This is a genomic window from Candidatus Pelagibacter sp. (genome assembly GCF_052049855.1).
In the GTDB taxonomy this organism is placed as follows: Bacteria; Pseudomonadota; Alphaproteobacteria; order Pelagibacterales; family Pelagibacteraceae; genus Pelagibacter.
On the sequence record NZ_JBNGZE010000001.1, the window covers coordinates 55,755 to 113,425 of the forward strand.

56 protein-coding genes (2 of these 56 cut by a window edge) are annotated in these 57,671 nt (G+C 30.8%); 40 read left to right on the forward strand and 16 right to left on the reverse strand.

Annotation, left to right across the window (positions count from 1 at the left end; all coding sequences use genetic code 11):
• The 6 genes from ACTT9X_RS00335 to ACTT9X_RS00360 form a co-directional block, all read left to right on the forward strand.
• Nucleotides 1-197, forward strand: partial view of a TRAP transporter large permease gene (locus tag ACTT9X_RS00335; protein WP_440928440.1) — the 3' end only. Its footprint begins 1,165 nt before the window's first position; 197 of the gene's 1,362 nt are visible here — the last part of the coding sequence; the start codon falls outside the window, past its left edge; the stop codon is at nt 195-197.
• Nucleotides 198-201: 4 nt separating this feature from the next.
• Entirely contained in the window at nt 202-1,539 is a 1,338-nt protein-coding gene (locus tag ACTT9X_RS00340; RefSeq protein ID WP_440933719.1) for an amidase, read from the forward strand.
• Entirely contained in the window at nt 1,532-1,708 is a 177-nt protein-coding gene (locus tag ACTT9X_RS00345) for a hypothetical protein (RefSeq protein WP_440933720.1), read from the forward strand. Before ACTT9X_RS00340 ends, ACTT9X_RS00345 begins: the two co-directional genes overlap by 8 nt.
• A 128-nt stretch (nt 1,709-1,836) precedes the next feature.
• Nucleotides 1,837-2,970, forward strand: a complete 1,134-nt coding sequence (locus ACTT9X_RS00350; protein ID WP_440925801.1) for a TRAP transporter substrate-binding protein — start codon at nt 1,837-1,839, stop codon at nt 2,968-2,970.
• Between the two features lie 71 nt (nt 2,971-3,041).
• Nucleotides 3,042-4,025: a TRAP transporter small permease subunit gene (locus tag ACTT9X_RS00355; protein WP_440933721.1), complete on the forward strand. Its 984-nt coding sequence runs from the start codon at nt 3,042-3,044 to the stop codon at nt 4,023-4,025.
• Between the two features lie 3 nt (nt 4,026-4,028).
• Entirely contained in the window at nt 4,029-6,680 is a 2,652-nt protein-coding gene (locus ACTT9X_RS00360; protein WP_440933722.1) for a TRAP transporter large permease subunit, read from the forward strand.
• Between the two features lie 39 nt (nt 6,681-6,719).
• Here the strand turns inward: ACTT9X_RS00360 and ggt are convergent, their stop codons facing one another.
• On the reverse strand, nt 6,720-8,303 hold the full coding sequence (gene ggt / locus ACTT9X_RS00365; protein ID WP_440933723.1) for a gamma-glutamyltransferase: 1,584 nt from the start codon (nt 8,301-8,303) through the stop codon (nt 6,720-6,722).
• 29 nt (nt 8,304-8,332) lie between these two features.
• Between ggt and ACTT9X_RS00370 the strand changes: the two genes are divergently transcribed.
• The 3 genes from ACTT9X_RS00370 to ACTT9X_RS00380 are packed head-to-tail and all read left to right on the forward strand — an operon-like array spanning nt 8,333 to nt 10,964.
• Nucleotides 8,333-9,544 carry an MFS transporter gene (locus ACTT9X_RS00370; protein WP_440933724.1) on the forward strand — a complete coding sequence of 404 codons (1,212 nt, stop codon included), beginning with the start codon at nt 8,333-8,335 and terminating at the stop codon, nt 9,542-9,544.
• On the forward strand, nt 9,537-10,352 hold the full coding sequence (locus ACTT9X_RS00375) for an alpha/beta hydrolase (protein ID WP_440933725.1): 816 nt from the start codon (nt 9,537-9,539) through the stop codon (nt 10,350-10,352). The genes ACTT9X_RS00370 and ACTT9X_RS00375 overlap by 8 nt, the downstream gene beginning before the upstream one ends.
• Nucleotides 10,353-10,400: 48 nt before the next feature.
• Nucleotides 10,401-10,964, forward strand: coding sequence for a hypothetical protein (locus ACTT9X_RS00380; RefSeq protein WP_440933726.1), 564 nt, complete (start codon nt 10,401-10,403; stop codon nt 10,962-10,964).
• On the opposite strand, the gene ftsY is transcribed toward ACTT9X_RS00380, so the two are convergent.
• Nucleotides 10,957-11,874: a signal recognition particle-docking protein FtsY gene (ftsY, locus tag ACTT9X_RS00385; RefSeq protein ID WP_440933727.1), complete on the reverse strand. Its 918-nt coding sequence runs from the start codon at nt 11,872-11,874 to the stop codon at nt 10,957-10,959. The two genes, ACTT9X_RS00380 and ftsY, sit on opposite strands and share 8 nt — an antisense overlap.
• Complete coding sequence (dapF, locus tag ACTT9X_RS00390) at nt 11,874-12,698, reverse strand: diaminopimelate epimerase (protein WP_440933728.1); 825 nt, start codon at nt 12,696-12,698, stop codon at nt 11,874-11,876. The genes ftsY and dapF overlap by 1 nt, the downstream gene beginning before the upstream one ends.
• A gap of 160 nt (nt 12,699-12,858) precedes the next feature.
• On the opposite strand from dapF, the gene ffh reads away from it, so the two are divergent.
• The 29 genes from ffh to atpC all read left to right on the forward strand — a co-directional run bounded on the left by ffh (nt 12,859) and on the right by atpC (nt 45,801).
• Nucleotides 12,859-14,217, forward strand: a complete 1,359-nt coding sequence (gene ffh / locus ACTT9X_RS00395; protein WP_440933729.1) for a signal recognition particle protein — start codon at nt 12,859-12,861, stop codon at nt 14,215-14,217.
• A gap of 14 nt (nt 14,218-14,231) precedes the next feature.
• Nucleotides 14,232-14,756, forward strand: a complete 525-nt coding sequence (rpsP, locus tag ACTT9X_RS00400; RefSeq protein WP_440933730.1) for a 30S ribosomal protein S16 — start codon at nt 14,232-14,234, stop codon at nt 14,754-14,756.
• A 14-nt stretch (nt 14,757-14,770) separates the two neighbouring features.
• Nucleotides 14,771-15,457: a tRNA (guanosine(37)-N1)-methyltransferase TrmD gene (gene trmD, locus ACTT9X_RS00405; protein WP_440908441.1), complete on the forward strand. Its 687-nt coding sequence runs from the start codon at nt 14,771-14,773 to the stop codon at nt 15,455-15,457.
• A 16-nt stretch (nt 15,458-15,473) separates the two neighbouring features.
• Nucleotides 15,474-16,034, forward strand: a complete 561-nt coding sequence (rplS, locus tag ACTT9X_RS00410; RefSeq protein ID WP_440933731.1) for a 50S ribosomal protein L19 — start codon at nt 15,474-15,476, stop codon at nt 16,032-16,034.
• Between the two features lie 11 nt (nt 16,035-16,045).
• Entirely contained in the window at nt 16,046-17,449 is a 1,404-nt protein-coding gene (leuC, locus tag ACTT9X_RS00415; RefSeq protein ID WP_440933732.1) for a 3-isopropylmalate dehydratase large subunit, read from the forward strand.
• Nucleotides 17,450-18,055, forward strand: a complete 606-nt coding sequence (leuD, locus tag ACTT9X_RS00420) for a 3-isopropylmalate dehydratase small subunit (RefSeq protein WP_023854636.1) — start codon at nt 17,450-17,452, stop codon at nt 18,053-18,055. It abuts the gene before it with no gap.
• On the forward strand, nt 18,048-19,154 hold the full coding sequence (leuB, locus tag ACTT9X_RS00425) for a 3-isopropylmalate dehydrogenase (RefSeq protein WP_075484714.1): 1,107 nt from the start codon (nt 18,048-18,050) through the stop codon (nt 19,152-19,154). The genes leuD and leuB overlap by 8 nt, the downstream gene beginning before the upstream one ends.
• A 26-nt stretch (nt 19,155-19,180) precedes the next feature.
• Nucleotides 19,181-20,944, forward strand: coding sequence for an acyl-CoA dehydrogenase family protein (locus tag ACTT9X_RS00430; RefSeq protein ID WP_440933733.1), 1,764 nt, complete (start codon nt 19,181-19,183; stop codon nt 20,942-20,944).
• The gene (locus ACTT9X_RS00435) at nt 20,944-22,560 is read left to right on the forward strand and encodes a long-chain-fatty-acid--CoA ligase (RefSeq protein WP_440933734.1); all 1,617 of its coding nucleotides are present in this window, start codon (nt 20,944-20,946) and stop codon (nt 22,558-22,560) included. Before ACTT9X_RS00430 ends, ACTT9X_RS00435 begins: the two co-directional genes overlap by 1 nt.
• A gap of 7 nt (nt 22,561-22,567) precedes the next feature.
• Entirely contained in the window at nt 22,568-23,341 is a 774-nt protein-coding gene (locus ACTT9X_RS00440) for an alpha/beta fold hydrolase (protein WP_440933735.1), read from the forward strand.
• Nucleotides 23,341-24,450, forward strand: coding sequence for a dimethylsulfoniopropionate demethylase (locus ACTT9X_RS00445; RefSeq protein ID WP_440933736.1), 1,110 nt, complete (start codon nt 23,341-23,343; stop codon nt 24,448-24,450). Before ACTT9X_RS00440 ends, ACTT9X_RS00445 begins: the two co-directional genes overlap by 1 nt.
• 15 nt (nt 24,451-24,465) lie before the next feature.
• Entirely contained in the window at nt 24,466-25,461 is a 996-nt protein-coding gene (locus ACTT9X_RS00450) for an aspartate-semialdehyde dehydrogenase (RefSeq protein ID WP_440933737.1), read from the forward strand.
• A 4-nt stretch (nt 25,462-25,465) separates the two neighbouring features.
• The gene (gene sdhC / locus ACTT9X_RS00455) at nt 25,466-25,846 is read left to right on the forward strand and encodes a succinate dehydrogenase, cytochrome b556 subunit (protein ID WP_440933738.1); all 381 of its coding nucleotides are present in this window, start codon (nt 25,466-25,468) and stop codon (nt 25,844-25,846) included.
• The gene (gene sdhD / locus ACTT9X_RS00460) at nt 25,846-26,175 is read left to right on the forward strand and encodes a succinate dehydrogenase, hydrophobic membrane anchor protein (RefSeq protein WP_440933739.1); all 330 of its coding nucleotides are present in this window, start codon (nt 25,846-25,848) and stop codon (nt 26,173-26,175) included. Before sdhC ends, sdhD begins: the two co-directional genes overlap by 1 nt.
• A complete protein-coding gene (gene sdhA / locus ACTT9X_RS00465) occupies nt 26,172-27,947 on the forward strand; it encodes a succinate dehydrogenase flavoprotein subunit (protein WP_440933740.1) in 1,776 nt (591 codons plus the stop codon). Before sdhD ends, sdhA begins: the two co-directional genes overlap by 4 nt.
• The gene (locus ACTT9X_RS00470) at nt 27,947-28,726 is read left to right on the forward strand and encodes a succinate dehydrogenase iron-sulfur subunit (protein WP_440933741.1); all 780 of its coding nucleotides are present in this window, start codon (nt 27,947-27,949) and stop codon (nt 28,724-28,726) included. Before sdhA ends, ACTT9X_RS00470 begins: the two co-directional genes overlap by 1 nt.
• Nucleotides 28,727-28,765: 39 nt before the next feature.
• The gene (locus tag ACTT9X_RS00475) at nt 28,766-30,259 is read left to right on the forward strand and encodes a CoA-acylating methylmalonate-semialdehyde dehydrogenase (protein WP_440933742.1); all 1,494 of its coding nucleotides are present in this window, start codon (nt 28,766-28,768) and stop codon (nt 30,257-30,259) included.
• A gap of 9 nt (nt 30,260-30,268) precedes the next feature.
• Nucleotides 30,269-31,231, forward strand: a complete 963-nt coding sequence (gene mdh, locus ACTT9X_RS00480) for a malate dehydrogenase (RefSeq protein ID WP_440933743.1) — start codon at nt 30,269-30,271, stop codon at nt 31,229-31,231.
• Between the two features lie 2 nt (nt 31,232-31,233).
• Entirely contained in the window at nt 31,234-32,394 is a 1,161-nt protein-coding gene (sucC, locus tag ACTT9X_RS00485; protein ID WP_440933744.1) for an ADP-forming succinate--CoA ligase subunit beta, read from the forward strand.
• A gap of 1 nt (nt 32,395) precedes the next feature.
• Nucleotides 32,396-33,271 carry a succinate--CoA ligase subunit alpha gene (sucD, locus tag ACTT9X_RS00490; RefSeq protein WP_440933745.1) on the forward strand — a complete coding sequence of 292 codons (876 nt, stop codon included), beginning with the start codon at nt 32,396-32,398 and terminating at the stop codon, nt 33,269-33,271.
• Nucleotides 33,272-33,305: 34 nt separating this feature from the next.
• Nucleotides 33,306-36,224 carry a 2-oxoglutarate dehydrogenase E1 component gene (locus ACTT9X_RS00495; RefSeq protein ID WP_440933746.1) on the forward strand — a complete coding sequence of 973 codons (2,919 nt, stop codon included), beginning with the start codon at nt 33,306-33,308 and terminating at the stop codon, nt 36,222-36,224.
• Between the two features lie 5 nt (nt 36,225-36,229).
• Complete coding sequence (gene odhB, locus ACTT9X_RS00500) at nt 36,230-37,528, forward strand: 2-oxoglutarate dehydrogenase complex dihydrolipoyllysine-residue succinyltransferase (RefSeq protein ID WP_440933747.1); 1,299 nt, start codon at nt 36,230-36,232, stop codon at nt 37,526-37,528.
• Nucleotides 37,529-38,929, forward strand: a complete 1,401-nt coding sequence (gene lpdA / locus ACTT9X_RS00505) for a dihydrolipoyl dehydrogenase (RefSeq protein WP_440933748.1) — start codon at nt 37,529-37,531, stop codon at nt 38,927-38,929.
• A gap of 22 nt (nt 38,930-38,951) precedes the next feature.
• Complete coding sequence (gene priA / locus ACTT9X_RS00510) at nt 38,952-40,907, forward strand: replication restart helicase PriA (protein WP_440933749.1); 1,956 nt, start codon at nt 38,952-38,954, stop codon at nt 40,905-40,907.
• A 108-nt stretch (nt 40,908-41,015) separates the two neighbouring features.
• On the forward strand, nt 41,016-41,573 hold the full coding sequence (gene atpH / locus ACTT9X_RS00515) for an ATP synthase F1 subunit delta (protein WP_440933750.1): 558 nt from the start codon (nt 41,016-41,018) through the stop codon (nt 41,571-41,573).
• On the forward strand, nt 41,574-43,109 hold the full coding sequence (gene atpA / locus ACTT9X_RS00520) for a F0F1 ATP synthase subunit alpha (RefSeq protein ID WP_440933751.1): 1,536 nt from the start codon (nt 41,574-41,576) through the stop codon (nt 43,107-43,109).
• A gap of 6 nt (nt 43,110-43,115) precedes the next feature.
• Nucleotides 43,116-43,988, forward strand: coding sequence for a F0F1 ATP synthase subunit gamma (locus tag ACTT9X_RS00525; protein ID WP_440933752.1), 873 nt, complete (start codon nt 43,116-43,118; stop codon nt 43,986-43,988).
• A gap of 2 nt (nt 43,989-43,990) precedes the next feature.
• On the forward strand, nt 43,991-45,409 hold the full coding sequence (atpD, locus tag ACTT9X_RS00530; RefSeq protein WP_440933753.1) for a F0F1 ATP synthase subunit beta: 1,419 nt from the start codon (nt 43,991-43,993) through the stop codon (nt 45,407-45,409).
• The gene (gene atpC / locus ACTT9X_RS00535) at nt 45,409-45,801 is read left to right on the forward strand and encodes an ATP synthase F1 subunit epsilon (protein ID WP_440933754.1); all 393 of its coding nucleotides are present in this window, start codon (nt 45,409-45,411) and stop codon (nt 45,799-45,801) included. Before atpD ends, atpC begins: the two co-directional genes overlap by 1 nt.
• Here the strand turns inward: atpC and ACTT9X_RS00540 are convergent.
• From ACTT9X_RS00540 to metX, 12 genes are all read right to left on the reverse strand, one after another.
• A complete protein-coding gene (locus tag ACTT9X_RS00540) occupies nt 45,793-46,266 on the reverse strand; it encodes an RNA pyrophosphohydrolase (RefSeq protein WP_440933755.1) in 474 nt (157 codons plus the stop codon). The genes atpC and ACTT9X_RS00540 overlap by 9 nt on opposite strands.
• Before the next feature lies 1 nt (nt 46,267).
• Entirely contained in the window at nt 46,268-47,407 is a 1,140-nt protein-coding gene (locus tag ACTT9X_RS00545) for a S41 family peptidase (RefSeq protein ID WP_440933756.1), read from the reverse strand.
• Entirely contained in the window at nt 47,404-47,754 is a 351-nt protein-coding gene (rsfS, locus tag ACTT9X_RS00550) for a ribosome silencing factor (RefSeq protein ID WP_075484663.1), read from the reverse strand. Before rsfS ends, ACTT9X_RS00545 begins: the two co-directional genes overlap by 4 nt.
• Nucleotides 47,755-47,771: 17 nt before the next feature.
• Nucleotides 47,772-48,299 (reverse strand): nicotinate (nicotinamide) nucleotide adenylyltransferase, encoded by a 528-nt coding sequence (gene nadD / locus ACTT9X_RS00555; RefSeq protein WP_440934024.1) that lies wholly within the window; start codon nt 48,297-48,299, stop codon nt 47,772-47,774.
• The gene (locus tag ACTT9X_RS00560; protein ID WP_440933757.1) at nt 48,295-49,545 is read right to left on the reverse strand and encodes a glutamate-5-semialdehyde dehydrogenase; all 1,251 of its coding nucleotides are present in this window, start codon (nt 49,543-49,545) and stop codon (nt 48,295-48,297) included. The genes nadD and ACTT9X_RS00560 overlap by 5 nt, the downstream gene beginning before the upstream one ends.
• Entirely contained in the window at nt 49,546-50,652 is a 1,107-nt protein-coding gene (gene proB / locus ACTT9X_RS00565) for a glutamate 5-kinase (RefSeq protein WP_440933758.1), read from the reverse strand. It lies immediately after the preceding gene.
• On the reverse strand, nt 50,642-51,625 hold the full coding sequence (gene cgtA, locus ACTT9X_RS00570) for an Obg family GTPase CgtA (protein ID WP_440933759.1): 984 nt from the start codon (nt 51,623-51,625) through the stop codon (nt 50,642-50,644). The genes proB and cgtA overlap by 11 nt, the downstream gene beginning before the upstream one ends.
• A gap of 31 nt (nt 51,626-51,656) precedes the next feature.
• Complete coding sequence (rpmA, locus tag ACTT9X_RS00575; RefSeq protein ID WP_023854670.1) at nt 51,657-51,911, reverse strand: 50S ribosomal protein L27; 255 nt, start codon at nt 51,909-51,911, stop codon at nt 51,657-51,659.
• Nucleotides 51,912-51,925: 14 nt separating this feature from the next.
• Complete coding sequence (gene rplU, locus ACTT9X_RS00580; protein WP_440933760.1) at nt 51,926-52,324, reverse strand: 50S ribosomal protein L21; 399 nt, start codon at nt 52,322-52,324, stop codon at nt 51,926-51,928.
• A 64-nt stretch (nt 52,325-52,388) separates the two neighbouring features.
• A complete protein-coding gene (gene gloB / locus ACTT9X_RS00585; protein WP_440933761.1) occupies nt 52,389-53,108 on the reverse strand; it encodes a hydroxyacylglutathione hydrolase in 720 nt (239 codons plus the stop codon).
• Between the two features lies 1 nt (nt 53,109).
• On the reverse strand, nt 53,110-53,706 hold the full coding sequence (gene metW, locus ACTT9X_RS00590) for a methionine biosynthesis protein MetW (protein WP_440933762.1): 597 nt from the start codon (nt 53,704-53,706) through the stop codon (nt 53,110-53,112).
• A 2-nt stretch (nt 53,707-53,708) separates the two neighbouring features.
• Nucleotides 53,709-54,824, reverse strand: a complete 1,116-nt coding sequence (gene metX / locus ACTT9X_RS00595; protein ID WP_440933763.1) for a homoserine O-acetyltransferase MetX — start codon at nt 54,822-54,824, stop codon at nt 53,709-53,711.
• Nucleotides 54,825-55,014: 190 nt separating this feature from the next.
• Here metX and hisC point away from each other — a divergent pair, with 190 nt between their 5' ends.
• Both hisC and ACTT9X_RS00605 read left to right on the forward strand, forming a co-directional pair.
• A complete protein-coding gene (gene hisC / locus ACTT9X_RS00600; RefSeq protein WP_440933764.1) occupies nt 55,015-56,100 on the forward strand; it encodes a histidinol-phosphate transaminase in 1,086 nt (361 codons plus the stop codon).
• Nucleotides 56,097-56,993, forward strand: a complete 897-nt coding sequence (locus ACTT9X_RS00605) for a prephenate dehydrogenase (protein WP_440933765.1) — start codon at nt 56,097-56,099, stop codon at nt 56,991-56,993. The genes hisC and ACTT9X_RS00605 overlap by 4 nt, the downstream gene beginning before the upstream one ends.
• Here the strand turns inward: ACTT9X_RS00605 and ACTT9X_RS00610 are convergent.
• Nucleotides 56,990-57,671: the 3' portion of a C40 family peptidase gene (locus ACTT9X_RS00610; RefSeq protein ID WP_440933766.1), read on the reverse strand. 65 nt of this gene lie beyond the right edge of the window; only the last 682 of its 747 coding nucleotides appear in the window; the start codon falls outside the window, past its right edge; its stop codon occupies nt 56,990-56,992. The genes ACTT9X_RS00605 and ACTT9X_RS00610 overlap by 4 nt on opposite strands.

Here is a 57,671-nt window from a genome sequence, read left to right on the forward strand (position 1 = left end):
TACAAACATCATTTTTAACTCCCCCCATGGCCATGTCGGCTTATTACTTAAAAGGTGTACAATCTAAAAATGTTGAATTAATTGAGGTATTTAAAGGCATCATGCCATTCTTAGCGATTGTTATTTTTGGAATGGTTTTAATGTATTTATTTCCAGGTATAGCTTTGTGGTTACCTGATCAATTATTTGCTAACTAACTTGATGAATGAAATTGTAAATTTTTCTGTTCAAGAATTAATAAATAAAATTTCAAATTCTCAAATTACTTCTGTCGAAATATGTGAAGCATATATTGAGAGAATTAATAAGTTTGAAAAAGATGTAAATGCTTGGGCTTTTTTTGACAAAGAATTGCTATTGGAAAAAGCCAAAGAGTCAGATGCTTACAAAAAATCTGGAAAACCCATTGGTCCACTACATGGTATTCCTGTAGCTGTTAAAGATATTGTTGGTACTTTAGATATGCCAACTGAATGTGGTACACCGATAAGAAAAGGCAAATCTTATTCACAGAATGCAGAAATAGTTGATTTATTAACTTCTTCAGGAGCTATTGTGATGGGTAAAACTGTTACTACTGAATTAGCATATTTAAATCCCTCCAAAACAAAAAACCCACACGATTATTCACGAACACCAGGAGGATCATCAAGTGGTTCTGCTGCAGTTATCGCATCTTATATGGCTCCACTTTCAATAGGATCACAAACTGGTGGCTCAATAATTAGACCAGCATCTTATTGCGGTGTTGTTGGATACAAACCTTCATTTGGTTTGATTTCTAGAAATGGAGTATTAAAGACTTCCGAAAAACTTGACCATTTAGGAGTTTTTGGAAAAACAGTTGAGGACATAGCTTATTTAGTAAAAGAGTTAATTAAAAAAGACTCCCATGACCCTGCCACTGTTTATTATTCTTCAAATAATATGGTCGACGCTGTAAAAAAAGGTCCTTTATATGAACCCAAGTTCATATTTTATAAAACCGAATTTTGGAAAGCAATTGACAAAAAATCTAAGGAAGCTTTTGAATATTTTATAAAGTCATTTAAAAAAAATATTGAAGTTCATGATACTCCATCTTATTTTAAAGATATCCACAAATATCATCAAATAATTTATGAAACTGATCTAGCTAATAATTTTAGTGATTATTACAAAAATTATAAATCAAAACTTTCAAAAATTATGCAAACTGCAATTTCAAATGGAAGAAAACATTCTGCAAGAGAATATGCTGAAGCAATAGATTTTATGAAAAGAAGCTATGATTCTTATAAAGAAGTATTTGAGGACTATCACGGGGTTTTATCGCCATCCAGCCCAGGTGTTGCTCTTAAGGGTCTTAAAAGCACTGGATCAGCTGATTTCAATAAAGTTTGGTCTTACCTAGGAACGCCTTGTATCTCACTTCCTTTACTTCAAGGCGAAAATAATTTACCATTAGGCATTCAAGTTATTGGAGAGAAATATGACGATAATCGTTTCTTAGGAGTTTCCAGTTGGCTTGAAAAGGAAAGTGAGAAATTTAATGAATAAACTTGTAACACTAATAGGACTTTCTTTTGCAATCTTTTTTCTTATAGGTTTAGCAACAACGCTTACTAGATCTATGATGATAGGTTTCTTTGATGTATTACCAGTTTATATTTTGATGATACTTGCGATATCGATGATGTTATATGAAGCCTTTTTTGACAAAAAATAAATTTTAATAATTTCTAAATTTACTACCTCTGATTGTATTATATTCTTTAATAGGAATTTTAGTCTAGACTTAAACGTCCAATTGTAATTTAATCTATAAAGTTAATTAACAAAGAAGAGGAGATACTAATGATTAAAGAAAAAAAATCATTGAAGGTTTCTAGATCACCTTCAAGAAGAAAGTTCTTTAAAACTGCAGCTGCAACTGGTGTTGCTGCTGTTGCAGCATCATCTTTATCTGCTCCAGCTGTTGCCAAAGAGAGAATAGAAGCTTCTATGGTAGCAACTTGGCCAAGAGATTTTCCAGGCCTTGGAACTGGTGCACAAAGACTTGCTCAAAGATTGAGTGATATGAGTGATGGTAGAATTCAAGTTACTTATTATGCTGCTAATGAAAGGGTAAAAGCATTTGACTCGTTTGATGAAGTTGCTTCAGGAAATTCTCAAATGTACCACGGTGCTGATTACTACTGGGTTAAAAAACACCCTGCATTTGGATATTTTACTGCCGTTCCATTTGGTTTCACATATGCTGAAATGAATGCGTGGTTAAAATTTGCTGGTGGACAAGAGCTGTGGGATGAATTGACTGATGATTTCGGAACACAAAGTTTTGCTGCTGGTAACACCGGAGTGCAAATGGGTGGTTGGTTTAACAAAAAAATTAGATCAGCTAATGATATTAAAGGTTTAAAAATGCGTATGCCTGGTTTAGGTGGACAAGTACTTGGAAAACTTGGTGGTTCTCCAATTTCACTTCCAGGTGGACAAATTTATGAAAACCTTGTGTCTGGTGCAATTGATGCTACCGAATGGGTAGGACCTTGGAATGATGAGGCTTTCAAGTTTTATGAAGCAGCCAAGTATTATTATTATCCAGGTATGCACGAACCAGGATCAACCCTATGTTGTGGTGTAAATAAATCTTGGTTCACAAGTCTAACTAAGTCAGATCAGTTGATTATAAAAACTGCTTGTGATTGGGCTGATACAACTACTATGGCAGAATATAATGCAAAAAATGGAGCAGCATTAGATCGTTTAGTAAACGAAAATGGAGTTAAACTTGAGAAGTTTAACGATAAAGTTTATGACGCTTTTGCTAAAGGTGCTGCTGAGGTTTTTGACGAAGTTCAGCAACATAGTGCCCTTGCTCAGAAAGTACATGCTGCTTTTGTTAAAGGACGAAAAGAAATTGGTGCTTGGACAAACTTGTCTGATTCACCGTATATTTCTCAAAGAAATAGAGCACTAGGAGTATAATTTAATTCTAATTAATACTAGAGGGCCCTTAAATGGGCCCTCTTTTTACATATCATTAAAAGTTTTGTCATATGATTGAGAAAAAAAACTTATCTATTTTAATAAGAATATTTAGTTATTCTGTCTTAACATTAACATTAATTTTTTTAATAAATAATGTTTTAACAGTTTGGTTTGATTGGCCAGGAGTTAAAAAACTTTTTTCTCATTATGAAATATTTGGATTTAAAAAATTAAATGAACCTTTAGAGGGACTTGCGATGAGTCTGTCGTATATTCAATTATTATTTTATTTTTTATCTTTTACAGGAGTTATAATGTTTGTTTTAAAATCTTTAAAACAAACATTACAAACAGACTCAGAGATACTAAAAAAAATAACAGCATATATCATTAGATCTTCATTCTGGGCAGTGCTAATTGTTGGAGTAGCAGATTTTTTAATTTCATTTATGGTTGTAGAAAAATTGGTTGAGCCAATTTTTGGGGAACAAGTTAAAATTAATTTAGTAATACCTGCTTTCAGAATTACATATATTCACTTTCCTTTAATATTAGCCTCTTTTGTAATTGGTTATTTCACAAAATCTGTAGGATTTATTTGGTTAGCAGTTTTAGTAGTTGGAAGTGAATTCTTGATAGTCGTATCAAGATTTATATTCCAATATGAACAAGCTTTTCAAGGAGATCTTGTTCGTTTTTGGTATGCTGCACTTTATCTTTTTGCAAGTGCATATGCATTAATTCACGAAGGTCATGTAAGAGTTGATGTTTTGTATGCTAATTTTAGTGAGAGAAAGAAGGCATGGACGAATGCAATTGGATCTCTCGTTTTAGGCATTCCTTTATGTTTGATAGTTATATTTTTGGGTATGGGTGGTAAAGCTAGTATTATTAATGGTCCAGTAATTTCATTTGAAATTACCCAGCAAGGTTCGAATGGATTATATTTACTTTATTTAATGGCAGTTTACTTAGCCGTATTTGCAGTAAGTATGTTAACTCAATTCACAAGTTACTTTATGAGCAGTAGTCATAAACTTTTAAAGAATTAAATAATGGAACATTTATTTTTAGCTTTACTGGTAATTATAATGATTGGAGCTTTGGCATCTGGTTTTCCAGTAGCTTTTGCACTACCTGGATCAGCAATAATTTCAATAGGACTAGCTGCTTTTTTCGGTTATTTATTTGCTGGAGACTCCAGTGCTTATTTTGCTGTTGATGGGCCTAAAGAATGGTTAACCGCTGGTATTACTAATTTTAGGAGTAATTATTGGGATGTAGAAACTGACACTTTAATTGCGATTCCATTATTTATCTTTATGGGGATAATGTTGCAAAAATCAAAAATTGCAGAAGACCTTTTAGTTACCATGGGACAACTATTTGGGCCAATTCCAGGAGGGCTTGGTATTTCTGTTATTTTTGTTGGTGCATTACTTGCAGCAACAACAGGAATAGTTGGAGCAACAGTAATAGCAATGGGACTAATTTCCTTACCCACAATGCTAAATAATAAATATGACAAAAGATTAGCAAGTGGAATTGTTTGTTCCTCTGGAACACTTGGTCAAATTATACCCCCATCAATTGTCTTAATTATCATTGCTGATCAATTGGCAAGTGCCGCTGACGTTGCAAATACTATGCGTCAGACTGATTATAAAATTCTAACTGGCGAATTTAATATGCCTGGAGAATTTAGAGTAGGGTCTACTTCAGCTGGAGATATGTTTTTAGGAGCATTATTACCAGGATTAGTTTTGGTTGGTTTGTATATGCTTTACATATTTGTGTATGCAAGATTAAATCCAAAAGCAGCTCCTCCTGTTCCATTTAAAGGAAATTTCGATTCTAAATTTTGGATCAAAGTTATATTAGTAATTATTCCACCACTTGCTCTAATCTTTGCAGTTCTAGGATCTATACTCATGGGTATTGCTACAGTAAATCAGGCTGGATCAATAGGTGCTATTGGTGCAACAATGATGGCAGGCTATCGATTGCATCAAGGTAAAAAGAACGCTTACTATCCAATTATAATTGCAATCGCATCTTTAATTCCAATTTATTTTTTATCTAAAAATTATAACTTAAATATTAAAGCTGTTGATACTAGAGATCTAGGCGCAATATTAATTGCATTATTTTTTACAATTACATTTTTAATTAGTGTTATATGGAGTTTTTGGAGATCATTTAAAATAGATGATGTTTTAAAAGAAGTTGTTATAGAAACTTGTGTAACTACCTCAATGGTATTTATAATTCTACTTGGAGCAGCAATGTTAACCTCTGGATTTAGAGCATTTGGAGGTGAAGAGTTAGTAAGAGACTTTCTTCAAGATTTACCAGGAGGGTTTTGGACTCAGTTCGTTGTTGTAATGATAGTTATCTTTTTATTAGGATTCTTTCTTGATTTTATTGAAATAGCTGTAGTTGTTGTACCTATCATTGCTCCTATTTTATTAGCTGAACCAGGTGCAAATGTAAGTGCAATTTGGCTTGGCGTTATGATTGGGGTAAATTTGCAAACTTCATTTTTAACCCCACCATTTGGATTTGCTTTATTTTATTTGAAAGGAGTAGCATCAAAACTTGTTACAACTTTAAATATTTGGAAAGGGGTTGTTCCGTTTATTATTTTACAATTGATAGGTCTTGGAATTGTTGGTTTCTATCCTTCATTGGTAAATTATTTACCAGCAAGAACATATTTAACATCTAATGTAGCTCCACCGCCAATGAATCCAAAACTTCAATATTGCTTACAAGAATATAAATTTGCAATTTATAATAATGAAGAACAAACAATTACAAATGCAATTAAGAATATTCAGAAGCTAACTCCTGCAAATCTTCCTGTAGATAAATTAGATATTTTTGAAGAGCATTTTGATAATGCTTTAGGAACTTTTGCCATAGTTAAAAAATTACAAAAAACTGAGCAAGAATATGATTTATTTACAAAAGATTATAAAGATCTTCATTTCAATGTAAGAAAAATTCAGAAAAAAGTAAGAAAAATTGACCAAAAAATAAAAAAATTAAAAGCTGAAATTAGAAACTTAGACGGAGATAATTTATCAGCTAAAAATAAATTAGAATTAAAAATTGAGAATTACGAGCTAGAAATTAAAGAACTTCAAAATAAAGTTCCTGAAAGCTGGAAAGCTAAAAATGGAGAGTTTGAAATATTGCACAAAGCAAAAAACACAAGAACTAAAAGATATAGAAAAAATGTCGATGAAGCTTATGAAACTCTGGATCAAATAGTGATGTTTATAAATGACAATGAAAAGTTAAAAGAACTTTCACCAGAAATAAAAGAATTAAAATATAATATTGATAATAGAAATTACGAAAACGCAATATCAATAATTGATAAACTTTTTGAAAAACTAGGAGAAATTTCTGGAACCGAAGAATTTGCAAATAAATTAGATGACCTAATATCTGTAATAGATAATGATGAGGTAGATGAACAAAAATTGTCTGAAGTAAGTTCAGAGACTTTTGATCTTTTCAATTTAGAAGTTTCATGGAGAGATGATGCAAATAAGAATTTGATGCCTGAATTAATTAAATATAATGATGTTATCAAACATAATATTGGTCTTAGACTTCAAAACAGACTAACTAAAGAACAAGCTAAATTTGTTGCAAGATGTAACTCAGTTCACCGAGATATATCTTTGAACTTTTAATTCTTTGGAATTTATTTTTCAATTATTCTTCGATAAGAATTAATATCCTTTTGCATACCCATCTTTTCTAGGATCTGATCCACCTAAGAGATCACCTTCACTTCTATTTATTTTTATTGCTTGGCCCCCACCATGTGTACCATCAAAATATTCTACATTATGACCTATTTCTTTGAGTCCATGGAAAATTTCTTTATCAACAGTTTTTTCTAGTTTGTAAATATTATTAAAATGAAAAGCTCTTGGAAAACTCAAAGCTTCTTGCGGTCCCATTCCAAAATCAATCATATTATTTAAAACATGAACTTGTCCCACTGGTTGATATTGGCCTCCCATAACGCCATAACTTAAAGTTGCTTTGTTGTTTTTATCAATAAGCATACCAGGAATAATAGTATGTAAAGGTCTTTTTAAGCCTGCTATACAGTTTGGGTGCCCATTTTCTACTCTGAAATTTGTACCCCTATTATGTAAAAGTATTCCACTTTTATTTGTAGTAATACCTGATCCGAATACATAACAAACAGAATTGATTATTGATACACTATTTAAATCCTTATCTACTACTGTTAAATATATTGTTTCTGGATGAGCTGGAATATTTAAGTCACCAACATCACTGCATGAATTTAAGTTAATTTTATTAAAAATTTCCTCAATATTTTCATCACTTAAAATTTCTTGTAAATTAAAGTTAACAAAATTTGGATCGCCTAAAATAGTTTCTTTAACTTTATAAGCTTGCTTTGTAACTTCTGCTTCAAGATGGAATCTTTCTGTACTATTTAATTTATAATTTTGAATATTTAGTTTTTCTAATAACTTCATCATAATCAATACTGTAACACCAGGACCATTGGGAGGGCATTGATGAATAAAATCACCCTTATAATTAGATTTGATTGTATCTGATCTTATTGTACTCTGTTTTGAAAAATCCTCAAAAGTATGTACACCACCTAAATCATTTAAAGTTTCAATTATATCTTTTGCGATTTCTCCTTCATAAAATTCTTTACTTCCTTTTTTGCTAATTGCTTCAAGTGTTTCTCCTAAAGCAATATTTTTCATTAATTCATTTTCTTGATAAGTACGACCATCTTTCAAAAAAATTTTTTTTGAATTTTCATTACCATTGATTTTATTCAAACTATTTTTCCAAGCATTTGATACGACTTTTGTAACTCTATGGCCATTCTTTGCTATATCAATTGCACCTAAAAATAATTGTTCAAAATCTAGCTTACCAAATTCCTTATGAATTTTTTCCCAAGCATTAAGTGCCCCAGGAATTGTGACTGAATGTGGACTAGTTAATCCAATTTTATCAATATTCCTATCATTAAAAAAATTGTAATTTAATTTTTCAGGTGCTAAACCTGATCCATTAAAAGACACAGCATCCTTGTTATCCATCTTTACTATCGCAAAACAGTCGCCACCAATACTCGTTGCATTAGGCTCTACTACAGATAAAACAATCGAAGCAGCAATTGAAGCATCCACAGCATTTCCGCCCATTTTGAGTATTTTTAATGCTTCCTCTGTAGCTAAAGGATGTGAAGTTGCAGCCATTGCATTTGAAGAGCGTGCATCTTTATCTTTTGTTGACTGATTATTCATAGTACAGATTAATTCTCAAAAATTTATAAATGATTACTAAAGTAAATAAAAGCATTATCATATTCTGTATTTTTGCCTTTGGTTTTTTATTATCTAATCTAGTAAGATCCATCACAGCAACATTAACACCTGTCCTGACATATGAATTCGACTTAACAGCTGGAAATTTAGGGCTATTAGCTGGAGGTTATTTTATAGGTTTTTCAATAATGCAAGTTCCAATAGGACTACTCTTGGATAAATTTGGTCCAAAAAAAGTAGTTGGATATTTTTTAATTATAGCATTAGTAGGAACGATTTCGTTTGCATTAGCAAAAAGCTTCTCTGGATTACTTGTTTCTAGAATATTTATCGGTATTGGTGTGAGCGCTTGTATGATGGGACCACTGACAGGATACAGAGTTTGGTTTGCTGAAAAGTATCAACAGAGAGCAAATTCTTGGATGTTAATGGTAGCAAATATAGGCTTTGTCTCTTCGACTTTACCTGTTCAAATTTTATTACCTTACATGGGCTGGAGATGGATTTTTATATTAATAGCTATACTCATCCTAATAAGTATTATTCTAATATTCTTATTTACACCTAATTGGGAGCAGACAGAAAATTCTACAATTGATGCAGAAAAAAAAGGCCTAGCTGAAATCTGGAAGAATAAGTTTTTTATAAGTATGGTCCCATTAGCATTTATTAATTATGGTGGTATCCAAGCAATTCAAACGCTTTGGGCTGGACCTTGGATGTTAAATATAACTGGATATTCACCATTTCAAAGTGCTACAGGGTTATTTTGGATCAATGTAACCATGTTGGTATCATACTTTTTATGGGGCTATATTTTGCCTAAACTTTCTGATTACGGCATAAGCAGTATCAAATTAATTAAATTTGGACTGCCCATAAGCTACTTTGTTTTTTTTCTGATAATATTCCTTGGGACTAAAGCTGGAGCATTATTATTTGCAATATATATTATGACTTCAATAGTGATTTCTCTTACACAACCAGCAATAGCTTTAAATTTTTCACAAAGTCTTGCAGGCAAATCACTCACTTCTTACAATGTATTTATTCATTCAGGAACATTTTTCATGCAATGGGGAATTGGATTATTTATAGACTTATTTAATTCAAAAGGATTTGATATTTTAAGTAGTTATAGAATTTCTTTTTCGATTTTTTTAATTCTTTGTATATTAAGTTATATTTTTTTCATTTATTTAAATAAAAATAATGATTAATAAAAAAATGACATTAATAAATATATTTTTTTTTATATTTACAATTTATATTTTGATTTGTATTTTTCTTTTTTTTTATCAAAGAAATTTGATGTACCATCCAAATGAGAATAATTATTCTGGAGATAATTTAGAGGTTAAAATTGAAAAAGTAAGTATCCAAACATCAGATAATATTAATCTTTTAGGCTGGTTTCATAATAAAAATTTAAAAAGTTATAAAACAATAGTTTATTTTCACGGAAATGCTGGGACACTTGAAAACAGAGTCCATAAATTAAATCATTTTAAAGACATGGATGTTAATTTTTTAATTATTGCATGGAGAGGGTTTAGTGGAAATAAAGGAAAACCAAGTGAAGAGGGTCTTTATATAGATGGTACTAGCGCAATAAACTGGCTAAAAGAAAAAGGTCTGAAAGAAGAAGATATAATTATTTATGGAGAGTCATTAGGAACTGGAATTGCTACTGAAATTACTCAGAATAAAAATTTTGCAGGATTAATTTTAGAAACACCCTTTACATCAATGATAGAAGCTGCAAAAAATTTTTATCCATATATTCCAGTAGGTTTAATTTTAAAAGATAAGTATGAAAATAATAAAAAAATTAAAAATATTGATATTCCAGTATTAGTAATGCATGGTGAGGCCGATCAAATAGTTCCATTTTGGATGGGTAAAAAAATTTTTAATTTAGCAAGTGAACCCAAATATTCATATTTTACAAAATATGATGATCATATGATGGAATATGATGATAAACTTGTATCAGCCCTAAAATCGTTTGTTGATAGTTTAAATTAAGCCATAATCTAAACAAAGATAATCCAAATTTTTTTTTTAAGTTAATCTATGAAAAATTTTTTCTTATTTTTTATTGTTCTTTTTTCTTTAAATAATTTATCAAATGCCAAAGAAAATTTAGCATCTGTAGACAGCCTTTTTCATATTGATCAAATGAATTCACACGATGAAAAATTCGCATTATATTTCAAAACCCGTGAAAAAGCTGTCTTAGCTCGAGGAGAAAATTCTAACTATATAAATGATTTTCCAAAGGATCTTTATATTTACAATTACAAAACAAAAGAATCTTTGCCATTAATTTCCTATGAATGGTTTCCAAAAACTGCAAAATATTATTTGCAGGAATATGATTTTCCAGTTTTTCCAGATGACTTTGCGTATTATCTTTTGAAAGATAATAAAACTTTAGTAATGATTAGTGCTGTAAAAAGTTTAAAGGCTAATTTCAAATTCGATATTATTGAAAAAAAATTAGAGCTTTATCCTGTAAATGGAAAATTTGATTTTATTATTTCTTCAATTGCCAAAAATTGTGGACATTATAAATTTAAAGAAAATTATAAATGTAGTTTTTATAAACCTTTAATATCTAGTACATTAATTAACTAATTTGAGTGAAAGCTTCTGCAAATTTTTCAGCTTCAAAAATTTGTAAATCATCTTCTTTTTCTCCTAATCCAAGAGCAATAATTGGCAGTTTATATTTTTTAGCAACAGCTAAAAGAATACCTCCTTTTGCTGTGCCATCTAATTTTGTCATAATAAGACCAGTTATTGGAATAATTTTATTAAATTCTTCAACTTGATTAATAACATTTTGTCCCGAAGTTGAATCCAAAACTAAAATAACATCATGTGGAGCATCAGGATCAATTTTTTTAGTAACGTTTGCAATTTTTTTATATTCTTCCATCAAATTTTTTTTATTTTGTAATCTTCCAGCTGTATCAATTAAAACTTGGTCAAAATTATTGTTTAATGCTTCATCAATAGCTTTGTAAGCAACTGATGCAGGATCTGAACCTTGAGATGATTTTGTAATTTGAACATTAACTTTGTTTGCCCAATTTTCTAGTTGTTCTATAGCTGCTGCTCTAAAAGTATCTGATGCAGCTAACATTACTTTATTTCCATTACCCTTTAATATTTTGCTTATTTTTCCAATAGTAGTTGTCTTTCCAACACCATTAACACCTGAAATTAATGTTGCATTTAATTTTTCTTTTTTTTTGAAGAATTCATTATTTTCTAAAGGTTTCATAATTGAAATAATATAATTTTTTAAAATATTATTTATTTCGTCAGTTAAATCTTTATTGGGATCAATTTTTGTTTGAGAAATTATTTCTCTTATTTCTGAAGCCGAAACAATACCAACATCGGATTGAATTAAGTAATCTTCAATTTTGTCTAATGTTTTGTCATCAATCTCTTTTTTTACAACTATATCTCTTAAACCCGCTGTAAAAGCTGAGGCACTTTTTTTAAAACCTGATTTAAATTTTTCAAAAATTCCCATTAAATCTTAAATTTTATCTCCTCGATATCTGAAACTGGTCCTTTCATATGAATACTATTGTTTTCATCAATTGAAATTGTCAATCTACCTGTAGAAAATTCAATATCCACTTTATCATTTACCAGTCCATTTTGTTTTGCAGCAAAAGCTGTTGCACAAGCTGCTGTACCACATGCTTTAGTAAGTCCAGCTCCTCTTTCCCACACTCTAACTTTAATCAATTCTTTGTTAACAATAGTTGCTAAAGTAACATTACATTTTTCTGGGAATAAAGAATGGTTTTCAATTTCTGGTCCAATTTTTTTAATTTCAAAATTTTCGTTATTATCAACAAAAAAAACTACATGTGGGTTTCCAACATTTACAGCAGTTCCACCAGAAAATTCGTTATTATTTTTGTCAATAATTTTAATTCCTAAATTATTCGTATTTAATTCTTTAGACATCGGAATCTCATCCCATTTTGTCTTTGCAACACCTATTTCTGTAGAAACTATTTTTTCTCCAACAATATTAGATTTTAATTTGCCAGATAAAGTTGTTAGGACAATTTCTTTTTTGTTGTTTTCCTTACCTAATAAATCAGCAATACATCGTGTACCATTTCCACACGCACCAGACATTCCTCCGTCTGAATTATAAAATTCTAGCGAAGCATCTGAAATATCATTTTTTTTAATCAATATTAGTTGGTCACAACCAATAAATTTTCTGTCACAAATCTTTATTATTTGCTCTTTCGTCAAATTTGTAATTGTTTGTCTATTATCTATGATGACAAAATCATTACCTAAACCGTCCATTTTAAATGCTTTAATATCCATATATAGATATTTAACTTATTTATTGACTTTTTGAACCTCTATTATAGGTTGTTGCCGTTTCCGCAAAAACATTAACTTTGCGGTGTCTTTGGAAACAAAGAGATCGACACTAGTCAGCGAGGGTTCGCCCACTAGTGCGTTACTGCTATGCGTAATAATTATGTTTGAAAATTTAACAAATAAATTTGAAGAAATTTTTTCTTCTCTGAAAAAGGCACCTTCGCTTGATGAAGCTCAAGTGGATGAAGGTTTAAGAGGTATTAGGCAAGCCTTACTTGAAGCAGATGTCTCTTTGTATGTTGCAAAAGATTTTATTGAAAAAGTTAAGCCAAAAGCATTAGGCCAAGAGATAATAAGGTCTACCTCTCCTGGGGATATGGTTGTTAAAATTGTTTATGATGAGCTTGTAGATTTATTAGGTGCAACGAATAATGAGATAAACTTAAACGCAGTACCGCCTGTGCCAATGATGCTAGTTGGGTTACAAGGTTCAGGAAAAACAACAACAACAGCAAAATTAGCAAAATTTTTAGAAAATAATAAAAAGAAAAAAGTAATGATGGTCAGTCTAGATATTTACAGACCAGCTGCACAAGAACAACTTAGATCTTTAGGAGAACAAAATAATATTTTAACTTTACCTATTATAGAAGGTCAGCAACCTACTGATATTTGTAGAAGAGCAATAAGTGCTGCTAATTTAAATGGAGCTGAAATAATTTTATTTGATACTGCTGGTAGAACTCAAATCGATTTACAAATGATGAGTGAGATTAAGCAAATTGAAGCTGTAATTAATCCAACAGAAACTTTCTTAGTTGCAGACTCTTTAACAGGTCAAGTTGCAGCCTCAGTGGCAAAAGAATTTAAAAATACAGTTAATTTATCTGGAATTATTTTAACTAGGGCTGACGGTGATGCAAGAGGTGGAGCCGCAGTGAGTATGAAATATGTTTCAAATGTTCCAATTAAATTTTTAGGTATAGGAGAAAAAATAGATAATCTTGAAGTATTCCATCCAGATAGAATTGCAAACAGAATACTTGGAATGGGAGATATCGTATCTCTTGTAGAAAAAGCTGCACAAGATTTAGGTGAAGAGAATATTAAAAAAGCAGAGGAAAATTTAAAAAAAGGTCAATTCTCTATGGAAGATTATTTGTCTCAATTAAGACAAATGAAAAAAATGGGTGGTATTGAGGGAATTATGTCTTTTATGCCAGGAGTATCTAAAATTAAATCTCAAATGGACTCTGCAGGTATTGATGAAAGTATAATATCAAAAAATGAAGCTATTATTCTATCAATGACAAAAAAAGAAAGAGAGAATCCAAAAATAATAGATGGTTCTAGAAAAAAAAGAATTGCTAATGGCTCTGGCACAGATCCAGCCACTATCAATAAATTGCTTAAGCAGTTTAAAATGATGTCTGAAATGATGAAAAAGATGTCAAAAGGAAATCTGAAAGGTATGTCAGATAAAGGTATACCGCCAGAGCTATTTAACCAATTAAAATAAAAAAAGGAGAACAAATGTTAAAATTAAGATTATCAAGAGGTGGAACAAAAAAACGTCCTGTTTACAAGGTTGTTGTTGCCGACAGTCGTTTTGCAAGAGATGGAAGATTTATAGAGAAGGTTGGTTTCTTTAATCCTTTATTACCAAAAGAGAAAAAAGAAAGAGTGGGCCTAGAAGCTGAGAGAATAAAATATTGGCTTAGTCAAGGCGCTAAACCAACAACTAGAGTAGCAAGAATTTTAGGTGAGAACGAATTAATGCCTATGCCTGCTAATGGAAATAATCCAATTAAAGCAGTACCAAAAAAAGAGAGAAATAAAAAAGAAGAGGATAATAAAGAAGCTCCTAAAGCAGACGCAGCTCCTAAGGAAGAAGCTCCAGCAGAAGCAGCTCCAGCAGCAGAAGCTCCTAAGGAAGCAGCTCCAAAAGCAGAAGCAGCTCCAGCAGCAGAAGCTCCTAAGGAAGCAGCTCCAAAAGCAGAAGCAGCTCCAGCAGCAGAAGCTCCTAAGGAAGAAGCTCCAGCAGAGGAAAAAAAATAATTTAAAGATTATTTATGTGGCAAGCTCAAGTGTTTACACTTTATCCAGAGGTTTTTCCTGGTCCTTTATCTAAAGGACTTTATGGAAAAGCTTTATCAAATAATTTATGGAAACTTAAAGTTGTAAATATAAGAGATGCAGCTGATGACAAACATAAAACAGTAGATGATACACCTTATGGGGGTGGTTCAGGGATGTTGTTAAAAGCAGATGTTCTTGCAAAGTCTTTAGATGAAAACAAAAATGAGAGTGAGAGAATTTTATACTTATCGCCAAAAGGAAAAAAATTTGATCAAAATTTAGCAAAAGAGCTAGCTAGTGAAAAATCTCTGTCTTTAATTTGTGGTCATTTTGAAGGTGTGGACGAAAGAATACTTTCAACAAGAAATATTGAGGAAATTAGTATTGGAGATTATGTTTTGTCAGGCGGGGAGTCAGCTGCATATGTAGTTATAGATAGTATTTTAAGATTGCTGCCAGGTGTATTAGGAAATGAAAACTCTAAATTAGATGAAACCTTTGAAAATGGTCTTCTAGAGTATCCTCAGTATACAAAACCTCAAATTTGGGAGGAAAAAGCTGTGCCAGACGTGCTATTATCAGGTGATCATAATAAAATTAAACACTGGCGTTTGTCTCAATCTGAGGCTATAACACGCGACCGAAGACCAGATTTATGGGAAAAATATAAGAAGAATTAACTTGATAAATATTAACATGAAAACAATTGAAGAAATAAACCAGCGTAACGTTAACAAAATTCTTTCAGAGAAAAAAATTCCAGAATTTTATCCTGGAGACGTTGTGAAAGTTGGTGTGAGAATTACCGAGGGTAAAAAAGAAAGAATTCAATATTTTGAGGGAGTGTGTATTGCTAAAAAAAGCAGAGACTTAAACTCATCTTTTACGGTTAGAAAGATTTCATTTGGAGAGGGTGTTGAGAGAACTTTTCCTTTATTTGGAACTTTAATTGACTCAATTAAGGTTATTAGATCAGGTAAAGTAAGAAGAGCAAAACTTTATTATTTAAGAGACAGAACTGGTAAATCAGCAAGGATTGCAGAAAAAATTAGAAAAAAAATTGGTATTGATATTGAGGCAAAACCAGAGACAGTTACAGAAGAAAATGTAGCTCCTAAAGAAGAAGCTCCTAAAGCAGAAGCGGCACCAGTAGCAGAGGCTCCTACAGCAGAAGCAGCTCCTAAAGAAGAGGCGTCTCCAGCAGCAGAGGCTCCTAAAGAAGAACAAAAATCAGAAAGTTCTACAGAAAAAAAATAATTTTTTTTTCAATGTCTACAACATTATACGATAAAATTTGGAACGATCATCTAGTTGACCAACAAGATGATGGCACATCTTTACTTTTTGTAGATAGACATTTAATTCATGAGGTGACAAGCCCCCAAGCTTTTGAAGGATTAAGAAATTCTAACAGAAAAGTTAGACATCCAAATTTAACTTTAGCAGTTGCAGATCATAATGTTCCAACAACTGACAGATCAAAAGGTATCTCAGATGAAGAATCAAAAATTCAAGTAGATACTTTAGAGTCAAATTGTAAAGAATTCGGTGTTCAATTATTTGGTATGGATGATAAGAGGCAAGGTATCGTTCATATTATAGGACCTGAACAAGGTTTTACTCAACCAGGTACAGTTATTGTTTGTGGAGATAGTCATACCGCAACGCATGGAGCATTTGGTGCTTTAGCGTTTGGAATAGGAACTTCAGAAGTTGAACATGTTTTAGCAACCCAAACACTAGTTCAGAAGAAAGCTAAAAATTTTAGAATTAATGTTAACGGTGAACTTCCTTTAGGAGTTACTTCTAAAGATGTAATACTTCAAATAATTGGAAAAATAGGTACAGCAGGTGGAACAGGATCAGTTGTGGAATATGCTGGAGATTTAATAAGATCTTTAAGTGTTGAGCAAAGAATGACTATTTGCAATATGACAATTGAAGGTGGTGCAAGAGCAGGATTAATTGCACCAGATGAAAAAATTTTTGAATATTTAAAAGGAAAACCAATGTCACCAAAAAGTGAAAACTGGGATAAAGCTTTGAATTATTGGGAAACTTTAAAAACAGACTCTGATGCTAGTTTTGATAAAGAAACTAGCCTTAATGCAAATGAAATTTTACCTATGATTACATGGGGTACGTCACCACAAGATGTAATAACAATTGATGGAAAAGTTCCAAATCCAAATAATGAGACTGATGAAGATAAAAAAAATTCAATTGAAAGAGCTATAAAGTATATGGGCTTAAAACCTGACATGGCAGCCACAGATATAAAAATAGATAAAGTATTTATTGGTAGTTGTACTAATGGCAGAATAGAAGACTTGAGAGAAGCAGCAAAAATCGTAAAAGATAAAAAAGTATCATCGCATGTTAATGCTATAGTAGTTCCAGGCTCAGGCTTAGTTAAAGAACAAGCAGAGCAAGAAGGACTAGATAAAATTTTTGTTAGCTCAGGGTTTGAATGGAGAGAACCAGGTTGCTCTATGTGTTTAGCGATGAATGCAGATAAATTAAAACCAGAGGAAAGATGCGCCTCTACATCAAATAGAAATTTTGAGGGAAGACAAGGTAGAGGTGGTAGAACTCATCTAGTTAGTCCAGGAATGGCTGCAGCAGCTGCAATTTCAGGTAATTTAGATGATGTCAGAAAGTATCAAAATTAAATGCAAAAATTTAATAAATTAAAAAGTATCCCAGCTTATTTACCAATTGTAAATATTGATACAGATATGATAATTCCAAAGCAGTTTTTAAAAACTATCAAAAGAACTGGTCTAGGAAAAAATTTATTTTTTGAAATGAGATATGATGATCAAGGCAAAGAAATAAATGATTTTGTATTAAACAAAGATCCATTTAATCAATCAAAAATTTTAATTGCTGGAAAAAACTTTGGATGTGGTTCATCAAGAGAACATGCTCCTTGGGCTTTATTAGATTTTGGAATTACTTGTGTGATAAGTTCAAGTTATGCAGATATTTTTTTTAGTAATTGTTTTAAAAATGGAATTTTGCCTATAATCCTTGAAGAAGAAAAAATAAAAGAGCTATCTGAATACGCAAATAGACAAGAAGAAATTTCTATTGATTTGCAAGAGGAAAAAATAGTTTATGGAAATAATGAGCTAAAATTTGAAGTTGATCCATTTAAGAAAAAATGTTTGTTAGAAGGGCTTGATGATATCGCTTTATCATTAAAAAAATCAGAAAAAATAGAAAAGTTTGAAACAAATTTAAAAAACGAAAAGCCTTGGGTATTTAATGATTAAAGTAAAAAAAAGAAAAATACTTTTACTTCCTGGTGATGGTATTGGTCCAGAGGTAATAACTGAGGTAAAAAAAATCATTAACTGGTTTAATGATAAAAAATCTTTAGATTTTGAAATTGATCAGGAGCTAGTTGGTGGTTGTTCTTATGATAAACATGGTACCCCAATCACTGATGAGGTTTTTTATAAAGCACTAGAAAGTGAAGTAATTATGCTTGGAGCAGTTGGTGGTCCTACATGGGATAACCTAGAATTTTCCAAAAAACCAGAAAGAGCATTATTAAAACTTAGGAAAGAATTAAAGCTTTTTGCAAACTTAAGGCCTGCAATTTGTTTTAAACAATTAGTCGATGCTTCAACCCTTAAGCCAGAGGTAGTTTCAGGACTAGATATAATGATAGTAAGAGAGTTAACAGGTGGAATATATTTTGGTGAACCTAGAGGAATAAAGCCAATTGAAAATGGTGAAAGAAAAGGAATTAATACTCATACATATACAACTAGTGAAATTACAAGAGTAGCTAGAGTTGCTTTTGATTTAGCAAGAAAAAGATCAAACAAAGTTACATCATGTGAAAAGTCAAATGTAATGGAAGCCGGACAATTGTGGAAAGAAGAAGTTAAAGAACTTCATGAAAAAGAATACAAAGATGTAGAGTTAAGCCATATGTTAGCAGATAACTGCGCAATGCAACTTTTAAGAAACCCAAAGCAATTTGATGTAATTGTAACCGATAATTTATTTGGTGATATGCTGTCTGATCAAGCTTCGATGTTAACTGGATCTTTAGGTCTTTTGCCCTCAGCGTCTTTGGGTGCAAAAAATAAAGATGGTGAGATGAGAGCAATGTATGAGCCAATACATGGATCGGCTCCTGATATAGCTGGACAAGGTATTGCAAATCCAATAGCTTCTATTTTAAGTTTTGCAATGGCTTTAAGGTACTCTTTAGATCTTGATAAAGAAGCAGATGTTTTAGAAAAGGCAGTTCAAGATGTTCTAAATGATGGATTAAGAACAAAAGACATAATGTCAGAAGGCATGAAAGAGACGTCTACTTCAGCAATGGGTGATGCGATAATTTCAAAATTGCAATAAAACTAGAATTATTTTAAGGTTTAAATATGCCAAGTTATACAGCTCCAGTAAAAGACATGATGTTTCTCTTTGAAAAATTAAGAGACAATAAAAATTATAATGAACTTGAAAAATATAATGAAGTTAGTTCAGATCTAGTGAAAGATATTTTAGAGGAGGCAGCCAAGATAAATCAAAATTTAATTTTACCTCTTGCAAAATCAGGAGATGAAAATCCAGCAGTTTTAGAAAATGGTGTTGTCAGAACACCACCAGGCTACAAAGAAGCGTATCAAAAGTATATTGAGGATGGTTGGACTTCATTGTCTTGTGATCCAAAATATGGAGGTCAAGGAATGCCAAAAACAGTAAGTGCATTTTTTGATGAAATGCTATCTTCAGCAAGCTTATCATTTAAATTATATAGTGAACTAAGTATTGGTGCTTATAATTGTATCAATCATCATGCTTCTGATGAAATTAAAAATAAATATTTACCAAAGATTGTAGAAGGTAAGTGGAGTGGTACAATGTGTTTAACAGAACCAGTCTGTGGTACCGACCTTGGCTTGTTAAAAACTAAAGCAATTAAACAATCAGATAATACTTATAAAATCAGTGGTCAAAAAATATTCATAACTTCAGGAGACCATGATTTAACTGAAAATATTATTCACTTAGTTTTGGCAAGATCACCAGACTCTCCATCTGGTACTAAGGGAATTAGTTTATTTTTAGTTCCAAAATATATTGTGAACCAGGATGGTAGTATTGGTCCAAGAAATGGAATTTCAACTGGATCGATTGAGAGTAAGATGGGTATTAAAGGTTCAGCAACTTGTGTTTTAAATTTTGATGATGCAACTGGTTACATGATTGGTAACAAAGATAAAGGTCTTAGTGCAATGTTCACAATGATGAATTTAGAGCGAATAGTTGTAGGCATTCAAGGTTTAGGTATATCTGAAATTGCTTATCAAAATTCACTTTCTTACGCAAAAGAAAGAAAGCAAGGAAAAACAAATAACTCAAAATCTAATAATGGTGCAGATTTTATAATTGATCATGCAGACATTAGAAGAACTTTACTTAATATGAAATCAATAATTGAGGGTGAAAGAGCATTATGTTTTTGGCTTTCTCAACAAACAGAAGTAAGTCTTTATCATCCAGATGAAAAAATTAAACAAGCTGCTTTAGATTACGTTTCATTAATGACGCCTGTGGTTAAATCACTTTTTACAGATTTAGCTATGGAAATTACTAGCGATGCAATGCAGATACATGGAGGATACGGATATACTAAAGACCAAGGTATTGAGCAATTATATCGAGATAATCGTATTACTCCAATTTATGAAGGAACAAATTCCGTACAGGCTGCAGATTTAGTATTTAGAAAATTATCTAACAAAAAAGGCGATGTTATAAATAAGTTTTTAGAAATGATTAAATCTGAATGTGAGAGCAAAAATGAAAAAGTAAAAACATTTTCTAAAGAATTAAACCATTATTTAGATATTTTATCCAAATTCACAGATTGGATAAATGATAAAAATAAAATTGAAAAGGATGATGTTAGTGCTGCAGCAAATGATTATTTAAAAAGCTTAGGTTATGTTTCAATTGCTTATGCTTGGATTAAAATATTAGAGGTTAGTTTTAATGATTTTGATACGAACAAAGAATTTTATAGTGATAAAATAAATACAGCTAAATTTTATTTTGATAAGGTATTACCTCGGGCTGAGTATCATTACAAATCAGCAATCTCAGGTAGCTCAAATATAATGAATTTTAAATTTAATTAATGAGTTATTACGATATAAATTTAGATAAAAATAAAGCAAATCACGTCCCACTCACTCCTTTAACTTTTTTAAAAAGAGCAAAAGAAATCTACCCAAATTATGATGCTATAATATATGAAGAAAGAAATTATACCTGGGCTGAAGTTTATAAAAGAGTTGTAAAATTTGCTAGCGCGTTGACAAAAATAGGCATTAAAAAAGGTGACACAGTTTCATTCTTAGCTTTCAATACACCAGAGATTTTTGAAGCACACTACTCAGTACCTATGACTGGTGCAGTTCTTAATACTATAAATATAAGATTAGATGCCAAAACAATTTCCTATATTTTAGATCATAGCGAAGCAAAAGTCTTAGTTGTGGATAGACAACTTCATGGAGAAGTAAAAAAAGCATTAAAAAATCTTAATAAAAAAATAACTATTATTGATATAAATGATAAATATGCTGACCAATCAAAATTGGAAAAAATTGGTGATTTAGAATATGAAAGTTTTTTAAATACAGGTGATGAAAATTACCAATGGCAAATGCCCGAAGATGAGTGGCAAGCTATATCACTAAGTTATACATCAGGTACTACAGGAAATCCCAAAGGTGTTGTCTATCATCATAGGGGAGCATATTTAATGTCTACAGGAAGTTCAGTTGCTTGGAATATGCCAAATAGATTAAATTTTTTAACAGTTGTTCCAATGTTCCATTGCAATGGCTGGTGTTATCCATGGACTGTGCCGATGCTAAACGGAAGAACAATATGTTTAAGAAATATAGATATTAAAAAAATCTTTGAACTTATTGATAAATATGAAATCACTCATTTTGGTGGTGCTCCAATAGTATTGAATATGATTACTGGAGCCCCAGAAAGTGATAAGAAAAAATTAAAACAAAAAGTTTATGTTTTAACTGCTGGTGCTCCTCCACCAAGTATAATTTTTAAAAAAATGAGAGCTCTCGGATTTGAAGTAATGCATGTATATGGTTTAACAGAAACTTATGGGCATGTAACTCAGTGTGCCTGGAATGATGAGTGGAATAATTTTGATGAAGAAAAACAAAACGAGATTAAAGCAAGACAAGGTGTAAAGTATCCTAATACGGAAGGTGTCGTTGTTTTAGACCCTGAGACAATGAAAGAAGTTCCTAGAGACGGAAAGACAATCGGTGAAATCATGATTAGAGGAAATGTCGTAATGAAGGGATATTTCAAAGATAAAGAGGCTACTGAAAAAGCCATGAAAGATGGTTGGTTTCACAGTGGTGATTTAGCTGTAATGCATTCTGATGGTTATATTAAAATACAAGATAGATCAAAAGATATAATTATTTCTGGAGGAGAAAATATTTCTTCAATTGAAATTGAAAATACTTTATCCAAACACCCATCCGTTTCGATTGCTGCGGTTGTTGCAAAACCAGACGAAAAATGGGGTGAAGTGCCATGTGCATTTATTGAAGCAGTTAAAGACAAACCAGTTAGTGAAAAAGAACTAATTGATTTTTGTAAAGAAACTTTAGCAGGCTTTAAAGTTCCAAAAAAGGTTGTTTTTTGTGAGTTACCAAAAACCTCAACAGGTAAAATACAAAAATTTGAACTGAGAAAACAAGTTTAGGTAACTTTTGATTTTTCAAATAGAAAATAAAAATATTAATGTATCAGATGCTGGACAGGGAATAGATTTAAATAAAGAAACAATTGTATTTCTTCATGGAAGTGGTCTTTCACATATAGTTTGGTCATTAACTGAACAATTTTTTTCTAACAAAAATTTTAATGTATTATCTATTGATTTACCTGGGCATGGTAATTCAGATGGACCCTGCTTAGATAGTATTGAAAAAATTGCTGATTGGTTAGAGCAAGTATTTGTAAAATTAAATTTAAAACAACTATTTATTGTTGGGCACTCTCAAGGATGTCTGGAGATACTCGAATATGCATCTAAATATAAAAATAGATTAAAAAAAATAGTTTTCGTTGGTGGTTCAAATAGAATGCCAGTTCATCCAGATCTAATCGATTTAGCAAAAAATGGAGATAGTGATGCTGTTAAATTGATGATGAAGTGGGGTTATGAAGGTTCAAAAAAATTTATAGGAGGTAATCCAGTGGAAAAAATAATACAGTCACCAAGAGATATTAGAGAAATATTAGCAGTCGATTTAATTGCATGTAATAATTATACCAACGGCTCTAATGCTGCTAGGTTAATAGACTGTCCCTCTTTGTTGATATTTGGATCATTAGACAAAATGGTAAATCTAGAGTCAGGTAAAAAGTTTTCTAATTTAATTAAAAAATCAACAACACATATAATTGAGGGTTGTGGTCATATGATTATGATTGAAAAAGCATTCGAAATGAGAGACAAGGTTTTAGAATTTTTAAAATAATGAAAAGTTTTTCAATTGCAAAATCAAGAAGGCTGAGAGGTACTCCTTATACCTCTAGAATAGAAAAACAAGGGGTTACGGCTTATACAATATACAATCATATGTTGCTTCCAGCTGCCTTTGGTTCAATTGAGGACTCATACTATCACTTAAAACAGTATGTTCAAATTTGGGATGTAGCTGCAGAAAGACAGGTAGAAATTTCTGGTAAAGACTCAGCAAAATTAGTTCAGTTGATGACTTGTAGAGATTTATCTAAATCGAAAGATGGAAGATGTTATTATTGTCCAATAATTGATGATAACGCAGGTCTGATAAATGATCCAGTTGTACTTAGATTAAATGAAAATAAATGGTGGGTATCTCTTGCTGACTCAGATGTAATATTATTTGCAAAAGGATTAGCTATTGGAAATAAATTTGACGTAAAGATTTTTGAACCTGATGTTGATATAATGGCCGTACAAGGTCCAAAATCATTTGAATTAATGGAAAAAGTTTTTGGAGATAAGATAGTTAATTTAAAATTCTTTGGTTTTGATTATTTTGAATTTGGTGGTGATAAACATTTAATAGCAAGATCTGGTTGGTCTAAACAGGGTGGTTATGAAATTTATGTAGAACATAATGTTTCTGGATTAAAATTATATGATCATCTTTTTGAAATTGGAAAAGAATTTAATATCAAACCAGGTTGTCCGAATTTAATAGAACGTATTGAAAGTGGATTATTATCGTATGGAAATGATATCGATAATGGAGATAATCCATATGAATGTGGATTTGATAAATATATTAACATAGACAGCGAAGTTAATTTTTTAGGTAAAGAGAAATTAAAAAAAATTAAATCTGAAGGAATTAAAAAAAAATTAATGGGAGTAATGTTTGATATAGATAAAATAAGTATTACAGGATCATTAGAATTAAGTGATCAAAACAATAATATAATTGGAGAATTGAGATCAGCTTGCTATTCACCACATTTTAAAAAAGTTATTGGTATTGCTATGATGAAAAAACCACACTGGAACGTCGATCAGGATATAAAAGCCAAGATAAATGGTGAAATTTGTGTGGGTAAAGTTTGCGATTTACCTTTTATTTAGTATAAAACTCTAAATATGAACATAGCTATAGTAGGTGCAACAGGTAATGTAGGTAGAAAAACTCTTGAAGTTTTTGAAAAAAAGAATTTCAGATTTGATAATTTATATTTAGTTGCATCAGAAAAAAGTGCAGGAAAAAAAATCTTATTTAGAGATAAAGAATATGAAATTGAGAATTTGGAAAACTATGATTTTTCTAAAGCTGATATTACTTTTTTTGCAGCTGGAGGAAAAATTGCAGAAAAATATGCAGAAAATGCAGCCAAACACACAGTGGTAATTGATAATTCAAGTTTTTTTAGGATGGATCCAGATGTACCTCTCATTGTTCCACAAGTAAACTCTTCTGATATAAAAAAAATGAATAAAAATATTATTGCAAACCCAAACTGCTCGACAGCACAACTTGTCATTGCTCTTAAACCCCTTCATGATTTATATAAAATTAAAAGAGTTGTAGTTTCAACTTATCAATCTGTTTCAGGTGGTGGAAAAAGTCCAATGGATGAATTAATTGAGCAAACTAAAAAATATTTAGATGGAAAAAAAATAGAGTCCAAAAACTTTACCAAACAAATTGCTTTTAATGTTATTCCACATATCGATGTTTTCTCTGATGATGGATATACAAAAGAAGAATTAAAAATGACAAATGAAACAAAAAAAATATTAGATGAAACAATTGAACTTACAGCAACATGTGTTCGAATTCCTGTGCTAGTATCACACTCTGAGTCTGTTAATATAGAGTTTGAGAAATCTTTTAATTTAGATGATGTTAGAGAATCTTTAAGTAATGCAGAAGGCTGTCAGGTTATTGATAAAAGAGAAAATGGAGGTTATAGCACTCCTTTTGAGGCAGCTGGAAATGATGAGACTTACATATCTAGAATTAGAGAGGATAAAACTAAAAAAAATTCTCTTAATTTATGGATTGTTTCAGATAATTTATTAAGAGGTGCTGCACTTAATTCTGTTGAAATCGCAGAAACAATAATTAAATCAAAATAATAAAATGGAAAATAGACCTTTATCACCACATATACAAATTTATAAATGGCATATTTCTTCTTTAGTATCCATTTCACATAGAATTACAGGGATAATTAATTTTTTTGCAATAACTTTAATTTGTATTTGGTTTGCTTTTATGCTTTTAGGAGAGAGTGAATATCAAACAATAAAAATTTTTTTAGAATCTTTTTTAGGGAAATTTATACTAATTGGAATAACTTGGTCTTTTAGTTTTCAAATGTTAAGTGAGATTAGACATTTAATTATGGATTTAGGTTATGGCTTTGAGTTACAAACAACTAAAATCACAGGTTTGCTTGTTATTTTCGGTTCAATTTTTTTAACTATATTAGTTTATATTTTTGGAAGAGGAGTCATTTAATGCTACCGGTTACAAAAAAATGGTTGTTTTTAAAATTTAGCTCTTTAATTTTGTTACCTCTAATGCTTTGGTTTATTTTAAGTTTAGTAAATATTTATGATAAAAGTTATCAAGAAATAGTTGGTTTTTTGACATCTCAACCATCTAAATTTTTAATGGGACTGTTTCTGGTATTTATTTATTTTTTTTCAGCATTAAGTATTAGTGAGGTTTTTGAGGACTATATAAAAGACACGAAAATCAAAAATGCCGCAAACAAAATCTTAAATTTTTTTGCTATAACAATTCCAATTTTAACAATAATTGTTATTTTTAACTTAAATACATGAAAGCCTATAATATCATAGATCATGAGTACGATGTTGTTGTACTTGGAGCAGGTGGCTCAGGATTAAGAGCAGCTGTGGGATTAAGTGAAGCTGGTTTAAAAACAGCGTGTATCTCAAAAGTATTTCCCACAAGAAGTCATACGTCTGCTGCACAGGGTGGAATATCAGCAGCCCTAGGAAATATGGGGGAAGATGATTGGAGATGGCATATGTATGACACTGTAAAAGGTGCAGACTGGTTAGGAGATCAAGATAGTATTGAATATTTATGTAAAGAAGCGCCCAAAGCAGTCTTGGAATTGGAAAAGTATGGTGTTCCTTTTAGTCGAACAGAAGAGGGGAAAATTTATCAAAGACCATTTGGTGGTATGACCAAAAATTATGGAAATGGAATTGTTCAAAGAACTTGTGCAGCTGCAGATAGAACAGGGCATGCAATATTACATACTTTATATGGACAAGCTTTAAAACATAACACAGAATTTTTTATTGAATATTTTGCTTTAGATTTATTAATGAAAGATGGAGAGTGCAAAGGATTAATAGCATGGAATCTTAATGATGGTACAATTCATAGATTTAGAGCGCATACTGTAATTATTGCAACTGGAGGATATGGTAAGGTATACTACTCTGCTACATCAGCTCATACTTGTACAGGTGATGGTAATGCCATGGTCTTGAGAGCAGGACTACCTTTGCAAGATATGGAATTTGTACAATTTCATCCAACAGGTATTTATGGACATGGAACACTTATATCAGAAGGTGTAAGAGGTGAAGGTGGCTATTTAGTAAATTCAAAAGGTGAGAGATTTATGGAAAGGTACGCGCCAAATGCAAAAGATTTAGCGTCAAGAGATGTTGTCAGTCGATCAATGTCTATAGAAATTAATGAAGGAAGAGGTGTAGGTAACGATCAAGATCATGTTCATTTACATTTAAGTCATTTAGACAAAAGTGTAATTGAAAATCGATTACCAGGTATCACTGAAGCTGCAAGATTGTTTGCAAATGTTGATGTTACCAAAGATCCTATACCTGTAGTTCCTACAGTTCACTATAACATGGGAGGTATTCCAACAAATTATAAAGCAGAAGTGCTAACAATGAATGGTTCTGAAAAAACAGTTCCTGGTTTAATGGCTATAGGTGAAGCAGCATGTGTTTCTGTTCATGGAGCAAACAGACTTGGTTCTAATTCATTAATTGATTTAGTAGTATTTGGAAGAGCAGCTGCAAAAAGAGCAGCTGAACTAGTAAAACCCGGAACACCACATGAAGAAATACCAGAAACTGAAACTCAAAAGTGTTTGGATAGATTTGATAAACTTAGAAATGCTCAAGGGGATAATAGTACTGCAGAGTTAAGACTCTCGATGCAGAAAACAATGCAATCTAAATGTGCAGTATTTAGAACAGAAAAAAATCTTAAACAAGGGGTTGATGAGATAGGCAAAACTTACGATGGAATGGACTCCATTTCTGTAAAGGATAAATCTTTAGTATTTAACACTGATTTAGTAGAAACCTTAGAATTTGATAATTTAATTAGACAAGCGGTAGCAACTGTAGACTCAGCATATCACAGAAAAGAAAGTAGAGGAGCTCACGCAAGAGAAGATTACCCAAAAAGAGATGATGAAAAATTTATGCAACATACACTTGCATGGTGTGATGGTAAAAATACAAAGATTAGTTATAGACCTGTCCATCAATCAACTTTAACTAATGAAGTGCAATATTTTCCACCTCAAGAACGGGTATATTAATGGTTCAATTGAGTTTACCTAAGAATTCTGAAATTAAAAAAGGTAAATACTTTAAGGACAAAACAGGATCAAAAAATTTAAGAAAAGTAAATATTTATAGATGGGATCCATCCACAGATGAAGGTCCTAGGATAGACACTTATGAAGTTGACATGGATAATTGTCCTTCAAAGGTCTTAGATATTTTAAATAAAATTAAAAATGAAATCGACTCAACTATAACATACAGAAGATCTTGTGCTCATGGTGTATGTGGTTCGTGTGCAATGAATATGGGTGGTAAAAATGGCCTTGCTTGCACCACTCCACATGCTGAAATTGAGGGAGATATTGATATTTATCCATTACCTCATTTAAAAGTTAAAAAAGATTTAATTGGTGATTTGGATGGATTGTACAAACAGTATCAATCAATTGAACCATGGTTAAAAAATAATTCAACAAAAGAAACTACAGAAATTTATCAATCCAAAGAAGACAGAGCAAAACTAGATGGTGCTTATGAATGTATTATGTGTGCTTGTTGCTCTACTTCTTGCCCAAGTTATTGGTGGAATGGTGACAAATATTTAGGTCCAGCAGTTTTGTTACAAGCATATAGATGGATTATTGATAGTAGAGATGAGGAGCGAAAAGCAAGATTAAAAAAAGTTGCTGATGAATTAAAATTATACAGATGTCATACTATTTTAAATTGTACAAATGCATGTCCTAAAGGCTTGAATCCAGCAAAAGCTATAGCTGAAATAAAAAAAATGTTAGCAACGGCTAATGTTTAAATAGACTATTTGATATTTTTGATCTAAAACACCGTATTCATGAAATTAATAGAACACTTCGTAAACGGTAAAATAATTCCGGGATCTTCAGATAAAAAGGGAAAAGTTTTCAATCCAGCAACTGGTGAACAAGAGTCTGAGGTAAGACTTGCTTCAAGATCTGATTTAGACAGTGCTGTTGAGGTAGCAAAAAAAGCATTTGAAACTTGGTCTTTAAAACCTGCTCTACAAAGAGCTAGAATAATATTTAAATTTAAAGAATTAATTGAAAAAAACTCTGATGAATTAACCAAGTTAATAGTTTCAGAGCATGGAAAGGTTTATGAAGATGCAAGAGGTTCTTTAACTAGAGGACTTGAAGTAGTGGAATTTGCTTGCGGAATTCCACATTTATTAAAAGGTGAGTTTTCCGAAAATGTTGGCACTAATGTTGATAGTTGGTCAATGAGACAACCTTTAGGAGTTGTTGCAGGTATCACACCTTTTAACTTTCCAGCAATGGTTCCAATGTGGATGTTTCCAATAGCAATAGCATGTGGAAATACTTTTATTCTTAAACCATCAGAAAAAGACCCATCTTGTGGTCTAAGATTGGCTGAACTTCTATCTAAGGCTGGTCTTCCAGATGGAGTGTTTAATGTAATAAATGGTGACAAAGAAGCTGTAGATGCAATTTTAGAAAATAAAGATATTAAAGCTGTTAGTTTTGTTGGATCTACTCCTATTGCAAAATATATTTATGAAAATTCAGCTAAAAATGAAAAGAGAGTTCAAGCTTTAGGTGGAGCAAAAAATCATTTAGTTGTTATGCCAGATTGTGATTTGGATGGTGCTGTAAATGGATTAATGGGCGCTGCTTATGGTTCAGCTGGTGAAAGATGTATGGCTCAATCAGTTGCTGTTGCAGTTGGAGATATTGGAGATGAGCTTGTATCAAGATTATCAAAAAAAGCTGAGGCGTTAAAAGTGGGTCCTGGAATGGATAAAACTTCAGAAATGGGACCTTTAGTTACAAAAGAACATTTAGAAAAAGTTACAAATTATGTTGATTTAGGTGTTAAGGAGGGTGCAAAGCTAGTGGTTGATGGTAGAGGTTTAAAACTTCAAGGTTATGAAAATGGTTTCTATATTGGTGGATGTTTATTTGATCATGTAAATAAGGATATGAGAATTTATAAAGAAGAAATATTCGGTCCAGTTTTATCAGTTATTCGAGTGAAAACTTTTGAGGAAGCTGCAAAATTAATTAACGACCATGAGTACGGAAATGGAGTTAGTATTTATACAAGAGACGGTGATGCAGGCAGAACTTTTGCAAGCAAAATTCAAGTAGGTATGGTTGGTATTAACGTGCCGATCCCAGTTCCAATGGCATTTCATAGTTTTGGTGGTTGGAAAAGATCTTTGTTTGGAGATAGTGGAATGCATGGTATGGAAGGAATAAAATTTTACACTAAACTTAAAACAGTAACATCTAGATGGCCTTCAGGTGTCCGATCAAATGCGGAATTTGTTATGCCAACAATGAAATAAAGGAAATAGATGACAAAAATATCTTTAATTGGTGCAGGCCAAATAGGTGGAACTCTTGCACATTTGATAGGAACAAAAGAATTAGTAAATGAAGTGGTTTTATTTGATGTAGCTAGTGGTATTGCAAAAGGTAAAGCATTAGATATTGCACAATCTTCATCTGTAGATGGTTTCAATGTTAGGTTTTCAGGAACTGATAACTATGAAAGCATAAAAGATTCAGATGTAATTATAATTACAGCTGGCGTTCCAAGAAAGCCTGGCATGAGTCGAGATGATCTCCTTGGAATAAATTTAAAAATCATTAAACAAGTTGCTGAAGGTGTAAAAAAAAATGCTCCTAATGCTTTTGTGATCTGTATCACCAATCCTTTAGATGTTATGGTTATGGCATTTCAAAAATTTTCAGGTTTGCCATCAAATAAAGTAGTTGGTATGGCAGGTATTTTAGATAGTTCGAGATTTAAATTATTTTTATCATTAGAACTAAATGTGCCTGTAAGAGAAATTGAGGCAATGGTTATGGGTGGTCATGGTGACACCATGGTCCCTATGCCAAGATTTACAAAAATTTCAGGTAAACCTTTGTTAGATCTTGTAAAGGATGGAAAGATTTCATCAGAAAGGGTTGAGGAAATTAATCAAAGAACAAGAGATGGCGGTGCTGAAATAGTTAAATATTTAGAAAAAGGATCAGCCTTTTATGCACCAGCAGCTTCAGGTGTTCAAATGGCAGAAGCATATTTGAATGATCAGAAAAAATTATTACCCTGCGCTGTACAATTAAATGGAGAATATGGTGTGAAAAATGTTTATGCAGGTGTTCCTGTTGTCATTGGAAAAAATGGTGTAGAAAAAATTGAAGAGATTGATTTAGATGAAAAAGAAAAAAAAGAATTTATGCATTCAATAGATGCTGTAAAAGCTTTATGGGAAGCTGCATCTAAAATAGATCCTGATTTATCTAAATAATAATGAATATTCACGAGCATCAAGCCAAACAAATATTGAAAAAATATGGAGCTGTAGTTCCTGAAGGAGTATTTGCGCTTAATGTTGATGAACTTATTCAAAAAGCAAAAGCACTTAAAACTGAGAAATATGTTCTTAAAGCACAAATTCATGCGGGTGGTAGAGGAAAGGCTGGTGGTGTTAAAATTTTAAACTCTATTGAGGAACTAACGGTAGCAGCTAAAGAATTACTTGGAAAAAAACTAGTTACTCATCAAACTGGCCCTGAAGGTAGAGAGGTAAAAAGATTATACGTAGAAGAATCATCAAATATAGATAAAGAATTTTACTTATCGTGCCTGGTTGATAGGGCAAGTTCTAAAATTGCATTTATATCAAGTGATCAAGGTGGAATGGATATTGAAGAGGTTGCTAGCAGTTCACCTGAAAAAATTATAACTACAAAAGTTGATATGGGTGATGAAATTTCTGACTCAGATTGTGAGAAGATAGTTAAAATTTTTAATTTAAATGAAGAAGCAAAAAAACAAGCAATAACATTAATTAAATCAATATATAAAATGTTTGTCAGCACAGATGCAAACATGGTTGAAGTAAATCCATTGATTTTGACAAAAGAGGAAAAAATTGTTTGTTTAGATGCAAAAGTTAATTTTGACTCAAATGCATTATTTAGACATCCAGAAATTGTTGAACTAAGAGATTTAAATGAGGAAGATTCTACAGAGATAGAAGCTAGCAAGCATGATCTTGCATATATCAAGCTAGATGGAAGTATTGGCTGTATGGTGAATGGGGCAGGATTGGCGATGGCAACAATGGATATAATTAAATTGTATGGTAAAGAGCCAGCAAATTTTTTAGATGTAGGCGGTGGTGCATCCAAAGAAAAAGTATCTGCTGCATTAAAGATAATTCTCTCAGATAAAAATGTTAAAGGTATTTTAATTAATATTTTTGGAGGAATAATGAGATGTGATGTTCTTGCCCAAGGAGTAGTTGATGCAGCTAAAGAAATTAATATTAGTGTACCTTTGGTTGTAAGATTAGCAGGCACAAATTTTAAAGAAGGAAAAAAAATTCTTGATAATTCTGGATTAAAATTAATTTCTGCAGAAAATTTAGATGATGCTGCCAAGAAAATTGTTGAGGCGATAAAATAAAATGTCGGTTTTGGTAAATAAAAATACTAAAGTAATTTGTCAGGGATTTACTGGCTCACATGGAACATTTCATTCAGAGCAGGCCATAAAATATGGAACCAATCTTGTTGGTGGAGTTACCCCAAAGAAAGGCGGACAAAAACATTTAGACAGACCAGTTTTTAATAGCGTTTTAGAGGCAAAAAATGAAGTAGGAGCAGATGCAACTATGATTTATGTACCTGCTAAATTTGCAGCAGCAGCAATCATTGAAGCTATTGATGCATCAGTTGAACTTATTGTTTGTATAACAGAGGGTATTCCAATTCAGGATATGCTTAAGGTCAGACAAAAATTAAGTGGATCTAGAAGCAGATTAATTGGACCTAATTGTCCAGGAATAATAACACCAGATGAATGTAAAATTGGGATTATGCCGGGAAGTATTCATAAAAGAGGAAGTGTTGGAATTGTATCAAGGTCAGGAACATTGACATATGAAGCAGTAGCCCAAACAACTGAAAATGGACTTGGTCAATCAACTTGTATTGGTATTGGTGGTGATCCTATTAATGGTACAAATTTTATTGATTGTTTAGATTTATTTTTAAATGACTCTGAAACAGAATCTATTTTAATGATTGGTGAAATTGGTGGAACAGCTGAAGAAGAAGCGGCTGACTTTGTAAAAAATCATAAGATTAAAAAACCAATAGTTGGATTTATTGCTGGAATTACCGCTCCTCCAGGAAGGAGAATGGGGCATGCTGGTGCCATTATATCAGGTGGCAAGGGTGGAGCTGAAGATAAAATTAAAAAAATGGAAGAATGTGGTATTACAGTTGCCAAATCACCATCAATTATTGGAAAAACTTTATTTGATAAACTGTCTAATTGAAAAAAAATATTAGAGGGATATATTAAATAAAAAGATGTCTTCATCAAAAAATCTTGATTTCGAAAAAACTTCATTTTTAAACAAATCTAATAGTGCATTTATAGAAGAAATGTATTTAAAGTTTGTAAATAAAGATGCTGATCTTCCAGAAAGTTGGGCAAATTATTTTGAGGGAATTGGTGAAGAATTAAATGTTATAGCAAAAGAAATTAATGGTCCATCATGGGGACCTACTAAAAAAAAGATTGATATTGATGAATTACAAAAAAAAATAGAAGCACAAGATAAAAATGATTTTGATAATGTCAAATTAGACACTTCAGAAAAATTTAATTTTCAATTACTTGCCGACTCAAATAAAGATTCTATTAGTGCTGTAGCATTAATTAGAGCATATAGACTAAGAGGACATTTATTAGCAGATCTTGATCCTTTAGAAATGAGAGAGTCAGAATATCTAGATGAGCTTCATCCAGATTTTTATGGTTTTAAAAAAGAAAATTACGATAAGAAAATTTTTCTAAACGGGGTAATCAATCGTAAATATGCAAATATAAAAGAAATACTTAAGTTTATGAAGAAAACCTACTGTGGAAAAATAGGTTATGAGTTCATGCATATTTCAAACCCAGATGAAAGAAAGTGGTTTAGGGACAGGATAGAGCAAGATAAAAATGCACTTCAATTTACAAAAAATGGTAAAGAGGCAATTTTAAATAAATTGGTACAAGCAGAAGGATTTGAAAAATTTTTAGCTACAAAGTATGTGGGAACAAAAAGATTTGGTTTAGATGGTGGTGAAAGTTTAATACCTGCTCTTGAACAAATAATAAAAATTGGTGGTCAAAATAATATAAAAGAAGTTAAAATAGGTATGTCTCATAGAGGAAGGCTTAACGTTTTAGCAAACGTTTTACAAAAATCTTACAAAAAAATTTTTAATGAGTTTGCTGGTGAGTTTAGTACTGATTCTGAAGATAGTGCTGGAGATGTAAAATATCATCTTGGAGCGTCGTCTGATAGAGAATTTGATGGAAATTCAGTACATGTAAGTTTAACAGATAATCCCTCTCATTTAGAAGCTGTTAACCCAGTTGTTTTAGGTCAAACAAGAGCCAAACAATTTTTTCATAAAGACCGTGAAAGAAATAAAGTTATACCTATTCTTATTCATGGGGATGCAGCCTTTGCTGGCCAAGGAGTTGTAGCAGAATGTTTTGCAATGTCTGGACTACCAGGACATAACACTGGAGGAACAATTCATATTATTGTTAATAACCAAATAGGATTTACTACTAGTCCAAGATTTGCGAGGTCTTCACCTTATCCATCTGATGTTGCAAAAATGGTAGAGGCTCCAATTCTTCATGTTAATGGTGATGATCCAGAAGCAGTTGTTTATGCAACTAGAATAGCAACAGAATTTCGATTAAAATTTAATAGAGACGTTGTAGTAGATTTAATTTGTTATAGAAGATTTGGACATAATGAGGGAGATGAACCTTCATTTACTCAACCTTTAATGTATAAAAAAATTAGATCTCATCCCAGTGTTTACAAAATTTATGGAAATAAATTAGTAAACGAAAAATCTATAACTGAAGAATTATTAAATCAAAATGTTAAATCATTTAAAAATTTACTTGATGAACAATACAAAAGTGCAAAAGATTATAAACCTAAAATTGAATGGTTTGAGGGAACATGGTCAAGATATAAACCTGAAAGAGGTAAAGATAAGAGGGGTATAACAGGTTTTGATGAAAATAAATTAAAAATAATCTCAGGTAAAATAAATAGCATTTCTGAGGAAAAAAATATTCACAAGACTATCTCTAAAATATTTAATGCCAGAAAAGAAAGTGTCGAAAAAGGTGCTGGGATCGATTGGTCTTCAGCTGAAGCTTTAGCTTTTGGATCTTTGCTAGAAGAGGGATATCCAGTTAGGCTTGTAGGTCAAGACTCTGGAAGAGGAACATTCAGTCAACGACATTCTGTTTTAAGAAATCAAATAGATAATTCTAGGTATATTCCTCTTAATAATATTTCTAAAAATCAAAAGCAATTTGAAGTAGTAGATAGTTTTTTATCTGAACTTGCAGTTTTAGGTTTTGAATATGGTTATAGTTTAGTAGAGCCAAACACACTTACTCTTTGGGAAGCACAATTCGGTGACTTTGCTAATGGAGCTCAAGTAGTAATTGATCAATTTATTGCATCTGGTGAGAGAAAATGGAATAGAGCATCTGGTATAGTAATGTTGTTACCTCACGGATATGAAGGTCAAGGACCAGAACATTCATCAGCAAGGCTAGAAAGATTTTTACAATTATGTTCAAACGATAATATGCAAGTAATGAACTGTACATCTCCAGCAAATTATTTTCATGCTTTAAGAAGACAAATGCATAGGAGTTTTAGAAAGCCACTAATTATAATGACACCAAAATCATTATTAAGAAATAAATATTGTGTTTCAAATTTAGAAGATTTTAATAAAAAAAATACTTTCCATAGAGTACTGTGGGATCATGCTATCGATCCTAAGTCTAAAGGATTTGTTAAACTTAAAGAAAGTTCTAAAATTAGAAAAGTAATTCTTTGTTCTGGAAAAGTATATTTCGATTTATTAGACGCCAGAGAAAACCTCAAAAGAGATGATGTAGTGATGTATAGAATTGAACAGTTGTATCCTTTTCCAGCAAAAGCTTTGGTTAAGGAGTTAAAACCATATGCTGAAAATGCCGAATTCTTTTGGTGTCAAGAAGAACCAAAAAATATGGGTGCTTGGTTTTCAGTTAGAGATTATATCCAATGGACATTAGACACTTTAAAGGCTAATAATAATAAAATTTCTTATATAGGAAGAAGCCCAGACGCAACTCCTGCAACAGGATATGCCAAAAGGCATAATTCTCAACAACAAGAAATAATTAACAAGGTATTTGATTAATTTTAATGAGTGAAAAAATAGTAGTCCCTGTTCTTGGCGAAAGTATAACAGAAGCGACTGTTGCAAAATGGTTAAAAAACGCTGGTGATACAGTCGAAGCAGATGAGCCAATTGTAGAACTTGAGACAGACAAAGTAAACTTAGAAGTGCCATCTCCAATTTCCGGTGTATTAACAGAGATAAATTCACAAGATGGATCAGTTGTTGAAGTAGGAGCTTTATTAGGTTCTGTGTCAGCTCAAGGTGGAGCAGTTAAATCTGCACCGAAAACCCAAAAAGAAATCAAGCAAGATGAAACAGTTCCTGTAGAGAGCAATGTAATAAAACTAGATACAAATAAAAAAGAACCAAAAGTATTTGAAGAACAAGATATGGAAGAACCCAAAGAGAAACCATTGGTTTTAACTGAGGAAGTTAAAAAAGATGTTGCTCCTAAAAGAAATGTTAATCCAACCTTGTCTCCAGCAGTGAGAAAAATAGTAACTGAAAATAATATCGATATTAATTCAATTCAAGGTTCAGGAAAAGATGGGAGAGTTTTAAAAGGAGATTTAATAAGTTTGATGGGTGCAAATCCAAAACCATCTGAAAGAAAAATTCAATATGGTGAAGAAGAACGAATTAAGATGACTAGATTGAGACAGACTATTGCAAAAAGATTAAAACAAGCCCAAGAGAATGCTGCTCTTTTAACAACATTTAACGAAGTTGATATGAGCAGTGTGATGGAAATGAGGAAAGAAAATCAAGAGGATTTCCAGTCTCGTTATGGAATAAAATTAGGATTTATGTCTTTCTTTGTAAAAGCATGTGTGGTTGCTTTAAAAAATTTCCCTGCGGTGAATGCTGAAATAGAAGGAGATGAGATAGTCTATAAAAACTATTACAATATTAGCTTTGCTGTTGGAACAGATAAGGGTTTGGTTGTTCCAGTTTTGAGAAATGCAGATGAATTATCCTTTGCTGATATTGAAAAAAATATTAAAGAAATTTCAGAAAAAGCACGAGATGGAAAGCTAACGATTGAAGATCTACAGGGAGGAACATTTACAATAAGTAATGGAGGCGTGTATGGGTCTATGCTTTCAACTCCAATATTAAATTTACCTCAATCTGGAGTGTTGGGCATGCATAATATAGTGGAAAGACCTGTTGTTGTAGACGGTGAAATCAAAATAAGACCAATTATGTATTTAGCGTTATCATATGATCACAGAATTATTGATGGAAAAGAATCTGTATCTTTCCTTAAAATGATTAAAGAAAACTTAGAAGACCCTAGAAGGTTGTTTTTAGATATTTAAATGTCAGAAAAATTTCAAGCTGTAGTTATTGGAGGTGGACCGGGTGGTTATGTGTGCGCAATCAGACTTGCTCAATTAGGATTAAAAACTGCATGTATAGAGTCTAGAGGGTCTTTGGGAGGTACTTGTTTAAATGTTGGTTGCATCCCATCAAAAAGCCTACTTAATCTGTCTGAAGAATTTCATAAAGTAAAAAGTTTAGCAAACAAAGGTATTGAAGTTGGTGAAGTAAAATTAAATTTAGACAAAATGATGAAAAGCAAAGATAAAGCTGTAACCGTTCTTACAAAAGGTGTTGAGTTTCTTTTGAAAAAAAACAAAGTTACTTATTTTAAAGGACATGGAAGTTTTAAATCTAAAAATGAAATTTTAATAAAGGATGATAAAAATAAAGAAACCATCATCCATACAGAAAAAACAGTTATTGCAACAGGATCAGTTCCAGTTTCATTACCAGGAATAGAAATAGATGAGAAAACAATTGTCTCATCAACAGGTGCTTTAAAGTTAGAAAAGGTACCTAAGAAAATGGTTGTAGTAGGAGGAGGCTATATAGGATTGGAGATGGGATCTGTATGGTCAAGACTTGGAGCAGAGGTGCAAGTTGTTGAATTTTTAGATCATATTACACCTGGAATGGATAAAGAAATCTCATCAGAATTTATGAAAATATTAAAAAAACAGGGAATGAAATTTAATATGCAAAATAAAGTTGAAACAATTAAAAAAAATGCAGCTGGTGCAGTGGTTTCAACAGTAGATAAAGACGGTAATAAAAATAATTTTGAGTGTGATGTTGTTTTGATTTCTGTTGGTAGAAAACCTAATACAGATGGTTTGAACCTAGAGTCTGTAGGAGTAGATCTTGATGAAAGAAATAGAATTAAAACTGATAAAATTTTTAAGACTAACGTTGAAAATATTTATGCAATAGGCGATGTAATTGTTGGTCCAATGCTTGCACATAAAGCAGAGGATGAAGGTATAGCAGTTGCAGAAAACATAGTTGGTCAATCTGGACATGTAAATTATGATACAATCCCAGGAGTAGTTTATACAACACCAGAAGTAGCATCAATCGGTAAAACTGAGGAACAATTAAAAGAATTAAATAAAAAATATAAAGTAGGGAAATTTTCGTTTATGGCTAATTCAAGAGCTAAGGCCATAGATGATGCGGAAGGTTTTGTTAAGATTTTAGCTGATGAGCAAACAGATAAAGTATTAGGCGCACATATAATCGGACCACATGCAGGAGAATTAATTGCAGAGATTGGTGTTGCAATGGAATTTGGTGCAAGTGCAGAAGATATCGCCCGAACTTGTCATGCTCATCCAACATTTTCTGAAGCAGTTAAAGAAGCTGCTTTATCAGTAGATAAAAGAGCAATACACTCTTAATTTTATTTCATATTATAAAAATATGAAATATCCGATTCTTGTACCAAATATTTTTAATCATCCATTCACTTATGAAAGTAGTTTAAAACTTAAAGTTGGTGATTATGTAATGGTACCTTTTGGAAAATCAAAAATTACCGGTGTTGTTTGGGACGAATTTGAAAAAAATAATAATAAAAATTTTAAGACTAAAAATATAATCAAGAAATTAGACGTTACTCCATTAAAAAAAAATACAATAAATTTTTTAAATTGGTTTGCAGAATATAATCTTATCCCAAAGGGCATGGCTTTAAGGTTAGTACTATTAACTAGTAATGCGATAGAGAACAAAGAAACTCAACTTTATCAAATATTTGATAGCAAAATTAAGCAAACCTTAATCAAGCTATCTAGTGATCAAAATAAATCTCTAAAAAAAATGAACGCTTCAAATAAAAAATTTAGAGTTCATGTTTTACAAGGTACGACTGGATCAGGAAAAACTTTAGTTTATTTTGAAGCGTTAAAACCACTGATAGCTAAGGGTTTTCAAGGATTAATTTTATTACCAGAAATAGGTCTCACCAGTCAGTTTGAACAAAAATTTTTAGAATATTTTGGTTTTAAACCTGCAGTTTGGCATTCTGGTATTTCAAAAAAAAAGAAAGAATTAATTTGGAGTGGCATTTCTAACGGTAAAATAAAAATAATTATTGGAGCAAGGTCTTCACTATTTTTACCATTTAAAAAATTAGGAATTATAATAGTTGATGAAGAACATGATCAATCATTTAAACAAGACGAAGGTATAACCTACAATGCTCGTGATATGGCAATTTCCAGAGCATCTTTCGAAAATATTCCAATCAATTTGATTACCGCTGTCCCGTCCATAGAAACTTTTGAAAATATTAAAAAAGGGAAATATGAAGTTTCTAGATTAAATGAAAGATATCAAAACGCAGCATTACCCAATTATGAAATTATTAAATTGAATAATACAAAACTTGAAAAACAATCATGGTTATCAAATAAAATTATTGAAAAAGTTAATTTACATTTGGAAAAAAAAGATCAAGTTTTGTTTTTTTTAAACAGAAGAGGATTTTCTCCAAATGCTTTATGTAATAAGTGTTTTACAAGTTTTACATGTCCAAATTGTAGTATCAATTTAGTTTATCATAAAAATAAAAATAACCTATTGTGTCATTATTGTGGATATAAATCTGATCTTGAAAGGAACTGTACAAAAGAAGGCAATTGTGAATTTATTTTTAGTGGTCCTGGTGTTGAGAGAATTTCAGAAGAAGTAAAAAGAAAATTTCCTGGTAAAAAAATAGAGATCTTTTCAAGTGACACAATGAATAAAAAAGATTCTAAAGAAAAAATAGATAAAATTATTAATAATGAAACACATATTTTAGTTGGAACTCAATTAATTTCAAAAGGTTTTCATTTTCCAAGCTTAAATTGCATTGTAGTTGTTGATATTGATCTTTCATCTCAAGGACATGATTTAAGAGGTGCAGAAAAAAATTTACAGCTTTATCATCAACTTTCAGGACGTGCAGGAAGAACAGGAAAGCCAGCAACCGTATATTTTCAGACCTATGAAAATAATACTAAGATGATTTCAGAAATTACAAGTAAAAATCCAGATATTTTTTTAGAGAGAGAACTGGAGATAAGGAAAAAAAATAGACTACCACCATTTCAAAGATTTATTTCTTTAATATTAACAGGAGACAATGAAAATAAATTAGAAAAAGAAGCTATTAATTTTAAAAATTTTATTGAAAACAAAATAGAAGGAAAAGTATTAGGGCCAGTGAATGCTCCATTGTTTAGATTAAAGAGAAAATTTAGAATTAGATTTTTAATAAGGGGCTTAAAATCTATGAAACTACAAAGTTCTCTTGCAAAAATTATTCCAAAATATAAATTTTCTTCTGGAATAAAACTTTCAGTTGATGTTGACCCAATTAACTTCAATTAACCGCAAAAAAGAGGCCTTTTTTACGAATCCGCTACTTGAAGACATAAGGGTCATATGCTATTTAGGGCGTGATTTTTAAATAATCTTCAACATTATAGAGGAACCAAGTTGAGTAAAGACACCGGATTTTCAATAACTTCAGCTGAAAGGTACTCTCTTGCGCTTTTTGAACTTTCAGAGGAAAACAATCTTTTAAGTCAGATCGAAGGTCAGTCTTCATCTATTCTTAATTTAATTGATCAAAGTGAAGATTTTTCTAATTTGATTAAAGATCCAACTACAAGCCAAGAAGATTTACTAAAAGTAGTTAATATAATCTCTGAAAATAATAAATTTGAGCCTTTATTTAAAAATTTTTTAAGTTTCTTAATTCAAAAAAGACGCTTCTTTTTTATTGAGCGTATTCTCAAAAGCTTTATTGAAATTTGTTCAAGAAAAAGAGGTGAACTTAAGGCAGAATTAAAATCAGCAAAAGAATTATCTAATGAAGAAATTAAAAAAATTACAGAGGAGTTAACAAAAAATTTTAGTTCAAAAATAAAATTAAACTACAAACATGACGAAAGTTTAATAGGAGGTTTGGTAGTACAAGTAGGAAGTACTATGGTCGATACCTCAATTAAAAATAAATTACAACAAATCGAAAATAGAATGATAGAGGCATAAATGGAAATAAATCCTTCAGAAGTTACAAAAATATTAAAAGAACAAATTAAAAATTTTGGTGATAAAGCAGAAGTCACAGAAGTTGGTCAAGTTTTATCAGTTGGAGACGGTATTGCAAGGATTTATGGCTTGGATAATGTTCAAGCTGGTGAAATGGTAGAGTTTGCAGATGGTTCAAAAGGTATGGCTCTAAACTTAGAAAGTGAAAACGTCGGTGTCGTAATTTTTGGTGATGACAGAAATGTTAAAGAAGGGGATGTAGTAAAAAGAACTGGTAATATTGTTGATACTCCAGTTGGAAAAGAATTGTTAGGAAGAGTAGTGGATGGTTTAGGAAATCCTATCGATGGAAAAGGAGCATTAGATAAAGGAATTAAAAAAAGTAGAGTTGAAGTAAAAGCTCCTGGTATTATTCCAAGACAATCAGTAAGTGAACCAATGCAAACTGGTCTTAAATCAATTGATAGTCTAGTCCCGATTGGAAGAGGGCAAAGGGAATTAATTATTGGTGATAGACAAACTGGTAAAACAGCAGTTGCAGTAGATGCAATTATTAATCAAAAAAAAATCAATGAATCTGGTGATGAAAAACAAAAACTGTATTGTATATACGTTGCAGTTGGACAAAAAAGATCAACAGTAAGACAAATTCAAAAAACATTAGAAGAAGCTGGAGCTATGGAGTACACAACAATCGTTGCTGCTACTGCATCTGACTCTGCTCCTTTACAATTTTTAGCACCATACACAGGTTGTGCTATGGGTGAGTATTTTAGAGATAATGGAATGCATGCGTTAATAATTTATGATGATTTGTCTAAACAAGCAGTTGCTTATAGACAAATGTCGTTGCTATTAAGAAGACCCCCGGGACGTGAGGCTTATCCTGGAGATGTATTTTATCTTCATAGTAGATTACTTGAAAGAGCAGCGAAATTAAGTGATGAACATGGTGGTGGGTCACTTACAGCACTGCCAATTATTGAAACACAAGGTGGAGACGTATCTGCGTTCATTCCAACTAACGTTATTTCAATTACAGACGGACAAATTTTCCTTGAAACAGAACTATTCAACCAAGGTATAAGACCTGCAATTAACGTAGGTTTATCAGTGTCTAGGGTTGGTTCGTCAGCTCAAACAAAAGCAATGAAAAAAGTTTCTGGTTCAATGAAATTAGAGCTGGCACAATACAGAGAAATGGCAGCTTTTGCTCAATTTGGGTCTGATTTAGATGCATCTACTCAGCAACTTTTGAATAGAGGCTCTAAACTAACTGAACTTTTAAAACAAAAACAATATTCACCAATGACTGTTGCAGAACAAGTTATTTCAGTATTTTGTGGAGTAAAAGGTTATCTGGATGATATTGATTTAAAAGATGTTGCTGAATTTGAGAGCAAGATTATTGAAAAATGTAAATCAGATAAGCCTGAAATTATAGAGTCAATTTTAAGTTCAGGAAAACTTGAGGAAGATAAAGAAAAATTACTTGTTGAAGTAATCACTCAATTAAAAGGAAATTTTAAGTCTTAATAATTTATGGCAAGTTTAGACGACCTAAAAAAAAGAATAGCTAGTGTAAAGTCTACACAAAAAATTACTAAAGCTATGAAAATGGTTGCCGCAGCTAAATTAAGGAGAGCTCAAGAAAGTGCTGAGAAGGGAAGGCCTTATTCTGAAAAAATGAATAATGTTATTTTGAATTTATCAAATGGTATATCTGATAAAGAAAATGCACCAAAGTTATTGTCAGGTACTGGTCAGGAAAAAAATCATCTTTGTGTAGTGATGACTTCTGATAGAGGTTTATGTGGTGGATTTAATTCTAATATTATTAAAAAAGCTAAAAGTTATTTTGCAAAAATTTTAGATGAAGGTAAAGAACTTAAAATTATTACAGTAGGCTCAAAGGGTAATGATCAATTAAAAAGAGTTTATGGTGATAAAATAATTGAAAATATTTCTTTTAAAGAGTCTAAAAATGCAAATTATTTTGATGCTGATAAAGTTGGAAAAATAGTAATTGAAAAATTCGAAGCAGGTGAATTTGATGTTTGTACAATTTTTTATAACCAATTTAAAAATGTAATCACTCAAATTCCTCAAGCACAGCAAATAATTCCTTTAAATAATAAAGAAGAAGACGGTATTTCAGAAGAAAGTTACGAATTTGAACCAGATGAAGATGAAATTTTAAGCAATTTATTGCCAAAGAATATTTCTACGCAAATATTTAAAGCAATGTTAGAGAATTCAGCTAGCGAGCAAGGGTCTAGAATGAGTGCAATGGATAATGCAACCCGAAACGCAGGTGAAATGGTTGACAAACTTACTATCGAATATAATAGAAGTCGTCAGGCAGCAATTACTAAAGAACTAATAGAAATCATATCAGGAGCAGAAAGTTTATAATTATGAGCAAAGGAATAATCACACAAGTTATTGGAGCGGTAGTAGACGTAAAATTTGATGGCGAACTACCAGAAATTTTAACAGCATTGGAATGTAAAAACGGTGATAACAGGTTAGTTTTAGAGGTAGCACAACACTTAGGTGAAACTACTGTTAGAACAATTGCTATGGATGCTACTGAAGGACTAAAAAGAGGTGATGAAGTTATTAATACCAATGCTCCTATTCAAGTTCCAGTTGGACCTGAAACACTTGGAAGGATTATAAATGTAATTGGTGAACCTATTGACGAAAGAGGTGAGGTTAACACTAAAGAGAGTTGGCCAATTCATAGAGCTGCACCTGAATTTAATGACCAATCAACAGAAACTGAAATACTTGTAACAGGTATTAAAGTAATTGATTTGCTTGCACCTTACGCAAAAGGTGGAAAGATTGGATTATTTGGTGGAGCGGGAGTAGGAAAAACAGTTTTAATCATGGAATTAATTAATAACGTCGCAAAAGCTCACGGTGGTTTTTCAGTTTTTGCAGGAGTTGGAGAGAGAACTAGAGAAGGAAATGATCTTTATCATGAAATGATTGAATCTGGGGTAATTAAAAAAGAAGGAACTGGCTCAAAAGCTGCTCTAGTTTATGGACAGATGAATGAACCTCCTGGAGCGAGAGCAAGAGTTGCACTTACAGGATTAACCGTTGCTGAATATTTTAGAGATCAAGAAGGTCAGGACGTACTTTTCTTCGTAGATAATATTTTTAGGTTTACTCAGGCAGGATCAGAGGTTTCAGCTTTGTTAGGAAGAATTCCATCTGCTGTTGGATATCAACCGACATTAGCTACTGACATGGGAAACCTACAAGAAAGAATTACGACTACAAACAAAGGGTCAATTACATCTGTACAAGCAATTTATGTACCTGCTGATGATTTAACAGACCCTGCTCCAGCCACATCGTTTGCTCACTTGGATGCAACGACAGTACTTTCAAGACAAATTGCAGAAATTGGTATTTATCCTGCAGTAGATCCACTTGATTCTACATCAAGAATTTTGGATCCAAGAATTGTTGGAGATGAGCATTATAGAGTAGCAAGAGATGTTCAAAGAATACTACAATCATATAAATCATTACAAGATATTATAGCTATTCTTGGTATGGACGAGTTATCTGAGGAAGATAAACTAGTTGTAGCAAGAGCTAGAAAAATCCAGAGATTTTTATCTCAACCATTCTTTGTTGCAGAAGTATTTACTGGTTCTCCAGGAAAACTTGTTGATCTTGACTCAACGATCAAAGGTTTTGATGCAATCTGCAAAGGCGAGTATGATCACTTACCTGAAGCTGCTTTTTATATGGTTGGAACAATTGAAGAAGCTATAGAAAAAGCTAAGAAAATGGAACAAGAAGCTGCTGCTTAATGAGCGAAGAGTTTAAAGTTGAAATAGTAAATCCCGAAAAATCTTTTTTAGTGAAAGATGATGTTTCAGAAGTTGTGGTCCCTGCTTTTGAAGGAGAGATGGGAATATTGAAGGATCATATTTCTATTATTTCCTTTTTGAAACCTGGGATAATTAAGATTTTATCAAAATCAGGTGATGAAAATTACTATGTTGAAGATGGAATTGTTGAGTTTAAAAATAACAATCTATCTATTTTAACAAGTACAATTTTTAATCTTGCTGATATGGATAAATCAAAGCAACAAGATTTACTTAAACAGGCAGAAGAAGAGGCTAATAAAACCGGTATTAACGATCAATCTAAATATTTAGCAGATCAAAAAGTTGAAGTTTTAAAAACTCTAAATTAATTTTTTTACTTTTTCTTTAAGTTCTTTGTAAACATGATATTTAAAATCAACAACAACATCAGTAATTAAATCTAAGTCAATCCACTTCCAATCTAAAAATTCTGGATTAGATGTATTAATATTTATTTCATCATCATTTCCAATAAATCGCATTAAAAACCATTTTTGCTTCTGACCTTTGTACTTACCTTTCCAAATAATACCTAGTAATCTATCAGGTAAATCATAGGTTAATGTACCATCTAATTCTTTTATAAGTTCTACGCTTTTGATACTTGTTTCTTCCTCTAGTTCTCTAAATGCAGCTTTTAAATTATCCTCTCCATCATCAACACCACCCTGAGGCATTTGCCAAAAATTTTTAGGATTATCTATTCTTTTTGCTACGAATACTTTATTTTCTTTATTTAATAACACAATTCCGACCCCACTTCTCAGTGGTAAATCTTTAAATTTTTTGTTCATATTATCCGTTAAGTAACTTAATAGCGTAGTTTAATTGATTATCAGTATCAGTTTTTATTCTAAAATCATCACCCTCTTCATTTACTTCAATATCTGGTCTAACACCTACTTCAGAAATAGATTTTCCAGAAGGAAGATAATATTTTGCGACAGTTAATCTGATAGCACCACGATTTTTTAAAGGAATAATTGATTGGACAGAACCTTTACCAAAGCTATTTTCACCAACGATGATTGCTCTTTTGTGATCCTTTAAAGCTCCAGCAACAATTTCAGATGCAGACGCTGAACCATAGTTAATTAAAACCAATAGTGTTTTTCCATCTGTAATATCTCCTTTTTTTGCAAACCATTTTCTATTTTCAGATTTTTTTCTGCTTTTTGTTGAAACTATCTCTCCATTTTCCAGAAAAAAATCTGATATCTTTATTGCTTGAGATAAAAGACCTCCAGGATTATTTCTTAAATCTAAAATAAATGAATTTAAGTTTTTATCTTTTTTAAGTTTTTTAATTTGTTTTTCTATTTGATCACTACTGTTATCGTTAAATGAAGTAAGCCTGATGTATCCAATATTTTCATCTATAATTTCTGATTTTACAGATTGAACCTGAATAACTTCTCTTATGATATTAAATTTTAGCGCTTTTCTTTCACCTCTTCGTCTTACTGTTAACTCTATTCCAGAACCTACAGGTCCTCTCATTAAATCAACAGCTTCACTTAATGATTTTCCTTGAACCTGGACATCATTTATTTTGACTATGTAATCACCAGCTTTTAATCCAGCCCTAGATGCAGGTGTATCATCTATTGGTGAAATTACCTTTACCACACCAGCCTCCATGCTAACTTCAATTCCTAGTCCACCAAATTCTCCACTGGTTTCTGTTTGCATTTCGTCAAAAATTTTAGGAGACATGTAGGATGAATAAGGATCTAAGGATTGTAAAAGTCCATTTATAGCAGAGTCCATACTCTCAGATTGATTGAACTCATCAACATATTCTTTATTAATTTTTTCTAGCACCTCACCGAAGAGATCAATTTTTTTATAAATATCAATTTCAGCTGAATTAACTGTTTTATTTAAATAAAAAACAGAAAAAAAAATTAATAATAAAAAATTAATTTTTTTCATATCATCACTTTTTCTTTTGGAATTAGCTCTGACCAAATTTTTTCTAATTCATAAAATTTTCTTTTTTCTGGATGAAAAATATGAACAATCAAATCTATCCCATCAACTAGTTTCCATTCTCCACTTTCTTTACCCTCAATTTTTGAGTCTTTTACACCGTTATTTTTAAGTTTTTCTAAAACTTGTTCTGATAAAGATTGAATATGTCTAGATGATGTTCCACTTGCTATGATCATGTAATCAGCCATAGAACTTTTGTCTTTAAGATCAATAGTTACAATGTCTTGAGCTTTATTTAGATCTAGTGTGTTGATTACAATTTCTTTTAAGTCTGAAATTTTGTCCATTAATTGAATTTAGATTATCAAATTTTTCTTAATTGAGAAGATGAAATGTTGACTTTATTAAATTCAATAAACTCTAGATTGGTCTTACTAAGTTGCTTAAATGTCTTTGATTTTAAAGAATTTTTTTTATACCCATATCTATCAAAAACTAGGATGTTACATTTTTGTGAAATTAATTTAGATTTATACCATTTATGAAAATTAATAAGGTTGTCGGCACCCATTAAAAAATAAATTTCAATGCTTTTATCTTTTGTTAAATGATTGATTAAATTAAAAGTTTTATTTGATTTAATAATTTTTTCATAAAATTTAACTTTAATAAATGAATTTGCACTTATAATTTTTTTACAATATTTAATTCTGTTAGCAACAGATGTCTTACTCTCTATTTTAAATGGATTTTTTTTTGTAATCGCCCAAATAACTTTTTTGAGTTTAAATCTTTTTTTTGCTTCCTTAGAAATTGCCAAATGTCCTTTATGAGCAGGATCAAACGATCCACCTAATACACCAATTTTTATTTTTTTTTTATCCAATTTAATTTCTTATTTTACCATTACTAGTGATTTCATATTTATATGAAACCAATTGATTTAAACCTACAGGACCTCTTGGTGGGAGCGTATTAGTAGAAATTCCAACTTCTCCACCAAATCCAAATTCACCGCCATCAGCAAATTGAGTTGAGGTATTATGCATTGCAATTGAGCTTTTAACATTTTTTAAGAAGTATTTTGCTGTTTTTTTATTTTTTGTAATGATGGAGTCAGTGTGCATAGTGCCATATTTATTTATATGCTTTATTGCCTCTTCAGAATTTTTAACAACTTTTACAGATACAACTGATGCCAAATATTCAGTTGACCAATCTTTTTCTTTTGCAGGATATACTCGACCTTTGTAATAACTCTTCAAAACTTTATCACCAATTATTTTACAACCATTATTTTCAAGTGCCTGCAAAATAGGGTTGCTAAATTTTTTGACTATATTTTTATGAATAAGAATAGTTTCAGTCGCACCACAAATACTTGTATTTCTTAATTTAGCGTTATAAACAACTTCTTTAGCCATTTTTAATTCTGCATCTTTATCTATATAAGTATGACAAAGTCCCTCTAAGTGCCCAATTATAGGTATTTTGGATAATTCTAAAACTTTTTTAACTAAATTTTTTCCACCACGAGGTATGATGACATCGATATAATTTTTCATTTTAGAAAGCATTATATCTACTAGTTTTCTTTGTTTTGAGTCGATAAATTGAATAAAGTTTTCATCAACTTTATTTTTTTTAAGTGCTTTTCTAAACAACTTAGCTAAAGCTTTATTTGAATTTATGGCCTCAGAGCCTCCTTTCAAAATCACTACATTTCCAGATTTAAAACAAAGACTAGCAACATCTGAAGTTACATTAGGTCTACTTTCATAAATGACACCAATAACTCCAATTGGTATTGATACTCTTTTTATACTTAAACCATTTGGTCTTTTCCATTTGTCTAAAGTGTTGTCAATAGGATCCCTTAATTTAGCTATTTTTAAAATAGAATTTATAATTCCATCCAATTTATTTTCATTTAAACGAAGTCTTTTGATTAAATTCTCTTTTAACCCTCTTTTTCTTGCGTAATTAATATCTTTTGAATTTTGATTAATAATAAATTTTTTTTCATTCTTAATTAATTTTGCGTAATCATTTAAGACTTTATTTTTTACTTCAGTTGTAACTTTATACTCACTAGCTTTGTGAGCTTTTTTTCCAATTAAATTCATATATTTAATCATTTAAATTTCCACCATATCATCTTTATGAATAACTTCAGATTTTGCAACATAGCCTAATAATTTTTCAATTTCATTTGAGTGATGACCCATAATTTTATTCACCTCATCAGATGTAAAGGAACTTAACCCTCTAGCACATTCGTTATTTTTTTTATCTAATACTTTAATGTGATCACCTTTGTTAAATCTTCCTGAAACTTTTTTAATTCCTGCTGCTAACAAACTTTTTCCAGATTTTAATGCCTTTTTAGCACCATCATCAATTATTAATGCTCCTTTAGGTGCTACAGAACTTATTATCCATTTTTTTCTAGCATCTAACTTTGAAATTTTTGGACTAAACCAGGTGCAGTTATTTTTTTCAATTATTTTTGAGATAGGATTTGAATATAGTCCATTTGCAATAACCATACTAGTACCAGCAAGCTGACATATTTTTGCTGCTTCAATTTTTGTATGCATACCACCACTTCCATATTCATTTATGCCTTTAATATAAATTTTTTTTAGATCTTTGTTTAGGTCATCAATTTTCTTTATTAGTTTAGCATCCTTAAAAATTTTAGGATTTTTTGTATACAAACCATCAACATCAGATAATAAAATTAAGGTATCTGCGTTTGTAATTTGCGCAACCCTAGATGCCAATCTATCATTGTCTCCATATTTTATTTCACTCGTTGCAATAGTATCATTTTCATTGACCACAGGAATAAAACCAAGTTCAAAAAGATTATCAAAAGTACGTTTTGCATTGAGAGATCTTCTTCTTTCCTCGGTATCTTCTAATGTAAGCAAAATTTGAGAAATATTTAATTTATATTTTGCGAAAGTTTGAGAAAATAAATTCATCAGCTCTATTTGACCAATAGAAGCAATAGCTTGACTTTTATCTAATTTGATATTTTTTTTATTATAATTCATTTTCTTGCAACCCAGAGCTATAGCACCAGAGCTAACAATAACTGCTTTTTGATTTTTATCTCTTAATTTTTTAATGTCTTTTGCAAAACTAGATAACCATTGTTTCCTAATTTTTTTATTTTGATCAACTAGGAGAGATGATCCAATTTTGACAACAATTATTTTAGAGTTTTTAAGATACATAAGACAAAAGCTTTGCTTTAATTTTCGATACAGACTCTTTTTTTAGAGTTGTCATTGTCATAATCTCACAATTTTTACCTTTTGAAAAATGATCTATAACTTCATTTACTGTTTCTTCATCAATCAAATCGATTTTATTAAGCACAATTAGTTCTTTTTTTTCTAATAACTTTGCACTATAGCTTTTTAATTCATTTTTCACCTGATTATAAGACTCATTCAGATCTAAGTTAGTGACATCAATTAAGTGCAGTAAAGACTTACATCTCTCTATATGTTTTAAAAATTGTATCCCTAACCCTATACCTTCGTGAGCACCTTCAACTAATCCTGGAATATCTGCAATGGTAATTTCTTTATCATCGTAAGAAGCCACGCCAAGGTTTGGATTAATAGTTGTAAATTTGTAATTTGCAATTTTTGGACTTGCGTTTGTTAATGCTGCTAACAAACTTGATTTTCCCGCATTTGGCAGTCCAATAATACCGATATCAGCAATTGTTTTTAATTGAAGCCATATTGTAAATTCTTCTCCTATAGTGCCTTTAGTAAATTTTCTTGGAGCTCTATTTGTAGAACTTTTAAATCTTGTGTTTCCCAAACCTCCTTTTCCACCAGCAGCTGCAACATATTCTTCACCTTTTTTATTAAAATCAAAAAGAAGAGTTTTGTTATCTTCTTCAAATACCTGTGTACCTAGAGGAACTTTTAAAATTAAATCTTCACCACCTTTTCCTGTTCTGTTTTGACCAGAACCATTTTCTCCACGTTCGGCTTTGTGGTGTTGTTGATATCGATAATCAATAAGGGTATTTAAATTTTCCTCTGACCTCAAAATAATTGATCCACCTTTTCCACCATCCCCACCATCTGGTCCACCAAACTCTACATATTTCTCTCTTCTAAAACTAGGAGATCCGTCTCCACCGTTTCCAGCTTTAATATAAATTTTAACTTGATCGAGAAATTTCATAATACAACATCTATTTTAATTGGTTGTACTATTAATTGGGCTTTACAGAAACGAAAGTTCTATCTGATTTAGATTTTTTGAATACAACTTTTCCTTTAACAACTGAAAATATTGAATGATCTTTACCCATACCAACATTTTCACCTGGAAAAATCTTAGTTCCTCTTTGTCTAACAATTATGTTTCCAGGAATTACTGTTTCACCACCATATTTTTTTACACCAAGTCTTCTACCAGCACTATCTCGTCCGTTTCGTGATGATCCACCTGCTTTTTTTGTTGCCATAATTTACCTAATAATTATTTAATTACTGCTTCCTTAACTTCTTCTTTTTTTGAAGTTTTAGAAATCTTTTCAGCCTCTGATAACACCTTACCATCTTTTGAAAAAATTTTGTTAATTCTTATCATAGAATATTCTTGTCTATGTCCATTTTTTCTTCTTGAATTTTGTCTTCTTCTTTTTTTAAAAATTAAAATAGTTCTATTTTTACTATTTTTAATTAAATTAGCCTCTACTTTTGCACCCTTAACATTTGGAGCTCCAATTTCAATTGATTTGTCATCACCGTATGCCAAAATTTCATTAAACTCTATCTTAGTCTCAGCTTTAGAATCTGGTAGTTTTTCAATCTTTAGAATTTCGCCAGATTTTACCTTATACTGTTTTCCACCTGTTTTTATTACTGCGTATGACATAGTATGATTTAATTTAAAGTTACCGCAATATAGTTGTAGTCAGCCTTTAGTCAAGCCGAATTAATTAGAAATTATCCTTAAAATCTCTTAATTTTGAAAAGGTTTTTAGATCTTTTGCTTTTAAAAATATATTACAATCCAATTCCTCTTTTAAAGTTGAGGGTATGGTAGGAATTCCATTTTCTCTTAATTTTTCTATTTTTTCTATTTTTTTTTGTAAATCTTTGTTCTCAGAATCATATTTTTTACAAAATTTTGCATTATTAAGAGTGTATTCATGACCACAATAAATTTTTGTCTCTTTTGGTAATAATTTAATTTTGTTCAAAGACTCAAACATTTCTTCATAAGAGCCTTCAAATATTCTTCCACAGCCAAGGGAGAAAAGTGTATCTCCAGTAAAAACTATTTTTTCTTTAAAAAAATTAAAACAAATATGGCCTGATGTATGTCCAGGAATATGCATAATTTTAGCTTCAAAGTTTTCAGCTTTCCATATTTGATTGTCTTCTAATAATATGTCTATTCCAGGTATTCTTTTTGAGTCTCCTTTAAAACCCACAACAACTGACCCATATTTTTTTTTTAATTCTTGATTTCCTCCGATATGATCATAATGATGATGTGTATTAAGAATATATTTTAATTTTATATTTTTATTTTTTAGGAAATTTATTATTGGTTCAGACTCACTGGGATCTACAACACATGCAAAATTGTTACTTTCGTCTATTATTAAATAGCTATAGTTGTCTTGAAGGCAGGGTATAATTTCAATACGCATTTTATTTTTCTATCAAAAATATACCTAGATCTGCAAACAAATTTTTAACCCCTAAATTACTCTCATTTATTATTGATGAATGAAGATTATTTAAAGCGAGTGATTTAAAAATTTTAATATTTTTTGATTTTACAAAGTGAAAAAAATCTTTGATTGTACACATATGTAAATTTGGTGTGTTATACCATTCATCTGGTAATGTTTTTGTAATTGGCATTGTGCCTTTTAATAACAAATGAAATCTTACTTTCCAGTATCCAAAATTAGGAATTGTAACTATTGCTTTTTTTCCAACTCTTAAAAGTTCATCTAAAACTAATTCAGGATTAAGAAAAGCTTGTAGGGTTTGACTTAAAACAACATAATCAAATGATTTGTCTGGAAATTGTTTTAAATCTTTTTCAGCATTTCCTTCAATTACAGTTAAGCCTTTTGCAATGCATTCTTGCACTTTTTCTTTTGAAATCTCTAATCCTCTTATATTTATGTTTTTATTATCCTTTAAAAATTTCATCAAAGTTCCATCAGCACAACCTACATCTAAGACTTTCTTATCTTTTTCAATTAAATCTGCTATTACCTGAAATTCATTTTTCATAATTAATTTTCTTCGTAAGATTTATCTAAAAAGTTTTTAAGTGCACTTAAGAAATCAGGAACGTCTAGTAAAAAGGAGTCGTGACCTTTATCTGACTCAATTTCTACAAATCCTACATCAGCTCCTATTGAGTTTAAAGCAATCACAATATCTTTGTTTTCTTGAGTTGGATAAAGCCAATCTGAAGTAAATGAAATTATAAAAAATTTCGCGTTTGTATTTTTAAATGCTTCTGAAAGATTACCATTGAATTGCTTAGCTAAATCAAAATAATCCATAGCTCTAGTGATATAAAGATAACTATTTGCATCAAATCTATCTACGAATACTGAGCCTTGATATCTCAAATAACTTTCTATTTGAAAATCAGCATCAAATCCAAATTTAAGATCTTCTCTTTCTTGTAACTTTCTTCCAAATTTTTCCTGCAAACCTTTTTTAGATAAATAAGTTATATGAGCTGCCATTCTAGCTACAGCCAATCCTTTTCCAGGATTAGTATCGTTTGATGTGTAGTTTCCCTCTTTCCAGTTACTATCAGCTGTAATAGCTTGTCTGCCTAGTTCGTTAAAAGCAATATTTTGTGCTGAATGACTGGATGTGGTTGCTATTGGTATCACTGTTTTAGATTTATCAGGAAAGTTGCTGATAAACTGAAGGACCTGCATACCTCCCATTGAACCTCCAGTTATAGAAAATAATTTATCTATACCAAAATGATCAAGCAAATTATATTGAGCATTCACCATATCGTTAATTGTAATAACTGGAAAATTTGTTCCAAAAATTTTTTGATCAGGATCTTTATGACTTGGTCCGTATGATCCCATACATCCACCAATTACGTTAGAGCAAATAACAAAATATTTATTCGTATCGATAGCCTTATCAGGACCTACTGCATAACTCCACCAACCCTCTTTGTTAGTTACAGGGTTTATTCCAGTTACAAATTGATCTCCTGTTAGAGCATGAAAAACTAATATTGCATTATCTTTTTTTGAATTAAGTAAACCGTAAGTTTCATATGCTATAGGAAAATCTTTTATGGTCTTTCCACAGTCCAATTTTAGTGGTTTCTTTACAATTAAAGTTTTTATGTTTTTCTCAGTATTCATACTTTTTGACTGTTTCGAATTGTGAGAAAAAAAACTATTTTAGCGGTTTTTTTTAAGCGCTCGCAATTCAGTTAAATCAGCGCATAATTTTTTTACTAGAACTTATTTATTATGTCAATTTTTTAAAAAATCCTCTTATTCTCTATAAAATTTTGTAATTTTATCTATAAAGAGCACATAAAAAAAAAAAATGATAACTCCAAATTTCAAAAAATTTAAAATTGAGGCTTATAAGCCTGGTAAATCAAAAGTTAAGAAACTTAAGAACGTAATTAAGCTTTCTGCAAATGAGTCTGCTTTAGGTATGAGCCCTAAAGCAAAGAAAATAATATCAAATAAAAATCTGAATTTAGATAAATATCCAGATGGAAAATCTCAAAATTTAAGAAAAGCAATATCTAAAGCTCATAAATGTAATTCTGAGAAAATTATTTGTGGAGCTGGTTCGGATGAAGTTATTCAAATGATATGTCAATTGTTTTTAAACCCAAAAGATGAGGTTGTAGTACCGGAGTATAGTTTTCTAATGTACAGAATTTATTCAAAAATTGTTGGTGCAAAAGTTATATTTGCAAAAGAAAAAAACTTTAAAGTTTCAGTTAAAGAAATTTTGAAAAAAATTACAAAAAAAACTAAAATTGTGTTTATAGCTAACCCAAACAATCCTACGGGAACTTACTTAACCAAAAAAGAGGTTTTAGAATTAAGAAAAAAATTAAATAAAAAGATTTTATTAGTTATTGATGATGCTTATGCAGAATATATGAAAAATAAAGATTATACCTCAGGCTTAGATTTATTTAAAAATAAAGATAATGTTTTCATCCTTAGAACATTTTCTAAAATATTTGGATTAGCCTCTTTAAGAGTAGGTTGGGGATATGGATCAAAAAAAATTGTGGACGCACTCAATGTTATAAAACCTCCATTTAATATAAATGGTATAGCTCAATTAGCTGCCTCTGAGTCGTTAAAGGATAAAAAATTCATAAATAAATCCGTTAGACATAATTTGTTGTATTCCAAAAAAATCAAGAAATTTCTTGAAAAATACAATATTTTTTCAAATCCAGTTTCAGCAAATTTTTTGTTCCTGAATTTTGAAAAATGTAAGTATTCAGCAAGATTCTTTTATGAAAAACTTAAAAGTAAAGGGATTATATTAAGATCAACAGAGGAAGGTTATCATATAAAAAATAAATTAAGAATAACTATTGGATCTAAAAAAGAAAACTTAAAATTTATTACTGCTACTAAACAAGTATTACAAAAATGAAAAAAATTTTAATCATTGGCTGTGGATTGTTGGGCTCATCTTTATTAAGACGTATTAGTAAAAAAAAAATAGCAAAAAAAATATTCATTTATGAAAAATCAAAAACGAATATTGCTAAAATAAAAAAATTAAAATTACCAGGTACAATTGTTAAGTCATTAAAAGAAGGCGCAAGTAATTCAGATTTAATTATTTTTTGTACACCAATGAGTGAATATAAAAATATTATTTTAAAAATTAACAGTTTTATATCATCAAAAACTTTGATTACAGATATTGGTTCCTCAAAAATTCAAACTTCAAAAACTATAAAAAAATTTTTAAAGAAAGGTGTTCATTGGATCCAAAGTCATCCAATAGCTGGATCAGAGGTTAGTGGGCCAGAAAATGGTAAAGAAAATATGTTTACTGATAGGTGGTGCATAATCATAAAAGAAAAAAAAGATAAAAAAAATAACATAAATATTCTAACCAAGTTTTGGAAAAAAATCGGAGCAAAAATTGTTGTGATGAGTGCTGAAAAACATGATAAAATTTTTTCTATAACTAGTCATTTACCTCACTTAATTGCATATAATTTGGTCAAATCTGCACAAGATTTTGAGAAAAAACAAAGTTATGAGCTAATCAAATATAGTGCTGGTGGATTAAGAGATTTTTCTAGAATTGCTGCATCAAATGAAATCATGTGGAGGGACATTTTTTTTAATAATAAAAATAATATTTCAAAAGCGATTGATTTATTTATAAAAAATTTAAATCAATTTAAAAAAGATATTAATTCGAAAAATAACAAATCTATTATAAAAAAACTTATTCAGACCAAAAAAGTAAGGTCAAAAATTATTAAATTGAAACAAGATATTGATAAACCTGACTTTGGAAGAAATTAATATTCTATTCTAGATACTTTTTTTACATCTAGGTTGGCAGTTCTTTGAATCCTATTAATTGTTTCTATAATTGGCATAATAGTTACTTTTTTTTCTGGTCCATACGCATGAATTAGTTGTCTGGAATTTAAACATACTGCAACATGACCTTTCCAAAAAATAATATCTCCTTTTTGAAATTTTATTTTTTTTGATTTTATTTTTGCATGTTTGATCTGATCCTTAGTATCTCTTGGGTAGAAAGAATTATTATACATAAAAAATATTTGTAATAAAGCTGAACAATCAATACCTTTAAATGTTTTACCTCCCCATGCGTATTTTACATTTAAAAATTTTTTAAATATTCTTACAAAGTTAAAATCTTTATGATTTAATTTTTTAATATCTTTTTTTTTAATCCATTTATTTTTTTCGATTTTTATATAATTTTGATGATGTGCTAAAACACATAATTTAGACGCAAGTGGAAGCCAACTGTTTGATGCGATTCCTGGTTTATTAAAAATTTTAGCTTTGAGAACGCTAACTTTATACAATGGTTTAAATTTCATTATATACTTTGGATTTTTTATAAACCCCTCATAGTTATCAAATAAAGTTTTTATTTTAATCCAACTTTTATTTTTTGATAAAATTTTGAATTTCTCACCATAGATAATTTGTGAAGTAACTTCA

What these genes read in the sequence shown, in the direction of transcription:
- sdhD (WP_440933739.1), top strand. Translation starts at nt 25,846, where the DNA reads ATGCTACCGGTTACAAAAAAATGGTTGTTTTTAAAATTTAGCTCTTTA.
- odhB (WP_440933747.1), top strand. Translation starts at nt 36,230, where the DNA reads ATGAGTGAAAAAATAGTAGTCCCTGTTCTTGGCGAAAGTATAACAGAA.
- gloB (WP_440933761.1), bottom strand. Translation starts at nt 53,108, where the DNA reads ATGCGTATTGAAATTATACCCTGCCTTCAAGACAACTATAGCTATTTA.
- ACTT9X_RS00495 (WP_440933746.1), top strand. Translation starts at nt 33,306, where the DNA reads ATGTCTTCATCAAAAAATCTTGATTTCGAAAAAACTTCATTTTTAAAC.
- ACTT9X_RS00560 (WP_440933757.1), bottom strand. Translation starts at nt 49,545, where the DNA reads ATGATTAAATATATGAATTTAATTGGAAAAAAAGCTCACAAAGCTAGT.
- cgtA (WP_440933759.1), bottom strand. Translation starts at nt 51,625, where the DNA reads ATGAAATTTCTCGATCAAGTTAAAATTTATATTAAAGCTGGAAACGGT.
- ACTT9X_RS00475 (WP_440933742.1), top strand. Translation starts at nt 28,766, where the DNA reads ATGAAATTAATAGAACACTTCGTAAACGGTAAAATAATTCCGGGATCT.
- atpD (WP_440933753.1), top strand. Translation starts at nt 43,991, where the DNA reads ATGAGCAAAGGAATAATCACACAAGTTATTGGAGCGGTAGTAGACGTA.
- ACTT9X_RS00360 (WP_440933722.1), top strand. Translation starts at nt 4,029, where the DNA reads ATGGAACATTTATTTTTAGCTTTACTGGTAATTATAATGATTGGAGCT.
- ACTT9X_RS00470 (WP_440933741.1), top strand. Translation starts at nt 27,947, where the DNA reads ATGGTTCAATTGAGTTTACCTAAGAATTCTGAAATTAAAAAAGGTAAA.
- trmD (WP_440908441.1), top strand. Translation starts at nt 14,771, where the DNA reads ATGTGGCAAGCTCAAGTGTTTACACTTTATCCAGAGGTTTTTCCTGGT.
- rplS (WP_440933731.1), top strand. Translation starts at nt 15,474, where the DNA reads ATGAAAACAATTGAAGAAATAAACCAGCGTAACGTTAACAAAATTCTT.
- leuC (WP_440933732.1), top strand. Translation starts at nt 16,046, where the DNA reads ATGTCTACAACATTATACGATAAAATTTGGAACGATCATCTAGTTGAC.
- proB (WP_440933758.1), bottom strand. Translation starts at nt 50,652, where the DNA reads ATGTATCTTAAAAACTCTAAAATAATTGTTGTCAAAATTGGATCATCT.
- rpmA (WP_023854670.1), bottom strand. Translation starts at nt 51,911, where the DNA reads ATGGCAACAAAAAAAGCAGGTGGATCATCACGAAACGGACGAGATAGT.
- sdhA (WP_440933740.1), top strand. Translation starts at nt 26,172, where the DNA reads ATGAAAGCCTATAATATCATAGATCATGAGTACGATGTTGTTGTACTT.
- ACTT9X_RS00545 (WP_440933756.1), bottom strand. Translation starts at nt 47,407, where the DNA reads ATGAAAAAAATTAATTTTTTATTATTAATTTTTTTTTCTGTTTTTTAT.
- ACTT9X_RS00340 (WP_440933719.1), top strand. Translation starts at nt 202, where the DNA reads ATGAATGAAATTGTAAATTTTTCTGTTCAAGAATTAATAAATAAAATT.
- sucC (WP_440933744.1), top strand. Translation starts at nt 31,234, where the DNA reads ATGAATATTCACGAGCATCAAGCCAAACAAATATTGAAAAAATATGGA.
- ACTT9X_RS00450 (WP_440933737.1), top strand. Translation starts at nt 24,466, where the DNA reads ATGAACATAGCTATAGTAGGTGCAACAGGTAATGTAGGTAGAAAAACT.
- sucD (WP_440933745.1), top strand. Translation starts at nt 32,396, where the DNA reads ATGTCGGTTTTGGTAAATAAAAATACTAAAGTAATTTGTCAGGGATTT.
- ACTT9X_RS00525 (WP_440933752.1), top strand. Translation starts at nt 43,116, where the DNA reads ATGGCAAGTTTAGACGACCTAAAAAAAAGAATAGCTAGTGTAAAGTCT.
- sdhC (WP_440933738.1), top strand. Translation starts at nt 25,466, where the DNA reads ATGGAAAATAGACCTTTATCACCACATATACAAATTTATAAATGGCAT.
- ACTT9X_RS00345 (WP_440933720.1), top strand. Translation starts at nt 1,532, where the DNA reads ATGAATAAACTTGTAACACTAATAGGACTTTCTTTTGCAATCTTTTTT.
- rpsP (WP_440933730.1), top strand. Translation starts at nt 14,232, where the DNA reads ATGTTAAAATTAAGATTATCAAGAGGTGGAACAAAAAAACGTCCTGTT.
- atpC (WP_440933754.1), top strand. Translation starts at nt 45,409, where the DNA reads ATGAGCGAAGAGTTTAAAGTTGAAATAGTAAATCCCGAAAAATCTTTT.
- ACTT9X_RS00430 (WP_440933733.1), top strand. Translation starts at nt 19,181, where the DNA reads ATGCCAAGTTATACAGCTCCAGTAAAAGACATGATGTTTCTCTTTGAA.
- priA (WP_440933749.1), top strand. Translation starts at nt 38,952, where the DNA reads ATGAAATATCCGATTCTTGTACCAAATATTTTTAATCATCCATTCACT.
- hisC (WP_440933764.1), top strand. Translation starts at nt 55,015, where the DNA reads ATGATAACTCCAAATTTCAAAAAATTTAAAATTGAGGCTTATAAGCCT.
- ggt (WP_440933723.1), bottom strand. Translation starts at nt 8,303, where the DNA reads ATGAATAATCAGTCAACAAAAGATAAAGATGCACGCTCTTCAAATGCA.
- ACTT9X_RS00605 (WP_440933765.1), top strand. Translation starts at nt 56,097, where the DNA reads ATGAAAAAAATTTTAATCATTGGCTGTGGATTGTTGGGCTCATCTTTA.
- ffh (WP_440933729.1), top strand. Translation starts at nt 12,859, where the DNA reads ATGTTTGAAAATTTAACAAATAAATTTGAAGAAATTTTTTCTTCTCTG.
- lpdA (WP_440933748.1), top strand. Translation starts at nt 37,529, where the DNA reads ATGTCAGAAAAATTTCAAGCTGTAGTTATTGGAGGTGGACCGGGTGGT.
- ACTT9X_RS00370 (WP_440933724.1), top strand. Translation starts at nt 8,333, where the DNA reads ATGATTACTAAAGTAAATAAAAGCATTATCATATTCTGTATTTTTGCC.
- ACTT9X_RS00445 (WP_440933736.1), top strand. Translation starts at nt 23,341, where the DNA reads ATGAAAAGTTTTTCAATTGCAAAATCAAGAAGGCTGAGAGGTACTCCT.
- rsfS (WP_075484663.1), bottom strand. Translation starts at nt 47,754, where the DNA reads ATGGACAAAATTTCAGACTTAAAAGAAATTGTAATCAACACACTAGAT.
- metW (WP_440933762.1), bottom strand. Translation starts at nt 53,706, where the DNA reads ATGAAAAATGAATTTCAGGTAATAGCAGATTTAATTGAAAAAGATAAG.
- ACTT9X_RS00355 (WP_440933721.1), top strand. Translation starts at nt 3,042, where the DNA reads ATGATTGAGAAAAAAAACTTATCTATTTTAATAAGAATATTTAGTTAT.
- metX (WP_440933763.1), bottom strand. Translation starts at nt 54,824, where the DNA reads ATGAATACTGAGAAAAACATAAAAACTTTAATTGTAAAGAAACCACTA.
- mdh (WP_440933743.1), top strand. Translation starts at nt 30,269, where the DNA reads ATGACAAAAATATCTTTAATTGGTGCAGGCCAAATAGGTGGAACTCTT.
- rplU (WP_440933760.1), bottom strand. Translation starts at nt 52,324, where the DNA reads ATGTCATACGCAGTAATAAAAACAGGTGGAAAACAGTATAAGGTAAAA.
- leuB (WP_075484714.1), top strand. Translation starts at nt 18,048, where the DNA reads ATGATTAAAGTAAAAAAAAGAAAAATACTTTTACTTCCTGGTGATGGT.
- ACTT9X_RS00380 (WP_440933726.1), top strand. Translation starts at nt 10,401, where the DNA reads ATGAAAAATTTTTTCTTATTTTTTATTGTTCTTTTTTCTTTAAATAAT.
- ACTT9X_RS00375 (WP_440933725.1), top strand. Translation starts at nt 9,537, where the DNA reads ATGATTAATAAAAAAATGACATTAATAAATATATTTTTTTTTATATTT.
- ACTT9X_RS00540 (WP_440933755.1), bottom strand. Translation starts at nt 46,266, where the DNA reads ATGAACAAAAAATTTAAAGATTTACCACTGAGAAGTGGGGTCGGAATT.
- atpA (WP_440933751.1), top strand. Translation starts at nt 41,574, where the DNA reads ATGGAAATAAATCCTTCAGAAGTTACAAAAATATTAAAAGAACAAATT.
- ACTT9X_RS00435 (WP_440933734.1), top strand. Translation starts at nt 20,944, where the DNA reads ATGAGTTATTACGATATAAATTTAGATAAAAATAAAGCAAATCACGTC.
- ACTT9X_RS00350 (WP_440925801.1), top strand. Translation starts at nt 1,837, where the DNA reads ATGATTAAAGAAAAAAAATCATTGAAGGTTTCTAGATCACCTTCAAGA.
- leuD (WP_023854636.1), top strand. Translation starts at nt 17,450, where the DNA reads ATGCAAAAATTTAATAAATTAAAAAGTATCCCAGCTTATTTACCAATT.
- ftsY (WP_440933727.1), bottom strand. Translation starts at nt 11,874, where the DNA reads ATGGGAATTTTTGAAAAATTTAAATCAGGTTTTAAAAAAAGTGCCTCA.
- dapF (WP_440933728.1), bottom strand. Translation starts at nt 12,698, where the DNA reads ATGGATATTAAAGCATTTAAAATGGACGGTTTAGGTAATGATTTTGTC.